The following is a 57,671-nucleotide window of genomic DNA, read 5'->3' as shown; positions in this document are numbered from 1 at the left end:
TATGAGTACATTCTACATACATTGCAATCGTATGTAGAAATAGATTGTGTGAAAGCAAATTATCGAATTGAAGGAGATGCTAAGTAGTATCTCTTCTAATAAAACGAAAAAACCTATTAAGCGGCTTGCTTAATAGGTTTTTTTCTATTTAAAATTTGCGTACCAACTTGAATAAAAGCTTGAATAATCCAACCTGTTGTAAAGGATAAGATAATTGTTCCAAAATAGATTGGCCCATCTAATAAGAAGCTTAATGTTAAAAATAAAAAAGCTAATGAAATTTCTGTTCTTCTAAATGTCCATTTCTTTTTCTCAGCAACAGTTAAAACGAAAGCCTCTTGAGGTGCTGCGCAAAGGTTTGTAGAGACGTAAAGACCAATTCCAGCTCCGATGAATAGATTTCCGCAAATAAGTGTTATATATTTTGGAAGAGAGCGGATAGTATCCATAATAGTCGTAATAGAACCAACCCAATCAACAAAAAGAGAAATAAGAATCATTGTGACAATTGTGCCGATTGTAATTTGTTTTTTGTCCCAAAAGAGTACGATCAGGGTAAAAACAAAGTTAATCATGAAAATCCAAAAACCAATACTTATCCCAAAATTTTGATATAGTGCAATAAAGAAGGAATCATAAGGGCTAAGTCCAAAGGAAGTAATTGTCGTCATCATATTAATACCGATGGCGAGAATGAGTAAACCGCCAATGAAAAATATATATTCTAGTTTGAATCGAAGCATAGTTGTATATCCTTTCAAAATGTATTTGCTAAGAAAGGATATACTGTGGAAAGCTTACCAGGTCAAGCGAGAATTTTTGAGGGGAAGGGGAGAATGAGATGACTAATATAAGAAAGATTGCTGAACTTGCTGGTGTATCTGTTTCAACTGTTTCACGTGTACTCAATAATCATCCGTATGTGAATGAACAGAAACGAAAAGCGATTTTAGCGATTATTGAAGAATTAAATTATACGCAAAATGTGAATGCGATTCATTTAGTGAAAGGAAAAACGAATGTAATTGGCGTGTTATTGCCGCACGTAAATGATCAATATTACAGTGCCATTATTGGGGGGATATCAAAGGAAACCGCAAAGAACAATTATAATATGATGCTTTGCCAGACAAATTATAGCGAGGAAAAAGAGCTTGAAATTTTACATATGTTAAAAATGAAAAAGCTTGATGGAGTAATTATATGTTCACGGACAAATAGTAAGGAAAAACTTGAAGAGTATACGAAGTTTGGTCCAATTGTGATGTGTGAAGAAATAGATTCAAAATTCATTTCGAGTGTACATATTGATTACTACAAAGTATTTTTGCGCGGGATGAAAAGCTTAATAGATGCTGGTCATACACGTATCGGATATTGCATTGGAAGAAGTAATAGTATTAATAGCCAGAGGCGAAAAAAGGCGTATGAAGATTCACTTCAACAGATTGTTGTAACACCGTTAGATGCCTGGAAGTTTAAGGGCTGTTTTACGGTGGAAGATGGGCGTAATGTAGTCAGGGAATGGGCTCGTATGTCTGTAAAACCGACGGCTTTTCTTGTATCTTGCAATCATATTGCTGCAGGAATGGTAACGGAGGCGAAAAAACAAGGAATTCGTATCCCAGAGGATATTACGATTATCGGATGTGATGATCAAGAGGTGGCAAATATATTAGGTATTACGACGATTTCGCATTCTAGTAAAAATGTTGGTGTAAAGGCATTTGAATTATTATATGAAAAGATTAATGATGAGGAAATAGATGTGAAACATGTAGAGTTATTACCAAATTTGGTAGATAGGGAAACGACATAATAGAGAAGGTGTGAAAATCGCTTTTCGAAAATTCGTTTGGTATAATTATGGACAATCTATAGGGGCTAAAAGGGGTTTTGATATGCGATCAAAATTAGTAAAAGTAATTCTACTCATTACAATTGCGTCTTTCTGTTTATTTGCATACGGTTTTGTTTCGGGTGTAAATGATGTATTAAATCCGAAAGCTTCAAAATTAATTACGAAGACTGACGTAGTGGAAAAAGAGAAAAAGAAAACAGGAACGTTACAAGTAGTTAGTTTAGGTGATTCGTTAACGCGCGGCGTTGGTGATAAAGAAGGAATTGGCTATATTGGACGAATGAAAGAGGATTTACAAAAAGATTATAAACAAAAAGTTGCACTAAGTAATTTGGCAGTTAGTGGTGCGAAAATGCCCGATTTATTAAAACAAATCGAAAGCAGCGGAGCTCAATATTCAATTAAGCAAGCAGATGTAATTGTTTTAACAATTGGAGGAAATGATTTGTTCCCAGGATGGGAATCGCTCGGAAAGATAGATTTAGAGACGTATCGTCCTGATACGGAAACGTTTCAAAATGAAGCGAAGAAAATTATAGAAGAAATTCGTAAATTAAACACAGATAGCCCTATTTTTTGGTTAGGATTATACAATCCTTTTGAAGATGTAGAAGATTTGAGAGGTTCATCAAATATTGTTGTTGATTGGAACGCTTCTTTAGAGAAGTTAGCATTAAATGATAAAAACGTATATATTACACCGACATTTGATTTATTCCAAAATCGTGGGAAAGATTTATTATACTCAGATCATTTTCATCCGAATGAAGTAGGTTACACATATATGGCGGAGCGTTTAGTCCAAAATGTTGTAAGTAAATTAAAACTAGAGCAAGGAGGGATAAAATGACGACGATACTTTCTGTACGAGACTTGAAGAAGGTAATTGGAAAGAAGACGCTTGTAGAGGACATTTCATTTGATGTAAAACAAGGAGAAGTGTTTGGTTTCTTAGGACCGAACGGAGCCGGGAAAACGACAACAATTCGAATGTTAGTCGGACTGATTAAAGCGACAGAAGGTACTATTTCTATCGGTGGTTATTCTATTAAGGAAAATTTCAGAGAAGCGATGCGTCAAATTGGAAGTATCGTTGAAAACCCAGAGCTTTATACATATTTAACGGGATGGGAAAATTTAAAGCAATTTGCGCGCATGCTTGGTGATATATCTGATGAACGTATTATTGAAATTGCAAAAATGGTTCATTTAGATGAGCGTATTCACGATAAGGTAAAAACATATTCCCTTGGTATGAAGCAGCGCCTTGGAATTGCACAGGCGCTACTTGGAAACCCGAAATTGCTCATATTAGATGAACCGACGAATGGTTTAGATCCAGCTGGGATTAGAGAACTTAGGGAATTTATACATAAGCTTGTAAAAGAAGAAAATATGAGTGTATTTATTTCGAGTCACTTGCTAAGTGAAGTGCAACTGATATGCGACCGTGTTGCTATTATTCATAAAGGAAAAATGATAACAGTTGCACCTATTGAAGAGTTGATCAAAACAGCGAGTGATCGTGTGGAATGGGTCGTTACACCGATTTCCAAAGCGAAAGACATGTTAGACGCTGCTGAAGAGATAGAGGAAGTTAGTGTAGAAGATGAGCGTTTATTATGTCGTATGGATGTTGCGTCTATTAATGTTTGGAATAAGCATTTTGTAGAAAACGGGATAGATGTACATAGCGTCAAAGAGCTTGTATTTACGCTAGAAGATTTATTTATTGAACTCACAAGGGGTGAGCAACATGCGTGAATTTGCGAATCTAGTTTTAAATGAATCAGAAAAGATTTATCGTAAGAAACGAATTGTTGTTGTCATGCTTATTTTAGCAATCTTGATTCCACTTTTTGTGTATGCTCAGTATCGTGAAATAGAAACGACGCAAAAAAGGCTTGGTACGACCGATTGGAAAGTATCATTACAGCAACAAATTGTTGATTCACAAAACCGCTTGAACAATTCTAGATTGCCAGAAGAATGGCGGGATTGGTTAAAAGTAAGAGTGGAACAACAACAATATTATTTAGATCATAATATTAATCCGACTGCGCCAGGAGCACCGACATTTGTGAGGGCGTTTATTGAACAAGGAATAACGTTATTTATTCCATTGCTCGTTATGATTGTCGCCATTGATATTGTTTCAGGAGAACGAAGCGATGGTACGATGAAAATGCTTCTGACGAGGCCAATTCGGCGCTGGAAAATACTCCTTAGTAAATATGTGACGATGTTATTTTTCATTTCGCTCATATTGCTTCTTGTCGGTTTGTTTGCTTACGCATTATCAGGGCTTGTATTTGGATACTCTGGATGGAATTTACCTGTGTTAACAGGATTCGTCATTGATAAGGAAACGTTAAATACAAACTTTGTACACCTTATTCCGCAGTGGCAATACATTTTAATGGCGTACGGACTAGCTTGGTTTGTTGCTATCGTTGTTGGAACTATATCATTTATGGTCTCTGTTTTAATTCGTAATACACCAGCTGGTATGGGCGTTATGTTAGCTGCGTTAATTGCAGGCGGCATTTTAAGTTCATTCGCAACATCTTGGGAAGGTGCGAAATACATTTTTAGTGTCAACTTATCGCTAACGGATTATTTATCAGGAAAACTTCCTGCATTACAAGGGTTATCAATGGGATTTTCTTTAATAAATTTAACGGTTTGGGCAGTAGTATCTCTTATCATTTCGTTTGTAGTATTTACAAGGCAGGATATGGTGAATTAATTGGATAGGAAGTGAAGGCATGGAAAACATTTTGCAGAATGATTGGGGACCATTACTGGGGCCAGAATTTGAGAAAGAATACTATCAAAATTTAGCTAACTTTTTAAAAGAAGAGTATGAGGAGCATGTGATTTATCCAAAGGTAGAAGATATTTTTAACGCTCTTCAGTATACAAGTTATGAAAATACAAAGGTCGTTATTTTAGGACAAGACCCATATCATGGACCGAATCAAGCGCATGGTTTAAGCTTTTCGGTACAACCTGATATTAAAACGCCGCCATCATTGCTAAATATGTATAAAGAACTTCGAGATGAATACGGTTATGAAATTCCGAATAATGGTTATTTAGTAAAGTGGGCGGAGCAAGGAGTTTTATTATTAAATACTGTGTTAACGGTTCGTCAAGGTGAGGCGAATTCTCATAAAGGAAAAGGATGGGAGCATTTCACAGATCGCGTAATTGAGCTATTAAATGAACGTGAAAAGCCAGTTATTTTCATATTATGGGGACGCCATGCTCAGGCGAAGAAAAAGTTAATTACGAATACGAATCATCGTATTATCGAGTCTGTACATCCAAGTCCATTATCAGCAAGACGAGGTTTCTTTGGAAGTAAGCCGTACTCTAAAGTAAATACGATTTTAGCTAATATGGGCGAAAGAGAAATTGATTGGGAAATTCCAAATTTATAAATAGAAAAGGTAGTTAACAGTTGTTAACTACCTTTTTATTATTGTTGTTCGTTCTTTAGTTTTGCATCTAGTACAAAAGTACCGAATGGGATAACTGATGAAACGAATGCCCCAAGTGCCCATAAAATTGATTTACGGTGTACGATTGTTACTTGAATTACCGCAAAGATGAATAGAATAAATAAAACGCCATGAGCCATGCCTGTAATTTTAACAGCTGTTGCAAACCCTGCAAAATATTTTAATGGCATTGCTACAAATAATAGTAATAGGAAAGAAATCCCCTCAATTAAGCCGATTGCTCTTAATCTTCCGATTGGTGTAGATAACATGAAGTAGCCTCCTTTAATGTATGCTTGTATATAGTAAATTTGTATTCTTTTTCAAAATGAAATAGTCTATTTTGTTTCATTATATACAAAAAGAAAGTTTACACTACGAGAATAGTGCAAAGTTCAAAATATAGTCACAAAAGCGTTGTAATTTAAATAAAAACCTATTTGAAGTGTTTGACTTCAAATAGGTTTTATGAATGAAAATATTAAACAAGTACTTCCGTTTTTAAAACGAATTTCTCTACAACTTTTGCAACGCCATCGTTCATATTTGTATCTGTTACATAGTTTGCAATTTCTTTAATATCATCTGGTGCATTGCCCATCGCAACGCCAAGACCAGCAAATTCAATCATCGCTTGATCGTTATAGCTATCGCCCATTGCGATAACTTCTTCGCGCTTAATACCAAGTTTTTGGATTAATTGGTTTAAGCTCGTTCCTTTCGTAACACCATGTTCAGTAAATTCTAAGAAGAATGGTTTAGAGCGCATAACGCTTAATTGACCTTCTAGTTGTTTTTGTAGTTTCTTTTCTACTTCAACAAGGCGTTCAGCTTCTTTATTCATTAATACTTTTACTACAGGTTCTTTAACAGCAGTTTTAAAATCATCTACTTCAATAATCGGCATGCCAGTAATTTCGCCCTCAATTTTAGTATAAGGATTATTTTCTTCTGTTACGATATCATCGCCAATATAAGTATGAATCCATACATCTTCAGTTTTACTAATTTCAAATAGGTTGTGAACGATTTCAGGAGATAGCGTGCTACTGAAGATTTCTTCATTTGTTTTACAGTTAATAATTTTTGCGCCGTTAAAAGATAGAATGAAGCTACCGTATTCCTCTAAACGAAGTTCTTTTGCAACATTGCGCATACCAAACGTTGGGCGCCCAGAAGCAAGTACAACTTTAACTCCTTGCTCTTGTGCTGTCATTAAAGCCTCTTTCGTACGAGGTGAAATTGTATGGTCGTCGCGTAATAAAGTATCATCTAAATCTAAAACAATCATTTTATAAGTCATATAGAAAATTCCTTTCTTTGTTGAAATAGAAATAAATTTTTATGAAGATAGTGGGGAATATATAGTAAGACATCGAACTTCTTTGCATGAAACTAGGAGAAGTTCTGCATTGTTAGTATAAATTATCATGAGCGTGTTGCCCATGATAATTTATCCCGCTATTTGCCGGGCAGTAAGACTCCCACCTCAAAATTTAGCTGGAGCAAAGAAGTTAGGTGGGAGATTAACTGCCCGTAAACGCCCGATTGGTGCGGGCTAATAATCAGTGGGGATGAACAAAAACCCCACTGATTAAAGTTTCACTTTATCATTATCGTAACAACTCTAAAGATAGAGTGCAATAATGGAAGTTTTCCAATTTACGATGGTTGTTTTTCGTGCGAACGAGAAAATAATATTTCCAGCAAGATAGCCATTACAGATCCAAGAACAAGACCGTTACTTAAAAATGAAGCCAAAAATGGTGGTAGCGTAGAAAACGCTCCTGCTGGAACGAACATAACGCCGACTCCTGTAAAGATTGAAAGGCCTGCTACTTTAAATAATTGTTCTTTATTTTGTACAGTGTCATATTCGCGGAAAGCTAGACCAATCATGCTTGCAAATACAGGATAAATTGCAGAATACCCAACTGCAACGGGGATGGCTGCAAAGAATGAAGTAATCTTTGGGAATATACTAACAAGAATGATAAAGCTTGACCCTAACATAAATGGAAGGCGCTTATAAATATTTGTCGTTGCAATAAATCCTGCGGATCCAGAAATGGCAACAGGACCAATGGCTGAAAATAGACCGCCTAGCAATTGATTTATTCCTGTTATAATGCCAGCTTGTTTGAAGCGATCTGGAGCAGCATCTTCTTCATACTTAGAAACAACCTTTTGTACAACGCGAATACTTGCTAACATATTTGTTAGCAGTAGTAGTGTGACGAAAACTACCGTAATTGCCATGTTCCATTCAATGCGAGGCATTCCGAAAACAAATAGAGATGGAAGACGAATTATATCTGTCACAGGTGTTACTGGATTAGATAATCCGAAGCACGCAAATAATATCCAGCCGCAGACGATACTGAAAAGAACGGAATATCGTCCAATAATAGGTAGCTTCATAATGAAAAAAGATAGTAAAATAACAATGAGTGAAAGAATAAATACCTTTGGCTGTACTTCTGTATGTTGTCCATCAAGGCCAAACATGCCTTTTAAGAAGGAGCCACTAAGTTGTGCGACCAAAAGGAATAAATACGTTCCAATTACTGTAGGTGTAAAGTAGCGAACTAGTTTATCGATAAGTCCAAAAACACTAAGAATAATACAAATAATTCCGCTTAGTAGGAAAGCGTACTGAAGGACCTTAAGTGTTTCATTACTTGATCCAAATAATACGACGCCTAAACTTGCATACAGGGAGAAAATTCCCCACCAAAGGCCTGCGGGACCTTCTTGAATAGGAAGTTTATGCCCAAATATAGCTTGCAGTAGGCCGGCAAAACCGAGAACAAATAATGTTCTTTGTACAAACGCGATAGCTTCAGTGCCGTCAAGGCCGTAACTAGTTGCGACACTAATTGGTACAATAAGACTTCCAGCTAAAATAAATAGTGCCCATTGTAAGGCAGAAAGAAATAGCTTCATTATATCAACCTCTTTCATAGATTCCGTTTCTAGTATATAGGTATTTCATTTCCTTTGGCAAAGATTGTAGATAGAGAAAAGAGTTGAAATATAATATGAATGCACGTAAGCAATTATGGATAGCAGTTATATGTATGACCTTTGTTGTAATTTTAGGGACGATAGGATTTATGACAATTGAAGAGATTAGCTTGTTTCAAGCATTTTGGATGACGATGATTACTGTATTAACGGTTGGATATGGTGATGTAGTGCCTATAACACAGGCGGGGAAATTTTTTGCGCTCCTTATTATACCTGTTGGCGTCGGTATCGTTACGTATGCAATGGGGGTAGTTGCAGCTATGATCATTGAGGGTAACTTATTTCATGCAGTGCGGAGGAAGAAGATGGATAAACAAATAGCACAGTTACAAAAGCATATTATAGTATGTGGTTGTGGAAGAGTAGGGCTTCAAGTTGTACATGAATTAAAGGAAAAGAAAATCCCATTTGTAGTTGTGGATAAAGATGAAAGTATATTCGAACAGGAAAAGCTTTTATATGTACATGGGGATGCAACTGAAGATCAAGTGTTACATAATGCCGGAATTTCGAAGGCAGCCGGTCTAGTTGCTATTGTAGCAAACGATGCTGAAAATGTATTTATTACATTAACGGCAAGAGGGCTTAATGATACAATTAAAATTGTAGCAAGAGCTGAAAAGCCAGAAACAGAAGAAAAATTACGGCGCGCTGGTGCAAATAAGGTTATTAATCCATCTAGTATGGCAGGGATTCATATCGCAAAAGGTATTGCGAATCCGTTAACAGTTCATTATATTGATACAGTATTGTATGGAATAGAGCAATCATTTGTAATTGAAGAAATTCAAGTTGGTAAAGATTCTATCTTAGCTAGTAAATCGTTATTAGAGAGTAATGTGAGAAATCAATTTGATGTAACAATTTTAGCGATTTTAAGAGATGGGTATATTATCCATAATCCAACGGGGCAGGAAAAACTGCAAGAACATGATATGATAATAGTATTTGGTTCAGTGGAGAAACTGGGGCAATTTGAGAAAGAACTACAAAGTAAGAGGTGACAAGGAATGCAAGTATCTAGCGATAAGGTTTTAAATAAAATGGCGAGTGAAATTGCAAAGGCAAAAAGTAGTGAAGGACAAAAATCAAAAGAGCATTTATTAGTTGTGCGTGCATTATGTGATTTATTATTAGATGAACAAGTTGAGCCTTCTACGTATAGAGAACCACAAGTTCAATCACAAATAATCGGATCTCAGCCTATAACAACAGTTCAACCGGTTATGCCAGTTTCTGGAGAACCTGTGTATATAAAAGAAGAAGGTGCAAATGGTAATTCTTTATTTGATTTTTAGGGATTAAATCGTTTGGATTATATGTGAAAATTGCTTATGATAAAAATAAAAAGGGGAATTAAGATGAAAATTTTCTTTTTACTAGGTTGTATTGCAGCGGGGCTATCTGTTGCATTAGGGGCTTTTGGAGCACATGGTTTAGAAAATAAAATTTCTGCAAAAATGTTAGAAGTGTGGAAGACGGGCGTTACATATCAAATGTTTCATGCAGGTGGCTTATTCGTAGTTGCTCTATTAATGGATAAAATGCAATCATCACTTTTAAGCACTGCGGGTTGGCTTATGGTAGCTGGGATTATTATGTTCTCAGGCAGTCTTTATGCATTAAGTACAACAGGTATTAAATTCTTTGGCCCAATTACACCCCTTGGTGGTGTAGCGTTTATTGTGGCGTGGATTTTAGTCGGAACTGCAGTTGTAAAAGGGTTATAAAAAACAAAAGCTGGCATTCGCCAGCTTTTTTTTATGGTCTTGGAGCATAAGTTGCTTGTTGACCAGGTAAATACGTAATTTCTCCTGGGAATTCTACATAATCTAAATAAATCATTAGTAGTAAAAAGCGTTTTCCAGATTTCGGCTCACTAATTACGATATGATCACGGCCAGCTGCCTCGATGATCCCTGTATAAGATTGTGTACCAAGCGAACTACCGCGTTCATAAGTCATTACAACTGTAGCTGGTTTACCTTTGTTTAAACGAAGGATGTTTTCAATATACGATTGCTCTAGTGGTAACATCCCTTGAGAAACTGCAAGTTGAGCTTGAGCAGCTTGTTGTTGCATCGCTTGCTGTTGTTGTTGCTGTTGCTGCTGCTGTGGGGTCATTTGTTGCGGTTGCACATAAGTTCCAGATGGTTGATAAAAACCTGTTCCGTAGTACGGGTTTTGTTGCTGTGTCATTCAAAAATCCCTCCTCATTTTCATTCCTTAATATACGCCTGGACAATCTCCACCAGATGGTTGGAAGAAGCAGTGTTTTTTAAAGCGACCAGAATTTTGTTGGTCATACCAAGTTGGTGGGCAAGGACCTTCAGGTCTAAAGAACCATAAGGCGAAGTTGGCGGGCCAAAAACGTTGTCCCTGAATTGTCCGGCGGGCTAAGGCAATATCTTGTTCTCTCGCTCGTTGATAAAAATACCCTTTTTGAGTTGCTTCAAAACCACCAGGATTTTGATAAACCATTTGACGTAAATTACGTATTTTTTTGAAATCTAAACAATTTCCGCGGACACGATTTACCCCAACGTTTCCGACCATTAACATCCCTTGTTGGCCTTCTCCTTCGGCTTCAGCACGCATCAGTCTAGCTAATAACTTAACATCTTCTTCGTTATACGCGATAACACCCATTATGTGTCACCTCTCTTTTTGGAATGCCTTGTAGAAAGAGGTTCATTTCTAGATGAAGTGTGGAACAATTACTAGTTCATACGTATGAGAAAAAGGACGCAGATATGACAACCAAACGAAGTTTTACATCTAGAGGGGAAAATAAAAAAAGCTAGCGTGAGCTAGCTTTTCATCATTAAAATACTTTAGACCATAAGTTTGAGAAGAAATCGCCAATTGAACGCATTGTTAATACGAACCAATTTGCTTTTTCTACTTCTTCAGTCGCTTTTGCAGTAACTTTTATACTTTTATTTCCGTCTAAGAAACCATATTTATCAGTTGGTTCTAAGACGATTGAACCTACCTTTGCATCTTTCTTAATAGGAGCAACTAAATGCCCATCTTCAGCAAGTGATTTATCTGCTTCAGTAGAAATTTTGTAAGGTGATTTGCTACCTTTTGTAGTAACTACTGTCACTTCTTTTTCTGGTGCAACTGTTACGTAGTCTTCTTTTCCTTTTACTACAGAAATTTTGTTGTTTTTATCTATTTTTAATTTCTGTTTTTCGAAGTTATTAAATCCATATTCAATTAATGCGCGAGATTCTGTGAAACGTTCGTCCATTGATTTCGTTTTAATAATAACAGATATAAGACGTAAATCACCGCGTTTTGCTGTAATGGTAAAACCATACCCAGCTGTATCGGAACTTCCTGTTTTTAAACCATCTGCTCCTTCATAAGAGAAAGCAGCACCTGGTAACATCCAGTTCCAATTTTCCATACGAATTGGTTTTGGATGATTATCTGGGAAGTTTCTAAATCTTTGTTTTGTATCCTCTAGCATTTCTGGATACTTTGTAATAATTGTTTTTGAAAGAATACCCATATCGCGAGCTGACATGGAGTTTTCTCCATTCGGATCAGTTCCTTCAGGATGTTTTCCTTTTAAATCAGCGTTATTTAACCCAGTAGCGTTTACAAATTTATATTTCTTTAACCCTAGTTTTTTCGCATGTTCATTTGCGAGATTTAAGAAGTTCTTTTCACTTCCTGCAAGTAATTCTGCTAAAGCAATACTAGATCCATTTGCAGAGAAGATAACGATAGAATGGTATAATTCTCTTACAGTATATTGACGTCCTTTTTCGAACGGCACGTTAGAGAATTCATTATTACGTGAAACTTCATAAGCGTAATCAGAAATAGTTACTTTCGTATCCCAAGTGATTTTTCCTTCTTTAATTGCTTCTAATACGGCATAAATAACAATTAATTTTGACATACTAGCGATAGCTAGTAATTCATCTGGATTTTGTTCATGCAGTATTTTTCCTGTATCCGCATCAAATAGCAGTGCAGCAGCTGCCTCTATATGTATTTTTTCTTCTGCATGGGATGTTGTTACTCCTAAGGAAGAAATTGACAATAGAGACACTAGTAAAATAGACAAGATTTTCTTCATATACATTATCACCTTCGCATCTTTATTAGCATATAGCCCGTACCATTTTAGCATAAATTTGGATATAGAAAGGTTACAATTTTGTAAGGAAATTGAAAAGAATTTGTCGATTTTTGTTCAAATTTGCAGAGAAAAGAAGCTTTTTGAGGAGAAATATAGAGGGTAATAAAAAAGGAACGAATTTCGTTCCTTTTTTACGATTTATATGTGTAAAAATTTCTCTACCTTTTCGTCTGGTAAAATGTTTCCAACGAAAAATGTTCCGAATTCACCATAACGAGCACTTACTTCATCGAAGCGCATTTCATATATAAGTTTCTTAAATTGAAGAACATCGTCAGCAAATAATGTTACGCCCCACTCAAAATCGTCAAATCCAACTGATCCTGAAATAACTTGGCGCACTTTACCTGCGTACTGGCGACCGATTTTGCTATGGCTGTACATAAGTTTCTTACGTTCATCCATAGGAAGCATATACCAGTTATCATTACCTTGGCGACGCTTATCCATTGGATAGAAGCAAATGTGATTTGCTTTCGGTAACTCAGGATATAAGCGAGCTAAGATTTGTGGGTTTTGGTATGGGTCTTCATCAGCTGGAAGATAGTTGCTTAGTTCAACAACAGATACGTAAGAATATGCAGGAACTAAATATTCAGCTAATGTTGTTTTATTTAATTCTGTTTCGATTTCATTTAACTCTTCCATTGTTGGACGTAAGATCATAAGCATAATATCTGCTTTTTGACCAACAACTGTATACATTGCATGACTGCCTTTTTTTGCAGTAGCTACTTCGTTCCATTTTTCAACGACATTTAAAAATTCAGACACTGCTTGTCCGCGTTCGTCACTAGATAATGTTTTCCATGCTGCCCAATCAATAGAACGTAAATCATGTAAACAATACCAGCCATCTAACGTTGTTGTTGCTTCACTCATTCTATTCACCTCAGTTAATGATATTTTACACGTTAACTATAGCATATATAGGATTAAAAACATCTACATAAAGTTTCGGCGCATAAAACTGTCACATTTATATTTACTGGAAAACGGGAGAAAATAAGGCTTAAGTAGGCATTATTTCTCGGCTGAATTTTATGAAAATATAATCATTTTCATTTTATCTATTTTTTGGGAGCTATAAGTTTAAAATATAGCTGAAAAGAAGTATTCTTAAAGGTAGAGTTTTTAACATTTGTAGGAGGGTTTATTCGTGAGCAATTTATTTACAGCAGTAAAAGAAAAAGTTCAAGGAAAAGGCATTTCTATCGTACTTCCTGAAGGAACTGATGAAAGAATTTTAGGCGCTGCAGAGCGTTTAGCAAAAGAAGAGTTAGTAAAACCAATTTTAGTTGGTAATAAAGAAGAAATTAGCGCAAAAGCTGCTAGCATGAACTTAACATTAGCAGGCGTTGATATTTACGATCCAGCTACATACGAAGAGATGGATGCAATGGTAGCATCTTTCGTTGAACGCCGTAAAGGTAAAGCAACAGAAGAAGATGCTCGTAAAATTCTTAAAGACGAAAACTACTTCGGTACAATGCTTGTATACATGGGCAAAGCACAAGGTTTAGTAAGTGGTGCAGCTCACTCTACAGCTGATACAGTTCGTCCAGCACTTCAAATTATTAAAACAAAACCAGGCGTTACAAAAACTTCAGGCGTATTCATCATGGTACGTGAAGAAGAGAAGTATGTATTCGCTGATTGCGCAATTAACATTGCACCAAACAGCCAAGATTTAGCTGAAATTGGTATCGAAAGTGCGAAAACTGCTGAACTATTCGGTATTGACCCACGCGTTGCTATGTTAAGCTTCTCTACAAAAGGTTCTGCGAAATCTCCAGAAACAGAAAAAGTTGTAGAAGCAACTCGCATTGCAAAAGAAATGGCTCCTGAATTAACTTTAGATGGAGAATTCCAATTCGATGCTGCATTCGTACCATCTGTAGCTGAGAAGAAAGCTCCAGGTTCTACAATTAAAGGTGATGCTAACGTATTCGTATTCCCAAGCTTAGAAGCTGGTAATATCGGCTACAAAATCGCTCAACGCTTAGGTAACTTCGAAGCAGTAGGACCAATCTTACAAGGTTTAAATATGCCTGTAAATGATCTATCTCGTGGATGTAACGAAGAAGAAGTGTACAAGTTAGCTTTAATTACAGCAGCTCAAGCACTTTAATTCTATAACGAATTAATATGAAAAAAGACCATCCTATTTCTTTTGAAATGAGGGTGGTCTTTTTGGTTTCTATTTTTCTAAACCAAGTGCCTTATTATTACGGTCAATAATACGTTGTAAATTCGTCTCATATAAAGGAACTTCATCTACTGTTAGCTGAGATGATGTTAACTTTGGAGTGAATTGTTGCAACGTTTTTAAAAGGCGCATCATTAAATCTTGCACTGTAATTGTTTCACCGAGTAATTCAGATAGTGAAGCCATCGTACTCGGTACAATTTCGGGATACGTAAATCTTGTTTCTTCGCCTTGAATTGCTACGTTGTAAAAATCACGAACGAGTGCGGCACGCTCAGATCCGCTTCCTGTCGCACATAAGTAAATTTGTACAGCAACGCCTCCGCGAATACGACGCTGAGAAATACCAGCAAATTTTTGATTGCGAATGCTCAAATCGTAGCTACCAGGACAATAAGAACCAACAATTTCTTTTGCTTCGATAGTAACATCGTAATCTTTTAACATTTCCTTAATTAAATGCCACATCGTATCGTATCCAAGGTCGATATCGATACCCTTTTCTGTTTCTTGGAATAAAAGTGATACATTTAAAACACCTTCATCAAGTACGACAGCAAGTCCACCAGAATTACGAACGATAACATTGAAGTCGTTTTCTTTTAAAAAGGAAATACCTTCTTCTAAATGTGGTAGGCGTGAATCTTGAATGCCAAGAACAATTGTATTGTGATGAACCCAAGAGCGCATTGTTGCAGCGGATAGACCATTTCCAATACTTGTGCATAACGTGTCATCCATTGCGAATGACTGAAGTGCATGGAAAGTTGGTCCTAAACTAGACTGATCTACAATACGCCACTCTGGCTGAGATAAAATCGAACGGGAATTGCTCATATAACTAACCCCTTATTTTTAAAATGACAATCTTTATTATAGCAAAAAATGTAGAAAGGGGTTTTCTCATATATAAAGGGAAGTTTAGAGGTGAAAGAATAAAAAGGATGCATTGCATGCATCCTTTTTATTCTGCAATTTTTTCTAAGTTACCGTTTCGATCCATGCGGAAAGATGTTTGTGAGCGTTCCTCATCATCCATTACTGCTAATTTACGAGCACGGTTCATAATATTCATAAGTGTTTCGTAATCCTCTTGTACAGTATGAGATTGTTGTTCTAATTTTTCTAGTTTCTTTTCTAGTTCTTCATTTCGCAGGATTTGCGTTTTAATTTCTTGTTTCAATCTCGTATTCTCGTTTTCAAGAGCTGTTACTTTTATATTTGAAGATCCAACTGTTTGTAAAAAGTAAATAACATCTTGCATTGTTATTGAGCTTTTTGGAGCAGGGACAGTCGGCTTTTGATATGGAGTAGCTTCTGTATATTGAACAGCTGTTTCATACGGTACGTGTTCTTCATAATCAGTTATCGCCGCCGCTGAAGCTGGTGGTGTGTAAAGCAAACGTTTTTTTGTCTGTTCACCGCCCGCAGCACGCATTTTATCTTTACGATGTTTTTTTGCTAGTTGAAGAGCTTGTTCATAGCTATAGCGAACAACAGCATTCCAGCGGAAACCACAAGCAGCAGATGTGCGATTTAACTGATCTCCTACTTCTTCAAAAGCATTTAATTGAGTACTTCCTTCTCGAACATGGCGAAGCACCGTTTCAGCAAGTAATAAATCGTCCTCGTCTGTCCAAGCATCTTGTCTTACTTTCATAGATTCAACTCCCTTTCTTTTTATGAACTTCCTATTTTTATAATGGGCAAAAAAATGAGCTTTTATACAAAGCTTTTAAAAATATGGTAGATTTCAATGAAGAGAAGAAATGTGGCTATGAATGATGAAAGCTTTTGAAGGAGAAAATATAAAAAATAGGTAGCTTTATATAGGAATAGAGCTACGCTCGGAGACTTGCAACAAGCTTCAAAGAGCGGTAAAATACCATTTAGTGTTTATTTTTAAATGTACTTGTGAAAAGTTTAAAATAGAGGAAGTGTTATATATAATGGGAAACGAATTTCGTGTGTGTGATGATTGTCAGGCAACGAACGTTAAAACGTTGATTCCGAAGTTAAAAAAAGTAGATTCATGTGCAACGATTGAGGTTGCATGTCAGTCTTACTGTGGCCCTGGTCGTAAAAAATCATTCGCGTTTGTAAATAATCGTCCAGTTGCGGCTCCAACAGAAGACGAATTAATTGTAAAAATTGAAGCAAAATTAAATAAGTAAGAAAAAGAAGAGTGAACAGATTACTCTTCTTTTTTTATGTCCATAAGATAGCGTTTTGTATGAATTCGTATTTCAAAATAATGGTTGACAGTCTTTTGACGTGGTAGGTAGAATAGAAAGTGTCTGATTCTGATAATCATTATCATGAAAAAGGTCAATTCACCTAATTTTTTTATTATTATTTGAGAATAAATTTCATTTTATTAAATATATGTTGTTGGTTAGGATGGTTGAGGGATGGAAGCGAGCGCAAGGAGTATAGAACAGCAAGATGTGAATGTTAAAGAGATTAAGAGCAGACCGCTCGTTGCTTCTATTATTTTAATAGCAGGCACAATTTTGTTAGCTTTAAGTATGGCAGTTTCTATTTCGTTTGGTGCAGCAGATATTAGTTTAAAGACCGTTTGGCAAGCTGTATTTCAGTTTGATGGTTCCATAACGCACCATAACGTAATTCAAGAACTTCGCATGCCTAGAGCAATAGGGGGCGTAGTTGCAGGTGCTTTTTTAGCGGTATCAGGTGCAATTATGCAAGGTATGACACGAAATCCACTTGCATCTCCATCGTTAATGGGGATTACAGATGGTGCTGTATTCGGAATTGCAATTATGTATGCATTCTTCCCTAATTCACCTTATTTAATGTTTGTTATCGCATCTTTTATTGGAGCTGCGTTTGGAGCGAGCATTGTATATGGTATTGGGTCTTCTTCACCAGGTGGATTAACGCCTGTAAAATTAGCTTTAGCAGGTGCAGCAATTAGTGCTTTATTAGGGGCAATTTCATCTGGAATTGCATTGTATTTCAACCTTGCCCAAGAGGTAAGTATGTGGAATGCAGGCGGTGTTGCCGGAGTGAAATGGCAAAGTATTAATATGTTAGTACCGATTGGTCTTGTTTGTCTCATTATAGCAATTATGATGTCGAGATATATCACAATTTTAAGCTTTGGTGAAGAAATTGCGATTGGACTTGGTCAAAATACGACATTAATTAAATTTATCGGAACAGTACTTGTTCTTGTATTAACAGGTTCTGCGGTTTCTATGGCAGGATCAGTTGGATTTGTTGGACTTGTAATTCCGCATATGACTCGTTTCCTTGTAGGCTCAGATTATAGATGGGTTATTCCATGTTCTGCGGTCTTAGGTGGATTGCTAATTGAATGTGCAGATATGTTATCTCGCGTTATTAATCCACCATTTGAAACGCCAATTGGAGCAATTACAGCGCTAATTGGGGTGCCATTCTTCCTCTACTTAGCACGTAATGAAGGGAGAGGAAAGATGTGAGGACGAGCGTCTTAACAAAAAAGAACGTTTCTATTTTAACGATTTTAGTAGGATTAATTGTTGCTGTATTTTTAATAAGTTTAAATACAGGAACATTTAAAATTCCTCCAATAGATGTATTAAAGTCATTGGTTGGATTAGGTGCAGAAGATCAATCTGTTATTTTATTTGAATTTCGTATGCCGCGTATGGTTATTGCTATATTAGTTGGTTCTGCATTAGCTATGTCAGGTGCAATTTTGCAAGGGCTATCACGAAACCCACTTGCTGATCCAGGTATTATAGGTATTAACGCCGGAGCGGGATTAACAGTTGTTGTATTCGTCTACTTTTTCTTTGGAAAAGTTGGAACTGGTACATTTTTATCTGTATTTATCCTTCCATTCTTCGCGCTAGTTGGTGCGATATTAGCAGCGGTTATTATTTATTTACTAGCATGGAAAGACGGTGTTTCATCAACTCGATTAATTCTTGTTGGTATCGCTGTTGCAGCCGGATTTGGTGCGGTTAGTTTAATTTTCTCTATGAAGATGACATCTAACGACTTCCGTTTTGCAACGATTTGGTTGGCAGGAAGTTTATGGGGAACAGATTGGAAGTTCGTACTAAGTGTACTCCCATGGATGATTATTTTCTTACCACTTGCCATTAGTAAAGCGCACATATTAAATGTAATGAATTTAGGCGACTCTACAGCAGTTGGCCTTGGTGTAAACGTAGAAAAGGAAAGACGTAAATTATTATTTATTGCAGTTTGTTTAGCTGGTGCATCTGTTGCGGTGGCGGGAGGCATTGGTTTTATCGGTTTAATGGCTCCGCATTTAGCGAGACGCCTCGTTGGTGGTAAACATCAAATTATGTTACCAACGGCTGCATTAATAGGAACGTTCTTGCTTTTATTTGCAGATGTAATTTCAAGAAGTGTGTTACCAACTTCAGAAATACCGGTCGGTCTTGTTATTTCTGTAATTGGCGCACCATATTTCATATATTTACTTATGAGGACAAAATAAAGGGAGGCTTTTTGTATGGCAACTTTAGCGGTTGATGCGGTATCTGTTGGGTATAATGAAGGGTTAATTATAGATGGATTAACAGTTGAAATTCCGGAAGGACAAATTACAACGATTATTGGACCAAATGGTTGTGGGAAATCCACATTATTAAAAACGGCTTCTCGTATTTTGAAAGCAAAACGAGGTACTGTTTATCTTGATGGAAAAGCAATTGAGAAACAGCCAACGAAAGAAATCGCAAAGAAAATGGCGATTTTACCACAAACTGCAGAAGTGCCAACAGGCCTTACTGTGTTTGAACTTGTTTCATATGGACGTTTTCCTCATCAAAAAGGATTTGGAACATTGAAAGAAGAGGATTATCGCTACATTCATTGGGCACTTGAAGTGACGGGGATGACAGAATTCGCAAATCGTCCAGCAGAAGCTTTATCAGGTGGTCAACGTCAACGTGTATGGATTGCGATGGCTCTTGCACAAGGAACAGATTTACTTGTGTTAGATGAACCAACAACATACTTAGATATGGCTCATCAACTTGAGATATTAAACTTACTGAAGAAGTTAAACAAAGAAGAAGGCAGAACGATTGTTATGGTTATTCACGATTTAAATCATGCTTCTCGTTTCTCTGATCATATGATTGCATTAAAAGCAGGTAAGTTAATGAAGCAAGGAACGCCAGATGAAGTTATGACGAGTGAAACACTTCGTAACGTATTTGAGATTGAAGCGCAAATCGTTCCATGTCCAGTAAACTGTAAACCAATTTGTTTAACATACGATTTAGCGATGATTAATAATCAATTGCGTAAAAAAGCATAATTAATAGAATTTTCCCCTCTTAAAGAGGTGAGAGGGGGAGTTCTAATGGACGTTGAGCTTCTTACCCACGGATGGGAAGTTGAACGCCCGTTAGAACGGGTTATAAACAACAATTAATAAAAATATATTAATTAAATGTTGTTTTGTTTCTTATAGTTACATGCAAATTATAAGAGAAATACAGCTAGAAGGAGTCGGAATATGAAGAATTTTAAAATGGCACTATTAGCAATGGTACTAGTTGTTACTTCTGTACTATTTGCAGCTTGTTCTAACAAAGAAGAAGAAAAGAAAGCAGATGCGAAAACTGAAGAGCGCACTGTACAACACGCAAAAGGGGAAATTAAAATTCCTGCAAATCCAAAGAAAATTGCTGACCTTAGTGGTTCAACAGAAGAATTATTAATTTTCGGTATGAAACCGATTATTACTGCAAATACAACACAAGAAAAAATTGATTCACATATTGAGAAGAAATTGAAAGATGTAAAACCGGTTGGTTCTGCGTGGGGCGATAAAATTAACATCGAAGCAGTGGCTGCTGCAAAACCAGATTTAATTATTGTAAACAATCGTCAAGAAAAGATTTATGATCAATTATCTAAAATTGCACCAACAGTTATGTTAAAAACTCCATTAGACCAATGGCGTCCAAAATTCGAAGAAGTAGGTCAAATCTTCGGTAAAGAGAAAGAAACAAAAGAATGGTTCAAAAAGTATGATGAAAAAGCAAGCAAATTACATGACAAAATCGTTGCTAAAACTGGCGATGCAACATTCATGAAAATGGCTGCATATCCAAATGCATTCCGTGTATACGGTGACTACGGTTACGGTAGCGTAATCTTTGGTGATTTAAAATTACCAGCAGTTAAAGGTACACCAACTGATAAACCGTTAGTACAAATACAAAAAGAAGCTTTAATTGATTACAACCCAGATTACTTATTCGTATTTACAACTGGTGACGGTTCTCAGCGTCTAAAAGAATTCCAAGAAGAATCAATTTGGAAAAATATGAACGCTGTTAAAAACAACCATGTATTTACAATCAGTAATGAAGATGTAAACAAAGGATACTTCCCACTAGGTAAAGAAATGATCCTAGACGAAGTTACTGAGTTCATTTTAGGAAAATAATATATAAAGAAAAATCACCTTTGCTTTGGTAAAGGTGATTTTTCTTTATATAACAGGAATTAATATAGTCTTTCATTTCTTTCTGTTTCCTATATCGTTTATAATATATAGTAAGAATGCAGTAAAGAAAGGGGGATGTCGGAAAGTGGTATATTTAAACGACAAACTCAGCGAAACAAAAGTGTTTAAAGACCCAGTACATAAATATGTACACGTGCGTGATCGCGTTATTTGGGATTTAATCGGAACGAAAGAATTTCAACGCTTGCGCCGTATTAAGCAGCTTGGTACGACATTTTTTACATTTCACGGTGCAGAGCATAGTCGCTTTACTCATTCGTTAGGTGTATATGAAATTATTCGTCGTATGATTGATGATGTGTTTGATGGCAGACCGAACTGGAATGCTGAAGATAGATTGTTATGTTTATGTGCGTCATTACTTCATGATGTCGGTCACGGCCCATTTTCTCACTCGTTTGAAAAAGTATTTTCGTTAGATCATGAGAAATTTACGCAAAAGATTATCGTTGGTGATACGGAAATTAATCGTGTGTTAAGCCGTGTGGATAAGGATTTCCCGCAAAAGGTAGCAGATGTAATTGCGAAAACATCTACTAATAAATTAGCGATTAGTATGATTTCGAGCCAAATTGATGCCGATCGTATGGATTATTTATTAAGAGATGCATATTTTACTGGTGTAAAGTATGGGAACTTTGATATGGAACGTATACTGCGTGTCATGCGCCCGTACGGTAATCAAGTTGTCATTAAAAATAGTGGTATGCATGCTGTAGAGCATTATATTATGAGCCGTTATCAAATGTATTGGCAAGTATATTTTCATCCGGTAACACGTAGTGCAGAAGTAATTTTAACGAAGATTTTACACCGAGCTAAATCACTGCATGAGAAGTATTATGCGTTTAAAAATCATCCTGTTCATTTCTATTCTTTATTTGAAGAAGAAGTGACAGTAGAGGATTATTTAAAGTTAGACGAGAACGTAATGTATTATTACTTCCAAGTATGGCAAGACGAAGAAGATCCGATTTTAAGTGACTTATGCCGCCGTTTTATGAATCGAAATCTATTTAAATATGTAGAGTTTACAGATAAGCACGGTTTAGATAATTGGATGGAGCTAAGTAGCTTATTTAAAAAAATTGGACTAGACCCAGAGTATTATTTAGTTGTTGATTCAACATCGGATTTACCGTATGACTTTTACCGTGCAGGAGAAGAAGAAGAGCGTCTGCCAATCTTACTTCTTATGCCGAACGGGGAACTTAGAGAGCTTTCGCGTGAATCGGATATTGTTGAGGCGATTACAGGTAAGAAGCGAACGGATCAAAAGCTATTCTATCCGCATGATTTAATCTATGAAGATGGAAGAAAAGGAAAATATAAAGAGAGAATTATCGAGTTGTTAGAAGGAAAGAAATAAGAAGCAGCTAAGAGCTGCTTCTTATGAAAAAACTTGAAATTATTTGTCGCTTAAGCGTTTTCCGCCAACTGCATAATGGTTTTTAGACATTTCTTCGATGAAAACAACGATGTTTTCTTCAGGAGCACCAGTTGTTTCGCTTACTGCTGCTGTTACTTTCTCAGCAAGAGCTTTCTTTTGTTCTTCTGTGCGTCCTTCTAGCATTTTCACTGTTACGTATGGCATGTATAATCGCTCCTTTTATGTAAGTTACACTCTTATTATAGCGGATTATGAGGAAGAACAATCGGAAAAACAAATAAATTCTTTTTTTGACATATGGAAGAGGAGATGAGTTATGGATCAGTTATTTAGATACCCATTGCAACAAATTCCATTGGTAGCAATGGCAATTATTATTGCGCTATCTGTGCATGAATTTGCACATGCGTATGTTGCATATAAATTTGGAGACGATACAGCGAAAAAGCAAGGACGTTTAACATTATCACCGATGGCTCATTTAGATCCTATCGGTATGATTGCTGTACTAATTCTTGGATTCGGTTGGGCAAGACCAGTACCTGTTAATCCGTATAACTTTAAAAGACCGCGTCTTGCGGGAATATTAGTTTCTATTGCGGGACCGATAAGTAATCTTATCTTAAGTGCAATTGGTTTAATTATTTGGTATAGCTTAATAACGTTTGGTGTGTTAGATGCGATGCCACTTGCAGTAGCAGATACGCTGGATCAATTTTTCCAAATTTTTATTATGCTTAATATTGTTTTACTTGTATTTAATTTATTACCAATCCCGCCACTTGATGGTTATCGCGTTGTGGAAGATTTAGCACCAGCAAATATTCGTGCGAAAATGACACAGTATGAAAAGTATGGATCAATTGCGTTATTAATTCTTGTTATTACACCGCTTAGCAATTACACAATTCAACCTATTTTCAATGTTGTTATTCCATATGTATTAGTATTTTTACAAAATATCATTGCGCCTATTTTCAGGCTTTTTTAATCATTAAGCGAGGAGGAGTTTACATATGACAGAGAAAAAGAAAAAAATTGGTTTTAATATCGTGAAAAATGATTCAACAGATGGACATGGTGGTTTTGGCGTTGGGGCATTAAGTTTAGAAAATATTTCTCCTGTATTTGTTGATGTATTAGAGAAAACTGCGTTCGTTGATATCGGTGCGATGCATGCGCGTAGTACAGTAGAAAAAGGAATTAAGTTTTTAACAAATAAAGATGAAGTTCCAAACGGAAAACCGTTTTGGCTTGTTTGGGTAACAATTGAAAGAACACCAAACGGTGCTTATTACGCAGGTGCAACAGCCTGTGAAATGACAGTTGATCGTGAAATTCGCCGCGGATATAAATCACTTCCAGAGCATGTAAATAAAATGGATAAATCCCTAAAGCGTCACATCATGATTGATCATATGGATGAATCATCTAAAAAAGTACTTGGTACATTCTTAAAAGAGCATAATGAAGCAATTTGGAACGAATCTAGTGAAGAATTGCGCCACGCATTATTAGGCGAATAAAAATAGCTGACGGATTTCCGTCAGCTATTTTTTTACCACGGGAGATATTTTTTCCACCAACCCGTCTTTTTCTTCTCTTCACTAACCTTTTCGAACTCTTCCTTATCATCAACGTGATCCATACAATACTCTGTTGGCTCTGTACCTTTTGCGAAATACATTTTCACAGAAATGGGACAATTTTTTGTAGCAATCTTACCGTTTTCAGGATTAACATCGACTGCAACAACATCTGCTGGTTGTTTGAACTCTTGTTTAGGCTGTCCATCTAATCCTTTTTCCATTGTATCGGTCCATATTTTTTTTGCGTATCCTTGTTCTGCTACGTTTGAAATGGATTTAGGTTGATCGTATCCAATCCAGACCCCTGTTACAAGTTGTGGGGTAAATCCAATCATCCAACTATCAGTTTCTGTAGAACCAGACTTTCCAGCATATGTTCTTGATAGTTTTGATAACATCGATTGACCGGTCACAGCGGCATAACTGCTTAGTTTTTTATTAAACATACCTGCCATCATTTCTTCCATCACAAAGGCTTTGCTTTTATCTAAAACTTGTTTACTTTCTAAATGAGCATCGTATAGCATATTTCCTTCATGATCAACGATGCGCCTTATAAAGATTGGTTTTACTTCTTTCCCGCCGTTTGCAAACATGCTATAAGCATTGACCATTTCAATTGGTTTTACAGGAGATGTGCCGAGAGCAAGAGACGGAACATCTTTTAATGCGCTAGTAATACCGAATTGCTTCGCTGTTTTTGTAAGAATGTCTTCGCCTAAAAATAGATTTGTCTTCACAGCATATACGTTATCAGAAACAGCGAGTGCTTGTGCCATTGTCACAAAGTCGTCTGCATAATAGTTTTTATAATTTTTTGGTTTATATTTGGAAACACCATCACCTAAAGTGAATACAGTGTATTCGCTTTTTAAGCGCGTAGCAGGGGTGAATCCTCGTTCTAAGGCTGCGTAATATAGGAATGGCTTAAATGTAGAGCCGGGCTGACGAGCGGCTTGTGTAGCTCTGTTAAATTGACTCGTATTATAATCAGTTCCACCAACAAGGGCAGCCACTTCACCCGTTTTTGGATTCATAGAGACGAGGGCAGTTTGGATGTTTGTTGTTTCAGGTATATGATTTTTTACAGCTTGCTCTGCTACAGATTGTAATTTAGGGTCTAGCGTTGTATAAATACGTAAGCCGCCTCGCTGTAAGGCTTGCTCATCTAATCCGATATCCCGAAGAAGAGAAGCTTGTACAGCATCTTGGAAATAAGGTGCGACCTCTGCAACTTTTTTCGTATCCAATGAAGCAAAAGTAAGTGTTTCCTTTTTTGCTGAGGTAGCTTGCTGTTTTGTAATATAACCTTGTTCTACCATTTCATCTAGTATGAGAGATTGACGCCCTTTAGCACGCTCCTCTTTTAAAAAGGGAGAGTAGAAGCTAGGTCCTTTCGGAATGCCTGCGAGCATACTCGCTTCTGCTAATGTTAATTCTTTTGCAGTTTTATCGAAATACAGGCGAGAAGCAGCTTCGATTCCGTAAGCACCATGCCCGTAATAAATTGTATTTAAATATCCTTCTAAAATATGATTTTTATTATAGTTCACTTCAAGGCGAACGGTATACATTGCCTCTAATAGTTTACGCTTCCACGTTTTATCATGATCTAAGTATAGGTTACGAGCATACTGTTGTGTAATAGTACTAGCACCTTGTACTTTTGCCATTGCTTTTAAATCGGCAACAATGGCACCAACAATGCGCTTTATATCAAATCCATGATGTTTGTAGAATCGTTGATCTTCAATAGATAGTGTTGCCTCTTTTACATAAGGAGAAATTTCATCAAGAGATACATTATAGCGCTTTTGTGTTTCATTACTTTGTCCTATAACAGTGTCATCATTAGCGTAAAAGACACTCGTTTGCGGCACTGCAACAGGGGGAGGACCCATAATTTTTGCAGCTATAATGATAATAAAAAAGGAAAAAACGAAAAAAAGAACACAAGAAAACATTACGGTGAAGAAAAGACGTTTATATTTTTTAAGTTTTGGATTCATAGTCTGATCCATCTTTTTCAGCCCCTCATTAATACAAGCATTATTGTATTAGTATTGAGGGTTTTCGTTTATTTTAAACAATGAAATTTTGAAAACAAAAAAGCCCCTTCAATTAAGAAAGGAGCTCAAAGGCACGTGCTGGCCAATCGGTAATGATGACATCTACACCATAGTCAATCATAGTTTGTAAATCTTTATATTCATTAATAGTGTAAGGGCGAAAAACGTATCCTTGCCCCTGTGCTAATTGGACAAACTCTTTCGTTAATAATTGAAAGTTTGGATGTAATCCAGTCGCCTCGCGCCTTTTTGCTTCAGCAATAGGATCTGCAAGTGGTGTATCGTACAAAATCGCTCTTGGAATTTCTGGAGCAATTTCTGCTAATAATGAAACGGAATCGTGGTTAAATGATGAAAATGCAATTTGATTGGATAGATGATATTCACGAACAAGAGCAACAACTTTTTCTTCAATATTTGGATAATGAAGAACATCTGTTTTTAATTCAATGTTAAGTTGTAAATTTGTTGTAGAGAGCCAAATAAATACTTCTCGTAATGTTGGGATTTTCGCCTCATGGAAAGAAGGATCTTTATGGCTACCAGCATCTAAAGCTTGTAATTCCTCTACAGTTTTCTCAGAAACAAGTCCCACGCCATTTGTTGTGCGGTCCACCGTTTCATCATGAATAACAACTAGTTCACCATCTTTTGATAGATGAACATCAAGTTCAATTCCATGAGCCCCAATGCGTTCAGCCTCTTGGAAGGCAATCATCGTATTTTCTGGGTGTGTTCCTTTTACCCCGCGATGAGCGAAAATAAGTGGTTTATTCATGTGGAAATCTCCTTATCATCTCTTTTCTTTTATTATGAAACTGCTTTGAGAAAAATACAATTCATATGACAAACATTTACAAAAGTATAACAGTTGCACAAAAGTTAACGTTAACGTAAAATGTAATAATCGGTGAAGGGAGGAATACACATGTATAAAATTGATGAAGTAACAAAGCAAGTTGGTTTAACAAAGCGTACACTTCGTTATTATGAGGAAATTGGTTTAATTCATCCCCCAGAACGCAGTGAAGGGAACATTCGCCTGTATACAGACGAGGACATTGCGAGAATTAAAAGGATTGTGGAAGCGAAAGAAGTACTAGGAATTACGCTTCAAGAAATGCAACATTTCTTATCGTTAAAAGAAAGAATGGAACAAAGAAGAAATAGTGAGAATCCGCGTGACCGTGAAGTGATTCAAGAAATTAAAGAGATGCTTGAAAAACAAGTGCAAACGTTAGACGAAAAAATGGAGCAAATGCAGCGTGTTAAGGCAGAGCTAGAGGATAGTTTAAGCCGTGCAGTTACATTTTTAGAGAATACAAAAGGAGAGTAATCAAAATGGAGAGCAAACAAAAATTAGGGAGATTGATTACAGTGGTGGCTACCTTCCTTGCCTTTTCAGGTATAGGAGTAGTCGACCCAATTTTACCAAGTATTGCTGAACAAATTGGTGCTTCGCATTGGCAAGTCGAGATGTTATTTACAGCTTATATTTTAACGATGGCAATTATGATGTTACCAGCTGGAATATTCGCATCAAGATTTGGTGATAAACGAATGATGACGATCGGTCTTGCGATTGTAACTGTATTTGCATTTATATGTGGTATATCGCAAACGATTGCTCAATTATCTCTTTTCCGCGCGGGGTGGGGATTAGGAAATGCGATGTTCTTCGCAACGGCGATGACATTATTAATTGCATTAAGTAAAGAAGTTCATGAAGCAGTAGGATTATATGAAGCAGCTATCGGTTTAGGGATGGCAGGTGGACCTTTATTAGGCGGTATATTAGGTGGACATTCTTGGCGTTACCCATTTTTTGCGACGAGTATTTTAATTTCTTTAGCATTTATTTTAGTTTTCTTTTTTGTAAAAGAACCGGAGCGAAAAGTGAAGCGTAAAGCGGCAGGCGTAGGAGAATTACTTAACCTAGTGAAGTATAAACCGTTTATGCAAGGTGCTATTTCCGGGATGTTATACTACTACGGATTTTTCGTCGTGTTAGCATATTCACCACTGATTATGCATTTATCTGCTATTCAATTAGGATTTGTATTTTGCGGATGGGGATTAGCATTAGCTTACGGATCAGCAATTTTAGCACATAAGCTAGAAGGTAAATATGAACCAAAAACATTGTTAAAAGGTAGTTTACTTGTATTTGCGATTTTCTTAATTGCACTATTCTTCGTTAAAATCATGTGGTTACAAATCGTGTTAATCGTTCTATCAGGATTAGCATCAGGCTTAAATAACGCGTTATTTACAAGTTATGTAATGGATATTTCACCTTATGAAAGATCTGTTACATCAGGTGTTTATAACTTCGTTCGTTGGTTAGGAGGCGCGATTGCTCCAATTTTATCAGGAGTCATCGGTCATACAGTTTCACCACAAAGTCCGTTTTTAGTCGGTGGAATTGTTGTGTTAGTTGGTTGCGTAATGATTTTAATTCCGATTCGTAAACCGGTAGAAATAGAGACAAAAACCCTTTCTTAAGAAAGGGTTTTCTTTCCTATTACAGAGCAATCCCTTTTCACATATATGTTAGAACCCTCTGACTAAAATATATTTTCGGTATTTTTGTACTTTTAACTATACTTTTTGGATGTTTTGTTTTATTTTTGTTAGGGGACATTAATGATGTCCCTATTATAAATTTGCATTGAAAGGCGTGATTGTACGATGGAACTATGGTTCACTGAAAAACAAACAAAGCATTTTGGAATTACGGCGCGTATTAACCGCACATTACATACGGAGCAAACAGAATTCCAAAAACTTGATATGGTTGAAACGGAAGAGTTCGGAAACATGCTTATTTTAGATGGCATGGTTATGACAACAGAAAAGGACGAGTTCGTTTATCATGAAATGGTAGCGCACGTACCTTTATTTACACATCCAAACCCTGAAAACGTATTAGTAGTAGGCGGTGGCGATGGTGGTGTTATTCGTGAAGTATTAAAACACCCAAGCGTAAAGAAAGCAACTCTTGTTGAAATTGATGGAAAAGTAATTGAGTACTCTAAACAATACTTACCATCAATTGCAGGCGCATTAGATGATGAGCGTGTAGAAGTAAAAGTAGGAGACGGTTTCCTACACATCGCAGAAAGCGAAAATGAATATGACGTAATTATGGTAGATTCTACTGAGCCAGTAGGCCCAGCAGTAAACCTATTTACAAAAGGCTTCTACGCTGGAATTTCTAAAGCGTTAAAAGAAGATGGTATTTTCGTTGCTCAAACGGACAACCCTTGGTTTACACCAGAACTAATTACAACTGTGTTTAAAGACGTAAAAGAGATTTTCCCAATTACTCGTCTATACACAGCAAACATTCCGACGTATCCAAGTGGACTTTGGACGTTCACAATCGGATCTAAAAAACATGATCCATTAGAAGTAAGTGAAGAGCGTTTCCATGAAATCGAAACGAAATATTACACAAAAGAATTACACAATGCAGCATTCGCATTACCGAAATTTGTTGGCGATTTAATTAAGTAAGAGCGTTAAATTGAAATAAATAAAGTGTAAGTAACTCATTTAAGGTGTTTGTCTAGAAGGCTTGAACATGCTAGTTACTTACACTGCTACAAATGAAGTAGTCTTCTTGTGATAACAAGAAGGCCCAGGTAAATCGAGAAAGAGGAGCAATGCGCTCCAAATTTGAGAAATAGTGAAAGGTTGGGATACCTTAAGTTCCACATAAGGAGGAAAAGAATATGCGTTTTGATGAAGCTTATTCAGGTAAAGTATTTATTAAAAGTCATCCAAGTTTTGAAGAGTCAGAGGTAGTTATTTACGGGATGCCTATGGATTGGACAGTAAGTTTCCGTCCAGGATCTCGCTTTGGCCCTGCACGTATTCGTGAAGTATCAATCGGTCTTGAAGAATATAGTCCGTATTTAGATCGTGAACTAGAAGAGGTAAAATATTTTGATGCGGGTGATATCCCATTACCATTTGGGAATCCACAGCGCAGCATAGACATGATTGAAGAATATGTAACAAAACTATTAGATGCCGGTAAGTTTCCACTAGGTCTCGGCGGAGAGCACTTAGTGTCTTGGCCAATTTTTAAGGCAATGGCAAAAAAATATCCGGATTTAGCAATCATCCATATGGATGCTCATACTGACTTACGTGAGTCATATGAGGGAGAGCCTTTATCCCACTCTACACCAATTCGTAAAGTGTGCGATTTAATTGGTCCGGAAAACGTATATTCTTTCGGTATTCGTTCTGGAATGAAGGAAGAATTCGAATGGGCAAAAGAAGTAGGTATGAACTTATATAAATTTGACGTATTAGAACCGTTAAAGGAAGTATTACCGAAACTTGCAGGACGCCCAGTCTATGTCACAATCGACATCGACGTATTAGACCCAGCTCACGCTCCTGGAACAGGAACATTAGAAGCTGGAGGTATCACATCTAAAGAACTATTAGAGTCCATCGTAGCAATTGCAAATTCAAATATAAAAGTAGTCGGAGCAGACTTAGTAGAAGTAGCTCCAGTCTACGATCATAGTGATCAAACACCAATCGCAGCAAGCAAATTCGTGCGGGAAATGCTGCTCGGTTGGGTTAAATAAAAGCGTAGGCAGCTCGCTCAGAATCGCAGGTCATTGGAACGCTCGACCGAGAAGCGCTTTTGGCTTCGAACGAGAGTGTGAAATGGCCGGAGATTCTAGCCGCTGTAGCTAGATAAAATAAAAGCGCAAGCGGCTCGCTCAGAATGTGAGGGGGATGGAGCTTCAGACGTAGAGGCGTTTTTTGCCTCGAAGGAAGAAGCGAAGCCACCGATCATTCTAGCCGCTGTAGCTGGATAAAGTAAAAGTGAAGCCGACTCAAAAAGTGTTTTGAGCCGGCTTCTTTTATTAATAGGTAGGTTATTATTGTCTTATTTAGTAGTTAAGTCGATATATGCGGAGTTGTGTTCAATATAATTTTACTTACCGTCAAGCGACATAAAAAAGAGCTATTCTCAAACGATGAGAATAGCTCCCTTTCTTTACGCAACTTTCTCTTCCGAAGTAATTCCGCGAATTTCATCAGCAGAACGGATTGGATATTTGCGGAACACAATGGAACCGACGTATCCAACAATGGTGGTAACGATTCCACATAATACGGCAGCAATCGTTACTTTTATTACATCATTAAATCCGAACAGTACGAGAAGTCCTGGAATTGGTGATGCTGTCCCTGGTGCATTATTAACGAGCTGGAATAGCGACGTAATAATACCGGCAAGCGCACCGCCAACAAAGTTTGTCATATAGATAGGAATTGGATTTGCTGAGACAACATCGGCCTGTGTTAACGGCTCGATTGCCACGGCGATTGTATCTTTCTTTGAACAGATTTTTAGTCGTTTAAAGAAAATGAAGTTCATTGGGGCAGAAGCTGCTACGGCAAGACTACCAATTGCCATTGGTAAACCAGTTAATCCAAGCATTGCAGTTAGTGCCATAGAACTTAATGGAGATGTAGAAATAACTGTTATTAATCCACCAAGCATAATACCCATAATGATAGGACTTTCTGTAGTTGCAACTGAAATCATAGAACCGATTTTACCGAGTGTTGCGTTAACGAGTGGATCCATAAGCATGGCCATTCCGCGTGAAATTGGTGCAGCGATAAATAGGATTGCTAAAAACTCTACACCAGCTGGTAATTTCTTTTCGAGAAATTTCACGACGAAAGCACAAACGTATCCAGCGAAAAATCCTGGTAAAATACCGAATCCACTAGTAGCTATACCGATTAAAACAGCGTATACGGGTGAAACGCCGATTGCTAATGCGACTAAAATTGCCGCTGCGACACCGCTCATACTACCAGAAGCTTCTCCTACTGATTGTAAAAAGTCATTATGAAACATTTCTCCACCAATATAACGGTGAAATGCTTCAATAAGAAAACTTGCGATTGCTGCATTAGCTAAAGCGCCCATTGCTTTCATTCCGTAAGGCGCACGGTAACTGAAAAGTGTAAATAGACAAAGTACAACAAGTAATAGTGCTAAACCTTGCAAGATAGCCATTTGAAAACTGTCTCCTTTGATTTTTGTAATAAAAATTTGTATCATTCAATAATAATATAAAAGTTTGTTAAACGGAAAAATTTTTTATTGGGAAATTGCTGTAAGGTGAAAAACTCTTACAATAATGTAAGGAAAGTGTAAGGCATTTCGATAGAGTATAGTATGCCTTTTTTCGTATAATACAGGTATAGACATACGGCTAGTGAGAAAGCAGTGCAAACAGGAGGCGCATTTATGAAATTGGTAATTAAAGTTTTAGCTGTGTTCGCCATTATTTTAGGTGGAACAGCATATTATTTAAACACGAAAACAGAAGGTGTGCATGCTTTTGTAGACAACTTCTTTTCAAATAAAGAAATACAAGATTATTATGCTGTTATAGATAAAAGTGAGAAAAAAGACGATGAATATTTGTATACATTTAAAGGGTATACAGAAGATGGAAAGTTACAAGTTATTAAAAGAATGGTGAACCGTGAATTGCATACGGGTGCTTTTATAAAAATTTATGCAAAAGGTATGCAGGGAAAAGGATGGGCTGAAATCTCGAAAGAATCAATCCCGCAAAAAGCGTTGCAAAAAATAGAAAAACCATAAAAGGAGCGAATCGTTCGCTCCTTTTTTAGTGCGTTAAAATGGTGATAGCTGAACTTTCTTTATTAGAAATGATTTTTGCCCTTCCGCCAATTGGGAAAGTAAAAATAGGAGTTGTATGTCCGAAACTTGTATTTGCAATGATAGGTATATGTGTAAGTTCAGGCTTTGAAGCAATCATTTCTTGAATGTCTTCTATCGTACATTCTGCTCCTTTTTGCATTCGTCCTATAACAATGCCTTTTACATGTTCAAAGTCAGGTTGATGCATAAGAGAATGTAAATATCGATCAAAAGTTTTTAGGGTAGATTTTCCTGTTAAACTATCCTCTTCAAGAAATAAAATTTTGCCCTGTAAGCTTGGCATATATGGTGTACCTTGCAGTAAATTAAATGTGCTCATATTGCCACCAATAATATCTCCCATCGCTTCCCCTTCTTGAATTGAAACATATCCTTCATTTTTAATAAATTCTCGATTTTCTTGATCCATATACCAAGAGTCATCGCTCCAAGTTTCAGCTGGTAGTATTTCAATAGGTTCATGAGAAGTTAAGCACTTTAAAAAGTAATCGGTCGTATAATCGAGCCCTTTCTCCATTCCAAATGAAGAGAAGTGAGGACCTGAATATGTAACTAAGCCTGTTTTAGCATAAATTGCGTTACTTAAAGCGGTAATATCAGAATAACCGCAGAAAATTTTCGGATTTTCTCGAATTAAATCATAATCGAGATGTTTCAATAAACCATTAGAGTTGTATCCGCCAAGTGTCGTCAAAATGGCTTTTACATTAGGATCTCTAAATGCTTCGTGGAGGTCTTGAACTCGTGAAGAAATAGAAGAGGAAGCGAATCGATCTATCTCATCAGCATATTTTGAGAATGTAACTTGAAAGCCTATGTCGGTTAATCTTTTTATAGCAAGGTCTCTGTTTTCATTTGAGACAATACTTAAACTACAAGATGGTGAAATAACCCTTATTTCATCACCTTTTTTTAATTTTGTTGGTAGCACTAAATTCACCCCTTGAAATGAAAGAATATTTAGATTTAAAAAATATTTTAACATATGAAATAAAGTGAAGGTGAATTATTTTTTGAAAAGGAGTTTTCCTGATTTTTCAGCAGACAGACAGAGTCTTTTTTTGATATGATAGGAAAAGTGATTTATTATAAGTAGTATTTAATATCTATAACATTTGAAGGGTGTGCAAGACGTGAAGAAACAACTTGCAGGCTTGCCGGTACACGTTCATTTCGTAACAGAAATCCGTGAAGGGGCGAGGAAGGAAACCGTTGCTTTTGAAGCAAATGGTCAATACTATGTAAAAGGTCAAGGTACATATATAACATTCCAAGAGCCGAACGAACAAGGCGAAGTGAAAACAATTATTAAAATTCAAGATGAACAAGTTCTCATTATGCGTTCAGGTGCTATTTCTATGCGTCAGACGCATGTGAAAGGTGAATGGACAACTGGTACGTATACGAGTGAACTTGGTACGTTTGCATTGCAAACGAAAACTGATAACGTTCTTTTTAAATGGTCGGATGAAAAGAAAAAAGGACAACTCTTCTTAACGTACGCATTGCTTCTAAGTGAACAAGAAGCTGGCAGATATACAATTACACTTAATTTGAAGGAGGCAAAATAATGAATTCTTTAGAACAAGTAAAAGGATTGATTAAAGAAGAAATTCAAGCTGCTGTATTAAAGGCAGAACTAGCGACAGAAGAACAAATTCCAAACGTTGTATTAGAATCTCCAAAAGATAAAACAAATGGTGACTTCTCTACAAATATGGCAATGCAACTTGCACGCGTTGCGAAAAAAGCACCTCGTATGATTGCAGAAGACTTAGTTGCAAACTTCGATAAAGCAAAAGCTTCTATTGAAAAAATTGAAATCGCTGGTCCTGGTTTCATTAACTTCTACATGGATAATAGCTACTTAACAGACTTAATCCCAACAATCGTCAACGCTGGTGAAGCATACGGTGAAACGAATACTGGTAAAGGTGAAAAAGTACAAATTGAGTTCGTATCTGCGAATCCAACAGGTGATCTTCACTTAGGACATGCACGTGGTGCGGCAGTAGGTGACACTTTATGTAACGTATTAGCAAAAGCAGGATATGATGTATCTCGTGAGTACTACATTAATGATGCTGGTAACCAAATTCATAACTTAGCTCTTTCTGTTGAAGCTCGTTACATGCAAGCTTTAGGTTTAGAGAAAGAAATGCCAGAAGACGGTTACCATGGTGCGGACATCATTGGAATCGGTAAACGCTTAGCTGAAGAGTTTGGCGATCGTTATGCAAAAGCTGATGCAGAAGAAAGCTATGAATTCTATCGTTCATACGGTTTAAAGTATGAGTTAGCAAAACTTCAAAAAGATTTAGCAAGCTTCCGTGTTAACTTCGATGTGTGGTTCTCAGAAACATCATTATACAAAAACGGAAAAATTGATCAGGCTCTTGCTGTATTAAAAGAGCGTGACGAAATCTTTGAAGAAGGCGGAGCAACTTGGTTCCGTTCAATGACTTACGGTGACGACAAAAACCGTGTATTAATTAAAAATGACGGTTCTTACACATACTTAACGCCAGATATCGCTTATCACCGTGATAAATTAGAGCGTGGTTTCGATAAGCTAATCAACATTTGGGGTGCTGACCACCACGGTTACATTCCTCGTATGAAGGCTGCTATTCAAGCACTAGGTTACGATAAAGAAACACTTGAAGTAGAAATCATCCAAATGGTACAACTGTACCAAAATGGTGAAAAAATGAAAATGAGTAAGCGTACAGGTAAAGCAGTTACACTTCGTGAGCTTATGGAAGAAGTAGGCGTGGACGCAATGCGATACTTCTTCGCAATGCGTAGCGGTGATTCTCATTTAGACTTCGATATGGACTTAGCTGTATCAAAATCTAATGAAAACCCAGTATACTATGCACAATATGCACATGCCCGTGTATGCAGTATCCTTCGTCAAGGTGAAGAGTTAGGATTAGCTACAGGCGGAGACGTAAATTACAAACTTGTTACTTCTGAGAAAGAAGTAGAGTTACTGAAAAAACTTGGTGAATTCCCAGCTGTAGTTGCGGATGCAGCGCAAAAGCGTCTGCCACACCGCATTACAAGCTATGCATTTGAATTAGCTGCAGCATTACACAGCTTCTACAATGCAGAAAAAGTATTAAACCAAGATAACTTAGAATTAAGTAAAGCTCGTTACGAATTAATGAAAGCAGTACGCACGACACTTCAAAATGCATTAGCAATCGTAGGAGTATCTGCACCAGAAAAAATGTAATAGACAAAAGAAAAGATACTTATTTTTGTTTAGAAGTGATATACAAGTTGATATAAAGACATCTAATCAGTCTATACACTGATTAGATGTCAAAGAAAGAAGATCAACGAAAAGACGTATGGGGGAGAACCTCACGTACGTCTTGATGAGGGTAAACTGAAATAAAAAAGAGATGGCAGAGCTGTCTCTTTTTTTTTATTTCAGTTTACTAATATAAATACATGTGACAAATATATGTTATGGTGATGAAGTGAAAATAGTAAAGTACCAATTAACTATTGATTTTTAGGAACGATTCTAGAATAATAGACTGTTGGGGGTAAAATTATCAAAAATCCATATATGTATTATTAGTTGGTGGGATGTTACTAGGAAATGGTGTGATTGTTGTAAAAAACATTGTTACAGCTATGCCAAATACTAAAATAACAATTCATCTAACCAAGTATCTAACCAATTAGTAATTAATCTTGAAAACTTTCAGCTTAGTCAAGAAACTAGGGGGATATGTTTAAAATAGTACATATAGTACAATTGAAGTTTTCATGATTTGATAAAAAATAATGAAAGGATATAAATCTCTCGGTTTTGATATTATCATCATATATAAGCTCATTTTAATTCTTCGACATAGCCATGGAACCCATTAGGCAAAGTGTTTTTTCTCGACACTCATTTATATACTCCAAAAATGAAAAGGCTGAATTTCGTATTTCTATGCGATTTACATGAAATCAGTTGAAAATCATACTCTTTTTTAGTTACCCCCAAATTCGGTCCACTGTATTCAAATTTGGAGAATATGACTATCATCTTGCATAGGCAAACAATACTTCATCCAGAGCGTTTTTAATTATATAATGCTGGCGATAGAACGCTTTTTGTTCTACTTGTTTCGGTGTGTAGGTTGGCTGTGTAATTAAACACCAAACGTTTTAACATATGGCCAATTTCACCTCAACTCATAATGGCAGAAAATGCATCTTCAATAACATTTTTTAGAATACGAGTATCCTAGCATGTTTCACAATCGTAATCTTCCTCGGCTGATATGCTAATTTCGATTATAGATGGTACTTCTTGTTATTCTTTAGGAGGATAAGTAAGGAAGTTGACCAAATGCATATTTACTGTGAAGTAGCTAGGCCATACTTGCCGGTAACGAATTTTTCGGTATTTATAGAGCAAACGTTTGCATTGGGTTTGGAGAAATTCCGGAAATTTTACAGCATAATAAGACGACAATGGCTGTCATGAGCTTTATCGTGAGTACTTTTCAAATTGTCTCCTTCTAACTTTGAAGTTATTCTGTGGTCCGTTCATGTGTACTTGTAATTTGAATTTCTTTATCGAAATTTGTCCTGTATCTGTTTTTGTTAAACAGTATATACGAGAAATGAAACATCAGAGAAATTAGATGAATCTATATAAGAGTCAAACTGCAAGTTTCTAAGTAATAGAAGGGTTGAAAAAAGAGAAAAAGATGATAATAGCTATCGAAAATATTTAAGTAAAGTGGCTTAATGACATTGAATAATAGAATCTTTGTCATAGTATGCTTGTACCAGGATCTATCTATTTTTAATTTTATAGGAGGATAACATAAAATATGTATTTAAAAAGAATTACTTCGATTTTTTCGATTATAATGATTTTCATGTTTACTATAGGTCAGAGTTTGCTACCTATAGTAGCAAATGCACAAGAGCTAAACACAGCAGGACTTGTGGATAGTTTTCAGATTGGTAAAACAAATCTAAGTACCACAGAACGGACTAAAGTAACTGTAAACTTCAGTGAAAAAGATGGACTTAGGCTGAAGCCTGGAGACACACTAACATTAACACTGCCTCCAGAATTAAAAGGATTAAATAGCGAGTTTCTATTAAATGACTATGGTACTTGTAAAGTTACAGCAGGTACTGTGGTATGTACATTTAATGATAAAGTGGATACACATGAAAATATTCAAGGGTATTTAAACTTTTTCGTGGAAGCTACTAATGTAGGAACGGATCAAAAGAAAGAGATTGAAACCAATTTTGGTACAAATGTAGATAAGCAATCTGTAACAATTACCGGCCCAAGCAGTGGTGGTGGTACAGATCCTGGAAAGCCACCGTTTTTTTATAAAACTGGTGATATGAACTCAGGTAAGGACGATGAAGTACGTTGGTTCTTGAATATAAACTTAGCTAAAGAAGAGTTAAGTCGTGATATTGTTGTGACTGATAATTTACAGGAAGGTCAAACACTTAATAAGGATAGTTTCTATATAATTGTAGATGATGATTTAGGTCGTCGATCTTTAACGCTACAAGAGCTTGAAGGGCAAGGTTACGGAACAATTACCTTTACCGGAGACAAATCATTTAAAGTTGTGCTTAATAAGGATAAAGCACGTCTTGCCTCCTTTTCGATTGGTTATACATCTACTATAACGGAAGCTGGGAAGACGCAAGATTTTTTTAAGAATGATTATACGATTGATTACCAAGTTTTAAACGAAGAACCAGTTACTGAATCGGGTACTCATCCAGTCGAAAATATGACAGCTGGCGGTGGTGCTACCGGTAACAAGGTCCCAAAAGGAAAGCTGAAAATTATTAAACATATTGAAGGAAATAAAGAAAAAATAATCCCGAATGTTTCGTTTAAGTTGTATAAAGAGTCTGGTGAACAAGTTGGGGGCGAATATACAACAAATGAAAAAGGGATAGTTGAAACTCCTCAATTATCACCAGGTAAATATTATGTACAAGAGGTTTCAGCTCCAGACTATATTGATTTCGATCCTCAGAAAAAAGTAGAGTTTGAAATAAAATCAGATGATGAAAATGGAGTCGAACTGGATATTCCAAATAAAGTGAAAACTACATCTGTTTCAGGAACGAAGATGTGGAAAGGCGATAACGAGAAAGATCGTCCAAGTTCAATCAAAGTAGAATTACTACAAAATGAGAAAATAGTAGACACGAAAGAAGTAACAGCGGCGGATGGTTGGAAATACAAATTTGACAACCTAGCAGTTTATGATGCAAATGGAGTAGCGTACAAGTATGAAGTAAAAGAACAACCGATAGATGGATACACAACAGAAGTAAATGGTTATGACATTACAAATACAAAAGTGGTACAAACAACCAAAGTAGAAGGAACGAAAACATGGAAGGACGGAAATGCGGAAGGTCGTCCGACGATGATTAAAGTAGACTTACTACAAAACGGTACAGTGATTATGACGCAAGAAGTAAGCGAAGCAACAGGCTGGAAATATGAATTTAAAGATTTAGCGATAAACGATGCAGACGGAAAAGCATATAAGTATGAAGTGAAAGAACAAGCAGTAGACGGATACGAATCAAAAGTAAATGGTTATGACATCACGAATACAAAAATAGGCAAGACATCAGTTGCAGGAACGAAGACGTGGAAAGGTGGTACAGAGGAAGAGCATAAAGCCATCAAAGTAGACTTACTACAAAACGGTACAGTGATTGCGACACAAGAAGTAAGCAAAGAAACAGGTTGGAAGTATGAATTTAAAGATTTAGTAGCGTTCGATGAAAATGGAAAAGCATACAAGTATGAAGTGAAAGAACAGCCGGTAGATGGATACGAATCAAAAGTAAATGGTTATGACATCACGAATACAAAAGTAGGTAAGACATCAGTTTCAGGAACGAAGACGTGGAACGATAACAATGCGTCAGATCGTCCGAAAACCATCAAAGTAGATTTAGTACAAAAAGATAACTCACAAGCACAAAAAGAAACAGTGATTGCGACGCAAGAAGTAAGTGAAGCAGCAGGTTGGAAGTATGAGTTTAAAGATTTAGCAGCGTATGATGAAAATGGAGTAGCATACAAGTATGAAGTGAAAGAACAGCAGGTAGATGGATACGAATCAAAAGTAAATGGTTATGACATCACAAATACAAAAGTAGGCGAAACAAAAGTAGAAGGAACGAAGACATGGAAAGACGATAATGCGAAAGATCGTCCGACAATGATCAAAGTAGACCTTTTACAAAATGGTAAAGTAGTAGACACAAAAGAAATAACAGCAGCAACAGAATGGAAGTACACATTTGAAAACCTCCAAGCATATGATGCAAACGGAGTAGCATACAAGTATGAAGTGAAAGAACAAGCAGTAGATGGATACAAACCGGAAGTCAACGGTTATGACATCACAAATACAAAAGTAGGCGAAACAAAAGTAGAAGGAATGAAAACATGGAAAGACGATAACGCGAAAGATCGTCCGGAAATGATTAAAGTAGACCTACTACAAAATGGTACAGTGATTGCGACGCAAGAAGTAAGCAAAGCAACAGGTTGGAAATATGAATTCAAAGATTTAGCGGCATACGATGCCGAAGGTAAGGCATATAAGTACGAAGTGAAAGAACAAGCAGTAGACGGATATCAAACAGAAGTAAAAGGTTATGACATCACGAATACAAAGGTTGGTCAAACAAAAGTAGAAGGAACGAAGGTATGGAAGGACGGAAATGGTGAAGGGCGTCCAGAAACAATCAAAGTAGACCTACTACAAAATGGCAAGGTAATCGATACAAAAGAAGTAAGCGCAGCAAGCGAATGGAAATATGCGTTTACAGATTTAGTGGCATACGATACCGAAGGTAAGGCATATAAGTATGAAGTAAAAGAACAACCAGTAGACGGATATCAATCCGAAGTAAAAGGTTATGACATTACGAATACAAAAGTAAGCAAGACGAAAGTAGAAGGAACGAAAACATGGAAAGACGATAATGCGAAAGATCGTCCGGAAATGATTAAAGTAGATTTACTACAAAATGGTAAAGTAGTAGACACAAAAGAAGTAAGCAAAGCAACAAATTGGAAGTACACATTTGAAAACCTCCAAGCATACGATGCAAACGGAGTAGCATACAAGTATGAAGTAAAAGAACAAGCAGTAGACGGATATCAAGCAGAAGTACATGGTTATGACATCACGAATACTAAAGTTGGTCAAACAAAAGTAGAAGGAACGAAAACGTGGAAAGACGATAATGCGAAAGATCGTCCGACGATGATTAAAGTAGACTTACTACAAAATGGCCAAGTAATCGCAACACAAGAAGTAACAGAAGTGACAGGCTGGAAATATGAATTCAAAGATTTAGCGTCATACGATGCTGAAGGTAAGGCATATAAGTATGAAGTGAAAGAACAAGCAGTAGATGGATATCAATCCGAAGTAAAAGGATATGACATCACAAATACAAAAGTAGGCGAAACGAAGGTAGAAGGAACAAAGACTTGGAACGATAACAACGCAACAGATCGTCCGACGATGATTAAAGTAGACTTACTACAAAATGGTAAAGTAGTAGACACAAAAGAAGTAAGCAAAGCAACAAATTGGAAGTACACATTTGAAAACCTACAAGCATACGATGTAAACGGAGTAGCTTACGAGTATAAAGTGAAAGAACAAGCAGTAGATGGATATCAATCCGAAGTCAAAGGATATGACATCATAAATACAAAAGTAGCGAAATTGACAGTAGAAGGAACGAAGATGTGGAAAGACGGAAATGCAACAGACCGTCCGGTAATGATCAAAGTCAACTTACTACAAAATGGAAATGTGATAAAAACACAAGATGTACTAGCAGTAATGGGTTGGAAATATATATTCGCAGATTTAGAAGCATATGATGCAAGCGGAGTAGCTTACGAGTATACAGTGAAGGAACAACCAGTAAAAGGATATCAATCCGAAGTCAAAGGATATGACATCACAAATACAAAAGTAGGCGAAACGAAAGTAGAAGGAACAAAGACTTGGAACGATAACAATGCAACAGATCGTCCGACGATGATTAAAGTAGATTTACTACAAAACGGTAAAGTAGTAGACACAAAAGAAGTAAGCAAAGTAACAAATTGGAAGTACACATTTGAAAACCTCCAAGCATACGATGCAAGCGGAGTAGCTTACGTGTATAAAGTGAAAGAACAAGCGGTAGATGGATATCAATCCGAAGTCAAAGGATATGACATCACGAATACAAAGGTTGGTCAAACAAAAGTAGAAGGAACGAAAACGTGGAAAGACGATAATGCGAAAGGTCGTCCTTCAATGATTAAAGTCGACTTACTACAAAATGGTAAAGTAGTAGACACAAAAGAAGTAACAGCAGCAACAAATTGGAAGTACACATTTGAAAACCTCCAAGCATACGATACAAACGGAGTAGCTTACGAGTATAAAGTGAAAGAACAACCGGTAGACGGATATCAATCGGAAGTAAAAGGTAATGACATCACGAATACAAAAATAGGCAAGACGAAAGTAGAAGGAACGAAAACGTGGAAGGATGATAATGCGAAAGATCGTCCGACGATGATTAAAGTAGACTTACTACAAAATGGCCAAGTAATCGCAACACAAGAAGTAACAGAAGTAACAGGTTGGAAATATGAATTCAAAGATTTAGTGGCATACGATGCCGAAGGCAAGGCATATAAGTATGAAGTAAAAGAACAAGCAGTAGACGGATATCAAACAGAAGTAAAAGGTAATGACATCACGAATACAAAGATTGGTCAAACAAAAGTAGAAGGAACGAAGGTATGGAAGGACGGAAACGGTGAAGGACGTCCAGAAATAATCAAAGTCGACCTACTACAAAATGGCAAGGTAATCGATACAAAAGAAGTAAGCGCAGCAAGCGAATGGAAATATGTGTTTACAGATTTAGCGGCATACGATGCTGAAGGAAAAGCATATAAGTATGAAGTGAAAGAGCAACCAGTAGACGGATATCAATCCGAAGTAAAAGGATATGACATCACGAATACAAAAGTAAGCCAAACAAAAGTAGAAGGAACAAAAATGTGGAAAGACGATAATGCGAAAGATCGTCCGAAAGCAATTAAAGTAGACTTACTACAAAACGGCAAAGTGATTGCGACGCAAGAAGTAAGCAAAGCAACAGGCTGGAAATATGAATTTAAAGATTTAGCAGCATATGATGCAGACGGAAAAGCATACAAGTATGAAGTGAAAGAACAAGCAGTAGACGGATATCAAACAGAAGTACATGGTTATGACATCACGAATACAAAAGTTGGTCAAACAAAAGTAGAAGGAACGAAAACGTGGAAAGACGATAATGCGAAAGATCGTCCAAATATGATTAAAGTAGACTTACTACAAAATGGCCAAGTAATCGCAACACAAGAAGTAACAGAAGCAAGCGGTTGGAAGTATGAATTTAAAGATTTAGCGGCATACGATGCCGAAGGTAAGGCATACAAGTATGAAGTGAAAGAACAAGCAGTAGACGGATATCAAACAGAAGTAAAAGGTAATGACATCACGAATACAAAGATTGGTCAAACAAAAGTAGAAGGAACGAAGGTATGGAAGGACGGAAATGGTGAAGGACGTCCAGAAATAATCAAAGTCGACCTACTACAAAATGGCAAGGTAATCGATAAAAAAGAAGTAAGCGCAGCAAGCGAATGGAAATATGTGTTTACAGATTTAGCGGCATACGATGCTGAAGGAAAAGCATATAAGTATGAAGTGAAAGAGCAACCAGTAGACGGATATCAATCCGAAGTAAAAGGATATGACATCACGAATACAAAAGTAAGCCAAACAAAAGTAGAAGGAACAAAAATGTGGAAAGACGATAATGCGAAAGATCGTCCTTCAATGATTAAAGTAGACTTACTACAAAATGGCAAGTTAATCGATACAAAAGAAGTGAGCGTAGCAAGCGAATGGAAATATGCGTTTACAGATTTAGCGGCATACGATGCCGAAGGTAAGGCATATAAGTATGAAGTGAAAGAACAAGCAGTAGACGGATATCAAACAGAAGTAAAAGGTAATGACATCACGAATACTAAAGTTGGTCAAACAAAAGTAGAAGGAACGAAAACGTGGAAAGACGATAATGCGAAAGATCGTCCAAATATGATTAAAGTAGACTTACTACAAAATGGCCAAGTAATCGCAACACAAGAAGTAACAGAAGCAAGCGGTTGGAAGTATGAATTCAAAGATTTAGCGGCATACGATGCCGAAGGCAAGGCATATAAGTATGAAGTAAAAGAACAAGCAGTAGACGGATATCAAACAGAAGTAAAAGGTAATGACATCACGAATACAAAGATTGGTCAAACAAAAGTAGAAGGAACGAAGGTATGGAAAGACGGAAATGGTGAAGGACGTCCAGAAATAATCAAAGTCGACCTACTACAAAATGGCAAGGTAATCGATACAAAAGAAGTAAGCGCAGCAAGCGAATGGAAATATGCGTTTAAAGATTTAGCGGCATATGATGCTGAAGGAAAAGCATATAAGTATGAAGTGAAAGAGCAACCAGTAGATGGATATCAATCCGAAGTCAAAGGGTATGACATCACGAATACAAAAGTAAGCCAAACAAAAGTAGAAGGAACAAAAATGTGGAAAGACGATAACAACGCAACAGATCGTCCGAAAGCAATTAAAGTAGACTTACTACAAAACGGTAAAGTGATTGCGACGCAAGAAGTAAGCAAAGCAACAGGCTGGAAATATGAATTTAAAGATTTAGCAGCATATGATGCAGACGGAAAAGCATACAAGTATGAAGTGAAAGAACAAGCAGTAGACGGATATCAAACAGAAGTACATGGTTATGACATCACGAATACAAAGGTTGGTCAAACAAAAGTAGAAGGAACGAAAACGTGGAAAGACGATAATGCGAAAGAACGTCCTTCAATGATTAAAGTAGACTTACTACAAAATGGCCAAGTAATCGCAACACAAGAAGTGAGTACAGCAAGTGATTGGAAATATGCGTTTAAAGATTTAGCAGCATATGATGCTGAAGGTAAGGCGTACAAGTATGAAGTGAAAGAACAACCAGTAGCGGGATACAAATCCGAAGTAAATGGTTATGACATCACGAATACAAAAATCAAGGACGAACCAGGTGTAGATCCAAAAGATCCAAGTACAGATCCGAAAGATCCAAGCACAGATCCAAAAGATCCAAGCACAGATCCGAAAGATCCAAGCACAAATCCAAAAGATCCAGGTACAGATCCAAACACAAATGCAGACAAAAATAGCGATTCAAAAGTTCCACCTACTACAGAAAATGATAAGCCAACATTACTTCCTAACACAGGAGGAACATCAGCAGAAATGAGTTCAATTCTTGGAGGTATGGTATTATTCCTTTTAGGTGGAATCCTACTCGCTCGTCAGCGAATAAAATAATAAAAAAGATTTAGATTATTGATTACACTGTAATCTGAGTAGCAGACAAATTAAAAAATTACTATTGATATTACGCCCTTTAGGTAAGTATTCAAAAACACTTCACGATAAAGTGAAGGGAAGAATGCAACCTGAAGGGCTTTTTTTAGAAAAAAGAGAACAATTTCAGGTTGGACTCAATCAGCGGCCGAATAATATGGTCAGCTTTCATAGAGATAAGCGGCTCTAAAGTAACAATGAAATCGTTTTTGATAAGTCGATTATGTATTGGACCATAAGCTTAGAATGTGGTGTGGTATCTCATGTAATTTAAGATCAATGACCATGTTCCGTTAAGTTTTGGATGAATGCATAGCCATTTTTATGGCTAATTTAGAAATAGTATTTTGTAAAGCTTTGCTCGTGAGTAGCTGCATCAGCGTTTGTTTCAGGAATAAAGGCATTTGTTCCTAAAAATAACTGTTAAAGCTAACACAAATGCAAGAATAATCTTTTCATAGTAGAAAGCCTTCTTTATTAGATGTAATTACTAGTATTATTCTACATGGTAATACCATTCAATAATACAATTACATTAATATATTACGTTTTATATTATACACAATAAATCGTATAATTGATATACTTAAATTAATGTATTAAGATTTTTTTAGGGTAATAACGCCATGTAACAAATATGCTATTATACATATTTATTTTTCCTTAATAAAAAGCCACCGATTAATCGGTAGCTTGAAATAGTATTAAGCAGCTTTTTGACCTGTTTGAGTAACAGGTTTTTGAAGGGTGTTATAAACACCAGTTCCGATAACTTCTAATGCCATTTTCATACGTTCTGGTGAAATGTTCTCAAATACATTATCTTGAGGCGTGTGATATACCTTTTCGATATGATAGATTAATGGATTCCAACTATCGACACCCATCCAAATAAATAGTGCAGAAGGAATACCCACTTCAGCAAATGGTACGTGATCACTAGAGCCGAATTTTCCTTGAAGAACGAGATCATTATTTAATTGTTTACCTGCTTGTAAGGCAGCATCTGTTACAAGGTTCGTTGATCCATCAGGAGTCATTGCATATAAATTCTTTGCTTTATCATAATTTGTTGCAACCATGTCTGCGTTAAAGACACCTAAAATTCGATCGCGTTCTTTTTGGGACAGACTATTAACATAATAATCAGAGCCGAGTAAGCCAGTTTCTTCAGAACCAAAAGCAATAAAACGAATTTCTTTATCAGTTTCTACATTTTGAAAAGCACGAGCTAATTCTAATACTAATCCTGTACCAGAAGCATTATCATTTGCCCCAGGTGCTCCAACGACACTATCATAGTGTGAACTTACAACAACAGCTTTTTCATTACCTGTACTATTTTTTGGTTTCTTTTTAGCGATGACATTTAGGGATGTTAAATTAGATTCATGTCTCGCTTTTAGGGAAAGCATTGTTGTCTCTTTTTTAGCAATTGCTTCTTTAAACGCATTTCCTTGAGCATAAGCAAGACCAAAGACAGGGATAGACTGCTTTTTAGTTAAGCGAGGATTGAAGGTTTGTCCGTAGTTTCCACGACCTCCAATTAAGCTGTATAAAAGTACACCTTTTGCCCCTTTACTAACAGCATTTTCAACTTGTTTATTATAATCTGCTACTGTTGCACCTCTTTCGAATAAAACAATTTTTCCGTTTACCTCATTTGGAATATCATCCAACTTTGTACCACCTTGAACAAAGATAAGCGGAGCTGTAACAGCTTCTGTAGAAATTAGTGCATTTGGAGCAGCGCCAGCTTGCCAATTACGCTTTGTGGATAATGTTGATTCAATAAATCCAACGTATTGATCCGGCACTTGAAAGGGCTGATATTCTACTTCATATCCCATTGATTTAAGCTTCATACCAACATAGCGAGAAGCCCATTCTTCTGATTTTGTACCACCTGGTCGGGGACCGATTGTTTCGGATAAGAAACGGATATGCTCGATGGCGCGGCTTGCATCAACTTGTTTTGTAATAGATGGAGTTTGTGTAATTTCTGACGTGGAATCAGCTTTTGCTTGTCCGATTGGAGCTAAACTAACGGCGAGTGATACAGCAAGCAAGGAGCTTACTATTTTTTGTTTCAGTGATTTTCTCATTTTTTCCTCTCCCATTCTTCTATTCTCTCTGACTGACAAAAGAAGACGGATAACGACTTAATTTTAACTTTATATATCTGAATTTTCAATAATTTGATGTTGAGAAATAAAAAACGCTATATGCACATTTACATATTTTTAGCAGATATATGTATGCTATCATTTTAAATGAAGGATTGCTTTCTGTTTTGAAGGCTCCTACATTGCATGAATCTAGTGTACCCAAACTTTAGATTATGTAGGGAAAAGAGATCCGTTATAGGATTTCTTTTCTTTTGTTTGAATCATGTGATGATAACTATGTTTCCGCATTTCATAATTATCATCAGTGATATATGTAAGGCATCCATATGAAAATACGAGGCTGTTCAAGAGTTTTCCGTACTTTTGGACAGCCTCACCCCGTTAAAAAGGTGATACTTTGATGTATCACCTTTTTATTTTTATAAGCTTTCTGTTTATAGGGATGTTACATAATCAAAAACAGCCGCTTTAGTAGAAGGAATCTACAAAACGGCTATTTTTGATTATAGTTGAGTTAAAATAATTGGCTCGCCACGAGTGACGACAACTGTATGTTCACATTGTGCAACAAGGCTTTTATCTGGTGTAACGAATGTCCAACCATCATCACCGCGCTCAATGATATGATCAGCTTTCATAGAGATGAATGGTTCTACAGCGATAACAAGACCGTCTTTTAGAAGCGCATTATCCATTGGATCATAGTAGCTTAAGATGTGGTTTGGAGCTTCGTGTAAGCTAAGACCAATACCGTGACCAGTTAAGTTTTGAATAACGTTATATCCACTTTTATGTGCAAAGTTAGAAACAGCACGACCAATTTGATTTTGTTTTGAGCCAGCTTTTACTTTTTTCATTGCTTCCCAAAATGAGTCTACTGCTGCTTGGCAAAGTTTTTCTTTTTCTTCATCGTCGCCAAGAACAAATGAGATACCTGTATCTGCATAATATCCGTCAAGTGCTGCCGATACGTCTACGTTTACTAAATCGCCTTCTTTTAATACGCGATCGCTTGGAATGCCGTGAGCAACTTCTTCGTTTACACTAATGCAAGTTACACCTGGGAATTTATATTCTTTTTCAGGCGCTGAAATAGCACCGTTCTCGTCTAATACTTTTTTACCAATTAAATCAAGCTCTTTCGTTGTCATACCTGGCTTCGCTTGTTTTTTCATTTCTTCGCGTGCAAGTGCAACGATGCGGCCGATTTTTCGTAAACCTTCTAAATCTTGTTCATTACGAATAATCATGAAAACCACTGTCCTTCCTCGAATATATGTCTTATCCGATTGTATCATGTTTGTTTTTGTACTGCTACTCGCATGCGGTATGCAGGCTGATTCCTCTCATAAAGAATACATGACAATTGTCATATGGATGTCATGACGCATCATACTGTTTCCTAACTTTTCCAGCACATACAATGTAAATATAAGAAACGGCGGGGGTGGAGAGATGGAAAAGATTATTGAAGTAAATGGTGTTTCTAAAACATTTAAACATAAAAAAGCAGTAAATAACGTTTCATTTCATGTAAATAAAGGGCAAATAGTAGCATTACTCGGCCCAAATGGTGCGGGGAAAACAACGACAATTTCAATGATGCTCGGATTAAAAGATCCGACAGAAGGGAATGTTTCGATATTTGGAAAGAGCCCGAAGCATAGAGATGTTCGTAATAGCCTCGGTGCGATGTTGCAAGAAGTAAGCGTTATTGACAGCATCACAGTAGAAGAGGCAATTGAGTTATTCCGTAGTTATTATACGAATCCAGTAGCGAAAGAAACATTACTTCAGCTATCGAATTTAGAATCAGAGCGAAAGCAAAGATGTGAAAAGTTATCAGGTGGTCAAAAGAGAAGGTTGAATTTTGCACTCGCACTTGCGGGAAATCCAGATTTATTATTTTTAGATGAACCAACTGTAGGGATGGACATTACGTCTCGAAAAGTGTTTTGGGAAACGATTCGAAAGTTAGCAAGTGAAGGGAAAACGATTATTTTAACGACGCACTATTTAGAAGAAGCAGATGCGTTAGCGGACCGCATTTTATTATTCGCAAACGGAAAAATTATCGCAGATGGTACGCCGGATGAAATGAAAGCGACGATTTCTCGAAAAACGATCTCGTTTTATTCAAAAGAAAGTATCCCTACGGGCCTGCTAAAGGAATTGCCGAATGTAACAGGAGTACAGTCAAATGAGGGGCGGATTATTTTAACAACGGAGGATACCGATGCCACGTTACAAGCAATTTATCAAAAGAACTTACCTGTAACAGATATTTCAGTTGAACGTGGAAGTCTCGATGAAGCATTTGAACAGTTTGTCGCAAATCAGAAGGGGGAAATCGCATGAGAGCACTATGGATGCAATGTAAAATAGAGGTTTTACGTACGTTCCGTAATAAATTATTTATCTTTTTCTCATTATTAATGCCAGTTATGTTTTACTACATCTTTACAAATGTTATTCAAGTACCACAAAACGGAGATGCTTGGAAAGCTCATTATTTAATTTCAATGGCGACTTTCAGTATTGTAGGGACTGCACTTTTTAGTTTCGGTGTGAGACTTTCTCAGGAAAAAGGGCAAGGATGGACACATCTTTTAAAAATTACACCACTTCCAGAGGGGGCATATTTAGCAGCAAAGATTATTGCCCAAACAGTAGTGAATGCTTTTTCAATCTTAGTTATTTTTATGGCAGGAATATTAATTAATAATGTTGAGTTAACAGTAGGTCAATGGATTGGTGCCGGATTATGGTTATTATTAGGCGTGACACCATTTTTAGCACTCGGAACAGTAATAGGTTCAATTAAGAAGGCGGATGCGGCTGCTGGCCTGGCTAATATTTTAAATATGAGCTTAGCGGTAGTTGGCGGATTATGGATGCCGATAGAAGTATTCCCAAAAGTATTAAGGTCTATTGGAGAATGGACACCGACATATCATTTTGGTAGTGGGGCATGGGATATTGTAGCTGGGAAGTCAGTTGGGTGGGGAAATATAGCGGTACTAGGAGGTTATTTCCTTATATTTGTTGTAGTATCAATATATATAAGGAAAAGACAGGAAGCGGTATAAATGATAGAGAAGAAGTTTGAGATTTTTCCGAAACAGATGGGTTTCTTCCCATATATGTGGTTAGTGTATCTGTTATTTCCGATTTACCATCTAACGCAGGTATCAGGGTGGAAACTTGGGATAGGGAGCGGTATGTTGATAGTTTTCATTATCACATACCGTCAACTTTATTTTGTTAATAAGACGTTCATTTTATGGGCATGTATTCAAATGGTACTCATCTTTTTATTTGCCTTATTTTATAATGCTTTTATGATATTTTTTGGTTTTTTCACGGCAAGTGCGATGGGCTTTGCGCCAAGTAAGAAAGTATTTCGAGTGTTGTTAGGACTGTTGATTACAATGCTTGGGGCCTTTATATTCGTATATTTTAAGCATTTAACAACTACAAATTTAGTGAATATAGTTCCAATGTTTATTTTAATGCTTCTTACGCCATTTGGAATGCGTAATTTTAATCAAAAAAAGATGTTGAAAAATCAATTAAACGAAGCAAATGAACAAATTAAAGACTTAGTAAAACGTGAAGAGCGCCAGCGAATTGCAAGAGATCTTCATGACACGTTAGGACACACATTATCTCTTATTACTTTGAAAAGTCAGCTCGTGGAGAAGTTAATTGTGAAAAATCCAGATCGTGCAAGTATGGAAGCGAAGGAAATTACACAAACATCTCGCACCGCTTTAAAACAGCTGAGAGAATTAATTTCTGATATGCGTATGATTACAGTGGAAGAAGAACTTGAGCAAATAAAAGCGATTTTGCAAGCTGCCAATATTGAATTAGAAGTAAAGCAGGAGGCTAATTCTAGCTCGTTATCACCAATTGAACAAAATATTTTAGGTATGTGTTTACGTGAAGCTGTTACGAATGTCGTGAAGCATAGTAAGGCAAAGGCATGTACAGTTTCTATATTAGAATCACAAGGTGAGTTGATTTTGAAAGTAGAAGATAATGGCGTCGGTTTGGAAAATCAAAGTCATGATGGAAACGGTATTCGAGGTATGAAGGAGCGGATTTCCCTTATTGATGGAGTAGTTGAACTGGATACGATCAATCCAGGGACACTGTTAACGGTGAAAGTTCCAATTGTAATTAGAACAGGAAAAGATGAGGTGAGGGCATGATTCGAATTATTATTGCAGAAGATCAACGAATGCTTCGTGGTGCATTAGGAGCCCTGCTTGATCTAGAAGATGATATTGAAGTAGTTGGGCAAGCGGCGAACGGTGAAGAGGCCTTAAAGTTAATTGAATCGTTAGAGCCAGATATAAGTATTATGGATATTGAAATGCCAATTCAAAGTGGATTAGATGTTGCAGAAACTTTAAAGAAAAAAAAATCATCTTGTAAAGTAATGATTTTAACAACATTTGCGCGTCCTGGGTATTTTGAAAGGGCAATGAAAGCTGGTGTGCACGGATATTTGTTAAAAGATAGCCCAAGTGAGGATTTAGCTTCGGCGATTCGTAACGTAATGAAAGGGAAACGAGAGATTTCTCAAGAGTTAATGTTTGGCTTATGGCAAGAGCAGAATCCGTTATCGGATCGTGAAAAAGAAGTGCTGTTACTTGCGAAAGAGGGAAAGACAGCAAATGAAATTGCGAAGGCACTTTATCTTTCACCTGGTACAGTGCGTAATTATATTTCTGAAGTATTAGCGAAACTGGAAGCAAAAAATAGAATTGAGGCAATTACAATTGCGGAAGAAAAGGGATGGATATAAAAAGAAGTTTACCTATGAGTGGTAAACTTCTTTTTTGCTTATTTTCCTTGTTGTACTTCTACTACTTTACTAATTTTTGCTAGTGCTTTATATCCATGTGCTTGGAAAGCCTTTTCGAATTCTGTCGATGTTGTATTGCCATATAAATCTTTTGCAGCCTGTACGATGTGGGATTGAAGTGATTCAAAATCTTCTGCTGAAGTTGCGTAATTTTGCAATGCACGCATAACAACTTTACTTACTTTTTCATTTCCTTGTCTTTGAACAGATATACCGTTATACGTTTTACCTTCAGCTAATTGATATAATACATGGCTGATAATTCCAGAATTCACGTGAGATTCTTGATCATTTCCATCATTATAGAAATCTTTTAAGTTTGTGTATAGTTTGTTGCCGCCGTCACCAATTTCCCCTGGGATGTCACGAATTGTTAGACCACCTAACGTATCACCCATAATCCAATTTCCTTTATCTTTCTTTACGTAATATTCTATTTGTGTACCCCAAAAATCTGCTAGACCTTCATTTAGCGCAGATGTTTCAGCACTTGGATATCGCACAATTTTATTTTTCGTCGTACCACTAAATACAGCATGTCCAAATTCATGAGCTGTTACGTCAAGAGCAGAGGTTAATTTTCCATTTAGCCCGTCACCAAAGACCATTTGATTCCAACCTGGATGCCAAAATGCATTTACATAGTTTTCTTTTACACCATCACTAACTTCAGTAGAATCAAATCCGTGGACGCTAGCAACAACTTTTGAGTCTTTATTATCGTAACTTTTCAGATTATGTTCTTTCTTAAAATAGTCGTAAATATCACTCATATTTTTCATAACACCAGCTGCTTCTTTATCTAAGAAGTTAGAGTTATCGCTTGAAATAAGTGTCCCTGGATAACCAGCTTGGCTATCGCCACCAAGGGAATCAGCGTAGTTTGCGTTGTAAATATAAATACCATTTCCGCGGGATAAATCAGCTAAATAAAATTTTCCATCAGAGCCTTTCGCAATATTAAATAATACATTTTCTTGTAGCGCATTTTTCCCAGTTCCTTGTTCTTTCGCTGGTGATAGTTTAGGTGCTGTTACTTGATTAATAGTTTTATTCTCTTTATTTTTAATAAACTTTTCTTGGAAAAGTACTTCACCAGTTTGTAAGTCCATGATTGCATTTCCGTTTATAACTTGTTCATTGTTTTCATAAGTAAATGTAAGGACCGTTGCGTATGTATAGTAGCCATCTTTTTTCTTATAAACTACCGTTTCGCTAGAAAATTCTGTTTCTGTCGCATCACTTGGAATTTGAAGTATATTGCGTAATTTAGATTTTACTTCATTTTTCGACAAAAAATTTGTTATAGTAAGATTAAGTTGTTGGTCTAAATTTTGGGCAACTTTACCACTAACAGTTGTAATTACTCCATTTTTATCTACTTTTACAATGAGATCTTGACCATATACTTTATAATTTTTGTATGTTTGTGCAAGGCGTAATTCGGTTTGATTTTCTTTTGTTTCTTTATTTGTAGGTTGAAAATCGACATTCTTTTCAGTAGTAACTTGCTCTTGTTGAGCTTTAGCCCCATTTACCTCACCTTTTAAATACTTTTTAGCAATATTCTCTTTTGTATCGTTTTGAGGTTGTGTTAATTTTCCGATTGTTAAACCAGGCTGAGCAATTTCAACTTTCACTTCATTTTTATCTAATTCTTGAGCGTGAATAGCTTCTGTTGATAAAGGACAAAGAAGACCGAATGTAACGACAGCACTAGCAAGTTTTCTATAATTCATCTATAACACTCCTAATCTTGTATTGTGTATGTGAGATGAATTGTATGAGGAATTAGCCGAATTTTATATATATTATGCATTATTTCATATCAAAAATTGTCGAATTCACATTATTGTAGTGGTATGACAACTTAAAAAAATTAGATTGTTATAATGGGATGGTGAGTAAGTATGCACGCAGAAAAATTAGGAAGTGAAATAAAGAAAATTAGGGTAATGAGAGGATTAACACAGAAACAACTCTCCGATAATGTATGTCATCAATCGGAAGTGAGCCGAATTGAATCGGGCGCGGTATACCCAAGTATGGATATACTGCAAGGTATAGCAGCAAAATTACAAGTTCCCATTATTCATTTTTATGAGGTACTCATTTATTCCGATATTGAGAGGAAAAAGTTATTTAAAGATAGAATTCAAATGTTGAGTAAGAAGAAACAATATGCTGAAATTTATAGCATTGTTTCAAATGAATTAAAAAAAGAAAAGTTTCATCCAGAATTTAATCAGTTTCTTCTTTGGTACTATTACTTATCTGCATATGTTTTACAGAAAATTAATTTTGAATATTGCATTTTAGAGTTAAAAAAAATTGTACATCAATCATACGGAGGGATAGATGTATTTCAAAATTTATATATTGAAAATTCTATTGCAAGTATTTGTGCAGAAAATAATCAATTAGATAGGGCAATAACTTCATTTCGAGCTATTTTAGAACGGTTAGAATCGCTACATAATAATGAGGCATTCACAGTTAAAGTTCGATACAATTATGCAAAAGCTTTATATTTGAGTGATCAGTTTGAAGAGGCATTGTATCAAGTAAATGAAGCGATTGAAGCTTCTCGGTATATGGGAAGTATGGAATTAATCGGTCAATTGTATTATCAAAAGGGCGAGTGTCTTGAGAAATTAGAGTATTCATCAGATGATATTAAAGAAGTGTATAAAAAAGCGTCTTTCTTCTTTGATTTATTAGATTTACATTCTTACAAAGAGACGTTATTAAAAAAAAAGAAGTATTTAAATTAAAATGATTTGGAATATGTATAGTGGTATATTTCGTAAGTTACATCCACAAAAAGTAATTAAATCTCCAAAAAATGGGTATGCATAATTGCATAAGTTGTGGATAAATTTTCATGATATATTAAAAGAAAACGATGTGGGTGATGGAATATGAAAAAACTACTTATTGGTAGTCTATTAACGTTAGCAATGGCATGGGGTATTTCATTAACAGATACAGCTTTAGAGAAAAGCCAAGTAATTTCTCATAATGATCAAGAGGTACAATTAGCTTCAGATTTACCATTTGAACATTAAAAAAACAACCGTCTTACTTAGACGGTTGTTTTTTTGTGGAGTAACCTCCAAACGTCTTTACTAGAAACAGGTTTGCTAAAGAGGAATCCTTGAATGTGGTCACAGTTTTGCTCGTGTAAAAACTTCCATTGTTCTTCTGTTTCTACACCTTCCGCAATAACCTCTAAATTTAATTCTTTTGATAGCGTAATAATGGAAGCGATAATGGCTTCTTCTAAAGGGCTATTTGTAATTCCACAAATAAATTCTCGAGCAATTTTTAATGTATTGATTGGATATTTCGTTAAATAAGCTAAAGAACTATAACCAGTTCCAAAGTCATCAATTGAAATTTGGATACCGAGATTTTGAAGTTCTTCTAGTTTAGCAATTACAGAATGATTTTGATTAATCGCGATACTTTCTGTAATCTCAATATCTAGCGCTTCCGGCTTTAGTTCGGTTTCTTCCAAGACTTTTGAAATAGTTGATATTAAATCTGCGTGATTGAATTGAACAACAGATAAATTTACACCAACCTTTAATTGAGAAAATCCTTGGTTATGCCACTTTTTTGCTTCTAAGCAGGCGGTACGTAAAATCCAATTACCAAGTTCAATAATAAATCCTGTTTCCTCTGCTAGAGGAATGAATTGGGCAGGCGATACAATTCCGAGTTTTGGATGTTTCCAGCGAATTAATGCCTCAAAACCGATAATTTGTTTTGTTTTTGTATTTACTTGTGGTTGATATTCAAGGAAAAATTCATTTTGTTGTAGAGCTTTTGAAAGTTCACCTTCTAGGAAGTGTATTTCATTTTGCGCAATACTCATTTCTTTTGAGAAGAAAATAAATCTATTTTTTCCATTAGCCTTTGCTCGATACATAGCCATATCTGCATTTTTCATTAATTCGGTTACATCGGTTCCGTAGTCAGGGTACATCGCAATTCCGATACTCGGTGTAACAGAAAGTTCTTCATCTTTAATAAAGTAAGGCTTATTTAAAATAGTTAAAATTTGTTCAGCCATAAAAGAAGCACTTTTTTCAGAGTACATATCTGGTAATAGAATCGTAAATTCATCTCCGCCTTGGCGGGCAACGATATCTTTTGAACGTAAACATCCACGTAATCTTTTTGCTACTTCAATTAATAATAAATCCCCGACATCATGGCCGAGTCGATCGTTAATTTTTTTAAATCGATCTAGGTCGAGGAACATGACCGCAACGTCATTAGTGTTGTTTTGAGCTAGATTTAAAATCGTTTTTAAATCTTTTTCGAATTTCCGTCGATTCGGTAGTCCTGTAAGTGCATCATGGAAAGCCATATGCTCTACTTGCTTTTGTTTTTCATATAAAGTTGTAATATCACGTGCGATACCAAACATCCCAACAACTTCTTTATTTATAAAAATAGGGATGAATGTAATGTGAAGGTGATAATAATATCCTTCTTTTTCTTTTGTACGAATTTCTAGAGTTTGTGGTCTACCTTCTTTTGTAATTTGTAAAGATTTCTTCAATAATTCATGATCTTGTGGATCAATGAAGTGTTGAAGAGAATAGCTTGTTACTTCACAATAATAGGCTGTAAATAAACTTTCACAAGCCTTATTAGATTGTTGAAAAATCCCATTCATATTTAAAGAAAAAACAGCATCAGGATGATCTTCGAATAAAGATTTATAACGTTGTTCACTTTTTGATAGGGCAGATACGCCTTCTTCAACTGCACCTTCTAGTTGTGTAGTCAACTGTTCATACGTATCGATTAATACTTGATTATCTTTCCACATGAAAAGTTGTCGTAGGAATAATAAGACTAGTGATAATACTAGACCGATTAGCATGAACTTATCATCCCAAGGCTGAATAACAGCAAAGGAAAAAGTAATGATTATACTAAAATAAGGTAATATAAAGCGTACATAATCGAATCGATAATATTTCGTTTTCGTTTCATGTTGTATTGGTTTATCCC

Annotated in this window: 51 protein-coding genes and 1 pseudogene (2 of these 52 running past the window's edge); 32 read left to right on the top strand and 20 right to left on the bottom strand. The window is 36.3% G+C overall.

Going from position 1 to position 57,671, the window contains the following annotated elements; genetic code table 11:
• Window positions 1-87: the 3' end of a homoserine dehydrogenase gene (locus MKY70_RS27960; protein ID WP_341026281.1), read on the top strand. The gene continues 1,209 nt to the left of window position 1, outside the view; only the last 87 of its 1,296 coding nucleotides appear in the window; its start codon lies beyond the left edge, outside the window; its stop codon occupies window positions 85-87.
• Between the two features lie 29 nt (window positions 88-116).
• Here MKY70_RS27960 and MKY70_RS27955 read toward each other — a convergent pair whose 3' ends face one another.
• The gene (locus MKY70_RS27955) at window positions 117-743 is read right to left on the bottom strand and encodes a YczE/YyaS/YitT family protein (protein WP_060750537.1); all 627 of its coding nucleotides are present in this window, start codon (window positions 741-743) and stop codon (window positions 117-119) included.
• 98 nt (window positions 744-841) lie between these two features.
• On the opposite strand from MKY70_RS27955, the gene MKY70_RS27950 reads away from it, so the two are divergent.
• From MKY70_RS27950 to MKY70_RS27930, 5 genes are read left to right on the top strand one after another with little or no spacing between them, the layout of a single operon-like run.
• Window positions 842-1,819: a LacI family DNA-binding transcriptional regulator gene (locus MKY70_RS27950; protein ID WP_341026279.1), complete on the top strand. Its 978-nt coding sequence runs from the start codon at window positions 842-844 to the stop codon at window positions 1,817-1,819.
• Between the two features lie 10 nt (window positions 1,820-1,829).
• Complete coding sequence (locus MKY70_RS27945) at window positions 1,830-2,711, top strand: SGNH/GDSL hydrolase family protein (protein WP_158664749.1); 882 nt, start codon at window positions 1,830-1,832, stop codon at window positions 2,709-2,711.
• Window positions 2,708-3,625: an ABC transporter ATP-binding protein gene (locus MKY70_RS27940; protein ID WP_002089840.1), complete on the top strand. Its 918-nt coding sequence runs from the start codon at window positions 2,708-2,710 to the stop codon at window positions 3,623-3,625. The genes MKY70_RS27945 and MKY70_RS27940 overlap by 4 nt, the downstream gene beginning before the upstream one ends.
• Window positions 3,618-4,610: an ABC transporter permease gene (locus tag MKY70_RS27935; RefSeq protein WP_002089839.1), complete on the top strand. Its 993-nt coding sequence runs from the start codon at window positions 3,618-3,620 to the stop codon at window positions 4,608-4,610. The genes MKY70_RS27940 and MKY70_RS27935 overlap by 8 nt, the downstream gene beginning before the upstream one ends.
• A 19-nt stretch (window positions 4,611-4,629) precedes the next feature.
• Window positions 4,630-5,307 carry a uracil-DNA glycosylase gene (locus MKY70_RS27930; RefSeq protein ID WP_341026274.1) on the top strand — a complete coding sequence of 226 codons (678 nt, stop codon included), beginning with the start codon at window positions 4,630-4,632 and terminating at the stop codon, window positions 5,305-5,307.
• A 38-nt stretch (window positions 5,308-5,345) separates the two neighbouring features.
• Here the strand turns inward: MKY70_RS27930 and MKY70_RS27925 are convergent, their stop codons facing one another.
• From MKY70_RS27925 to MKY70_RS27915, 3 genes are all read right to left on the bottom strand, one after another.
• A complete protein-coding gene (locus MKY70_RS27925; protein ID WP_000953390.1) occupies window positions 5,346-5,639 on the bottom strand; it encodes a DUF3817 domain-containing protein in 294 nt (97 codons plus the stop codon).
• A gap of 209 nt (window positions 5,640-5,848) precedes the next feature.
• Complete coding sequence (locus MKY70_RS27920) at window positions 5,849-6,670, bottom strand: Cof-type HAD-IIB family hydrolase (RefSeq protein WP_002143917.1); 822 nt, start codon at window positions 6,668-6,670, stop codon at window positions 5,849-5,851.
• A 359-nt stretch (window positions 6,671-7,029) separates the two neighbouring features.
• Complete coding sequence (locus MKY70_RS27915) at window positions 7,030-8,313, bottom strand: purine/pyrimidine permease (protein WP_341026272.1); 1,284 nt, start codon at window positions 8,311-8,313, stop codon at window positions 7,030-7,032.
• A 95-nt stretch (window positions 8,314-8,408) separates the two neighbouring features.
• On the opposite strand from MKY70_RS27915, the gene MKY70_RS27910 reads away from it, so the two are divergent.
• From MKY70_RS27910 to MKY70_RS27900, 3 genes are all read left to right on the top strand, one after another.
• Window positions 8,409-9,401 (top strand): potassium channel family protein, encoded by a 993-nt coding sequence (locus tag MKY70_RS27910; RefSeq protein ID WP_002143915.1) that lies wholly within the window; start codon window positions 8,409-8,411, stop codon window positions 9,399-9,401.
• 6 nt (window positions 9,402-9,407) lie between these two features.
• Entirely contained in the window at window positions 9,408-9,695 is a 288-nt protein-coding gene (locus MKY70_RS27905) for a YwdI family protein (protein WP_001198367.1), read from the top strand.
• A gap of 63 nt (window positions 9,696-9,758) precedes the next feature.
• On the top strand, window positions 9,759-10,127 hold the full coding sequence (locus tag MKY70_RS27900) for a DUF423 domain-containing protein (RefSeq protein ID WP_002016371.1): 369 nt from the start codon (window positions 9,759-9,761) through the stop codon (window positions 10,125-10,127).
• Between the two features lie 31 nt (window positions 10,128-10,158).
• Here the strand turns inward: MKY70_RS27900 and gerQ are convergent, their stop codons facing one another.
• The 4 genes from gerQ to hemQ all read right to left on the bottom strand — a co-directional run bounded on the left by gerQ (window position 10,159) and on the right by hemQ (window position 13,438).
• Window positions 10,159-10,596 (bottom strand): spore coat protein GerQ, encoded by a 438-nt coding sequence (gerQ, locus tag MKY70_RS27895; RefSeq protein ID WP_002143914.1) that lies wholly within the window; start codon window positions 10,594-10,596, stop codon window positions 10,159-10,161.
• Between the two features lie 27 nt (window positions 10,597-10,623).
• Complete coding sequence (gene cwlJ / locus MKY70_RS27890) at window positions 10,624-11,046, bottom strand: cell wall hydrolase CwlJ (RefSeq protein ID WP_000538158.1); 423 nt, start codon at window positions 11,044-11,046, stop codon at window positions 10,624-10,626.
• Window positions 11,047-11,221: 175 nt separating this feature from the next.
• Entirely contained in the window at window positions 11,222-12,499 is a 1,278-nt protein-coding gene (locus tag MKY70_RS27885) for a serine hydrolase (protein ID WP_002143912.1), read from the bottom strand.
• Between the two features lie 195 nt (window positions 12,500-12,694).
• Window positions 12,695-13,438, bottom strand: a complete 744-nt coding sequence (gene hemQ / locus MKY70_RS27880; RefSeq protein WP_002089820.1) for a hydrogen peroxide-dependent heme synthase — start codon at window positions 13,436-13,438, stop codon at window positions 12,695-12,697.
• Between the two features lie 277 nt (window positions 13,439-13,715).
• Here hemQ and pta point away from each other — a divergent pair, with 277 nt between their 5' ends.
• Window positions 13,716-14,687: a phosphate acetyltransferase gene (gene pta / locus MKY70_RS27875; protein WP_002016367.1), complete on the top strand. Its 972-nt coding sequence runs from the start codon at window positions 13,716-13,718 to the stop codon at window positions 14,685-14,687.
• Window positions 14,688-14,756: 69 nt separating this feature from the next.
• Here pta and MKY70_RS27870 read toward each other — a convergent pair whose 3' ends face one another.
• Together MKY70_RS27870 and MKY70_RS27865 are read right to left on the bottom strand one after the other, a co-directional pair.
• On the bottom strand, window positions 14,757-15,602 hold the full coding sequence (locus tag MKY70_RS27870; RefSeq protein WP_002034931.1) for a lipoate--protein ligase family protein: 846 nt from the start codon (window positions 15,600-15,602) through the stop codon (window positions 14,757-14,759).
• A 127-nt stretch (window positions 15,603-15,729) separates the two neighbouring features.
• Entirely contained in the window at window positions 15,730-16,425 is a 696-nt protein-coding gene (locus tag MKY70_RS27865; protein WP_002016365.1) for an RsfA family transcriptional regulator, read from the bottom strand.
• A 289-nt stretch (window positions 16,426-16,714) separates the two neighbouring features.
• Here MKY70_RS27865 and MKY70_RS27860 point away from each other — a divergent pair, with 289 nt between their 5' ends.
• The 6 genes from MKY70_RS27860 to MKY70_RS27835 all read left to right on the top strand — a co-directional run bounded on the left by MKY70_RS27860 (window position 16,715) and on the right by MKY70_RS27835 (window position 22,663).
• Window positions 16,715-16,939: a DUF1450 domain-containing protein gene (locus MKY70_RS27860; RefSeq protein WP_000526075.1), complete on the top strand. Its 225-nt coding sequence runs from the start codon at window positions 16,715-16,717 to the stop codon at window positions 16,937-16,939.
• 237 nt (window positions 16,940-17,176) lie between these two features.
• Window positions 17,177-18,232, top strand: a complete 1,056-nt coding sequence (locus MKY70_RS27855) for a FecCD family ABC transporter permease (protein ID WP_000388282.1) — start codon at window positions 17,177-17,179, stop codon at window positions 18,230-18,232.
• A complete protein-coding gene (locus MKY70_RS27850) occupies window positions 18,229-19,245 on the top strand; it encodes a FecCD family ABC transporter permease (RefSeq protein ID WP_002130107.1) in 1,017 nt (338 codons plus the stop codon). The genes MKY70_RS27855 and MKY70_RS27850 overlap by 4 nt, the downstream gene beginning before the upstream one ends.
• A 15-nt stretch (window positions 19,246-19,260) precedes the next feature.
• Complete coding sequence (locus MKY70_RS27845; protein ID WP_002034935.1) at window positions 19,261-20,073, top strand: ABC transporter ATP-binding protein; 813 nt, start codon at window positions 19,261-19,263, stop codon at window positions 20,071-20,073.
• A 201-nt stretch (window positions 20,074-20,274) separates the two neighbouring features.
• Window positions 20,275-21,213 (top strand): ABC transporter substrate-binding protein, encoded by a 939-nt coding sequence (locus MKY70_RS27840; RefSeq protein ID WP_002138981.1) that lies wholly within the window; start codon window positions 20,275-20,277, stop codon window positions 21,211-21,213.
• A gap of 145 nt (window positions 21,214-21,358) precedes the next feature.
• On the top strand, window positions 21,359-22,663 hold the full coding sequence (locus MKY70_RS27835) for an HD domain-containing protein (protein ID WP_002143908.1): 1,305 nt from the start codon (window positions 21,359-21,361) through the stop codon (window positions 22,661-22,663).
• A 39-nt stretch (window positions 22,664-22,702) separates the two neighbouring features.
• Here MKY70_RS27835 and MKY70_RS27830 read toward each other — a convergent pair whose 3' ends face one another.
• Complete coding sequence (locus MKY70_RS27830; protein ID WP_001147171.1) at window positions 22,703-22,888, bottom strand: 2-hydroxymuconate tautomerase; 186 nt, start codon at window positions 22,886-22,888, stop codon at window positions 22,703-22,705.
• 112 nt (window positions 22,889-23,000) lie between these two features.
• Here MKY70_RS27830 and MKY70_RS27825 point away from each other — a divergent pair, with 112 nt between their 5' ends.
• A complete protein-coding gene (locus tag MKY70_RS27825) occupies window positions 23,001-23,675 on the top strand; it encodes a site-2 protease family protein (RefSeq protein WP_002016358.1) in 675 nt (224 codons plus the stop codon).
• A 25-nt stretch (window positions 23,676-23,700) separates the two neighbouring features.
• Window positions 23,701-24,210 carry a YwhD family protein gene (locus MKY70_RS27820; RefSeq protein ID WP_002016357.1) on the top strand — a complete coding sequence of 170 codons (510 nt, stop codon included), beginning with the start codon at window positions 23,701-23,703 and terminating at the stop codon, window positions 24,208-24,210.
• Window positions 24,211-24,242: 32 nt separating this feature from the next.
• Here MKY70_RS27820 and MKY70_RS27815 read toward each other — a convergent pair whose 3' ends face one another.
• Entirely contained in the window at window positions 24,243-26,294 is a 2,052-nt protein-coding gene (locus MKY70_RS27815; protein ID WP_002167313.1) for a transglycosylase domain-containing protein, read from the bottom strand.
• A gap of 100 nt (window positions 26,295-26,394) precedes the next feature.
• Window positions 26,395-27,120: a glycerophosphodiester phosphodiesterase gene (locus MKY70_RS27810; RefSeq protein WP_002089801.1), complete on the bottom strand. Its 726-nt coding sequence runs from the start codon at window positions 27,118-27,120 to the stop codon at window positions 26,395-26,397.
• Between the two features lie 150 nt (window positions 27,121-27,270).
• Between MKY70_RS27810 and MKY70_RS27805 the strand changes: the two genes are divergently transcribed.
• The 4 genes from MKY70_RS27805 to speB all read left to right on the top strand — a co-directional run bounded on the left by MKY70_RS27805 (window position 27,271) and on the right by speB (window position 30,952).
• Window positions 27,271-27,678 carry a MerR family transcriptional regulator gene (locus MKY70_RS27805; RefSeq protein ID WP_002016353.1) on the top strand — a complete coding sequence of 136 codons (408 nt, stop codon included), beginning with the start codon at window positions 27,271-27,273 and terminating at the stop codon, window positions 27,676-27,678.
• A gap of 5 nt (window positions 27,679-27,683) precedes the next feature.
• On the top strand, window positions 27,684-28,847 hold the full coding sequence (locus MKY70_RS27800; RefSeq protein WP_002016352.1) for an MFS transporter: 1,164 nt from the start codon (window positions 27,684-27,686) through the stop codon (window positions 28,845-28,847).
• A 186-nt stretch (window positions 28,848-29,033) separates the two neighbouring features.
• Window positions 29,034-29,861 (top strand): polyamine aminopropyltransferase, encoded by an 828-nt coding sequence (gene speE / locus MKY70_RS27795; protein WP_000424693.1) that lies wholly within the window; start codon window positions 29,034-29,036, stop codon window positions 29,859-29,861.
• A gap of 218 nt (window positions 29,862-30,079) precedes the next feature.
• Entirely contained in the window at window positions 30,080-30,952 is an 873-nt protein-coding gene (speB, locus tag MKY70_RS27790; RefSeq protein WP_341026263.1) for an agmatinase, read from the top strand.
• A gap of 419 nt (window positions 30,953-31,371) precedes the next feature.
• Here speB and MKY70_RS27785 read toward each other — a convergent pair whose 3' ends face one another.
• Window positions 31,372-32,409 carry a PTS sugar transporter subunit IIC gene (locus MKY70_RS27785; protein ID WP_002034865.1) on the bottom strand — a complete coding sequence of 346 codons (1,038 nt, stop codon included), beginning with the start codon at window positions 32,407-32,409 and terminating at the stop codon, window positions 31,372-31,374.
• A gap of 234 nt (window positions 32,410-32,643) precedes the next feature.
• Between MKY70_RS27785 and MKY70_RS27780 the strand changes: the two genes are divergently transcribed.
• On the top strand, window positions 32,644-33,006 hold the full coding sequence (locus MKY70_RS27780) for a YxeA family protein (protein ID WP_002130097.1): 363 nt from the start codon (window positions 32,644-32,646) through the stop codon (window positions 33,004-33,006).
• Between the two features lie 25 nt (window positions 33,007-33,031).
• On the opposite strand, the gene MKY70_RS27775 is transcribed toward MKY70_RS27780, so the two are convergent.
• On the bottom strand, window positions 33,032-34,072 hold the full coding sequence (locus MKY70_RS27775; protein ID WP_341026261.1) for a S66 family peptidase: 1,041 nt from the start codon (window positions 34,070-34,072) through the stop codon (window positions 33,032-33,034).
• 148 nt (window positions 34,073-34,220) lie between these two features.
• On the opposite strand from MKY70_RS27775, the gene MKY70_RS27770 reads away from it, so the two are divergent.
• From MKY70_RS27770 to MKY70_RS27760, 3 genes are all read left to right on the top strand, one after another.
• Complete coding sequence (locus MKY70_RS27770; protein WP_002089794.1) at window positions 34,221-34,658, top strand: DUF1934 domain-containing protein; 438 nt, start codon at window positions 34,221-34,223, stop codon at window positions 34,656-34,658.
• Window positions 34,658-36,328 carry an arginine--tRNA ligase gene (argS, locus tag MKY70_RS27765; protein ID WP_002143903.1) on the top strand — a complete coding sequence of 557 codons (1,671 nt, stop codon included), beginning with the start codon at window positions 34,658-34,660 and terminating at the stop codon, window positions 36,326-36,328. The genes MKY70_RS27770 and argS overlap by 1 nt, the downstream gene beginning before the upstream one ends.
• 1,657 nt (window positions 36,329-37,985) lie before the next feature.
• Window positions 37,986-45,596 carry a Cna B-type domain-containing protein gene (locus tag MKY70_RS27760; protein WP_445662176.1) on the top strand — a complete coding sequence of 2,537 codons (7,611 nt, stop codon included), beginning with the start codon at window positions 37,986-37,988 and terminating at the stop codon, window positions 45,594-45,596.
• 190 nt (window positions 45,597-45,786) lie between these two features.
• Here MKY70_RS27760 and MKY70_RS27755 read toward each other — a convergent pair.
• The 3 genes and pseudogenes from MKY70_RS27755 to map form a co-directional block, all read right to left on the bottom strand.
• Window positions 45,787-45,965, bottom strand: a pseudogene (locus MKY70_RS27755) (type I methionyl aminopeptidase); the annotation flags it as partial.
• Window positions 45,966-46,339: 374 nt separating this feature from the next.
• The gene (locus MKY70_RS27750; protein ID WP_060749295.1) at window positions 46,340-47,740 is read right to left on the bottom strand and encodes a M28 family metallopeptidase; all 1,401 of its coding nucleotides are present in this window, start codon (window positions 47,738-47,740) and stop codon (window positions 46,340-46,342) included.
• A 527-nt stretch (window positions 47,741-48,267) separates the two neighbouring features.
• Window positions 48,268-49,062, bottom strand: coding sequence for a type I methionyl aminopeptidase (map, locus tag MKY70_RS27745; RefSeq protein ID WP_016121123.1), 795 nt, complete (start codon window positions 49,060-49,062; stop codon window positions 48,268-48,270).
• A 157-nt stretch (window positions 49,063-49,219) separates the two neighbouring features.
• On the opposite strand from map, the gene MKY70_RS27740 reads away from it, so the two are divergent.
• Genes MKY70_RS27740 through MKY70_RS27725 form a run of 4 tightly spaced genes read left to right on the top strand, consistent with a single transcriptional unit; the run spans window position 49,220 to window position 52,580 of the window.
• A complete protein-coding gene (locus MKY70_RS27740) occupies window positions 49,220-50,122 on the top strand; it encodes an ABC transporter ATP-binding protein (RefSeq protein ID WP_002034877.1) in 903 nt (300 codons plus the stop codon).
• Complete coding sequence (locus MKY70_RS27735) at window positions 50,119-50,853, top strand: ABC transporter permease (protein WP_341026257.1); 735 nt, start codon at window positions 50,119-50,121, stop codon at window positions 50,851-50,853. Before MKY70_RS27740 ends, MKY70_RS27735 begins: the two co-directional genes overlap by 4 nt.
• Window positions 50,854-51,981, top strand: a complete 1,128-nt coding sequence (locus MKY70_RS27730; protein WP_341026255.1) for a sensor histidine kinase — start codon at window positions 50,854-50,856, stop codon at window positions 51,979-51,981.
• Window positions 51,978-52,580, top strand: coding sequence for a response regulator transcription factor (locus MKY70_RS27725; protein WP_341026253.1), 603 nt, complete (start codon window positions 51,978-51,980; stop codon window positions 52,578-52,580). Before MKY70_RS27730 ends, MKY70_RS27725 begins: the two co-directional genes overlap by 4 nt.
• A 38-nt stretch (window positions 52,581-52,618) precedes the next feature.
• Here MKY70_RS27725 and MKY70_RS27720 read toward each other — a convergent pair whose 3' ends face one another.
• Window positions 52,619-54,379, bottom strand: a complete 1,761-nt coding sequence (locus MKY70_RS27720; protein ID WP_113770384.1) for a M4 family metallopeptidase — start codon at window positions 54,377-54,379, stop codon at window positions 52,619-52,621.
• A gap of 171 nt (window positions 54,380-54,550) precedes the next feature.
• Here MKY70_RS27720 and MKY70_RS27715 point away from each other — a divergent pair, with 171 nt between their 5' ends.
• Together MKY70_RS27715 and papR are read left to right on the top strand one after the other, a co-directional pair.
• Window positions 54,551-55,414 (top strand): helix-turn-helix domain-containing protein, encoded by an 864-nt coding sequence (locus tag MKY70_RS27715; RefSeq protein ID WP_002130082.1) that lies wholly within the window; start codon window positions 54,551-54,553, stop codon window positions 55,412-55,414.
• Between the two features lie 147 nt (window positions 55,415-55,561).
• Window positions 55,562-55,708: a quorum-sensing peptide PapR gene (gene papR, locus MKY70_RS27710; RefSeq protein WP_000734740.1), complete on the top strand. Its 147-nt coding sequence runs from the start codon at window positions 55,562-55,564 to the stop codon at window positions 55,706-55,708.
• 17 nt (window positions 55,709-55,725) lie between these two features.
• On the opposite strand, the gene MKY70_RS27705 is transcribed toward papR, so the two are convergent.
• Window positions 55,726-57,671, bottom strand: partial view of a DUF4084 domain-containing protein gene (locus MKY70_RS27705; RefSeq protein ID WP_341026250.1) — the 3' portion only. It continues 733 nt past the right edge of the window; the window shows 1,946 of its 2,679 coding nt (coding positions 734-2,679); its start codon lies off the right edge, out of view; the stop codon is at window positions 55,726-55,728.

Origin of the sequence: Bacillus sp. FSL R9-9492 (assembly GCF_038007365.1) — a bacterium.
Taxonomy (GTDB): Bacteria; Bacillota; Bacilli; order Bacillales; family Bacillaceae_G; genus Bacillus_A; species Bacillus_A mycoides.
The sequence above is the reverse complement of the archived record's forward strand: the minus strand, read 5'-3'. Positions and strand labels throughout refer to the sequence as shown.

Bases quoted from the DNA above. Each gene is read 5' to 3' on its own strand.
- MKY70_RS27845 (WP_002034935.1), top strand. From the start codon at position 19,261: ATGGCAACTTTAGCGGTTGATGCGGTATCTGTTGGGTATAATGAAGGG.
- papR (WP_000734740.1), top strand. From the start codon at position 55,562: ATGAAAAAACTACTTATTGGTAGTCTATTAACGTTAGCAATGGCATGG.
- MKY70_RS27775 (WP_341026261.1), bottom strand. From the start codon at position 34,072: ATGTTAAAATATTTTTTAAATCTAAATATTCTTTCATTTCAAGGGGTG.
- MKY70_RS27715 (WP_002130082.1), top strand. From the start codon at position 54,551: ATGCACGCAGAAAAATTAGGAAGTGAAATAAAGAAAATTAGGGTAATG.
- map (WP_016121123.1), bottom strand. From the start codon at position 49,062: ATGATACAATCGGATAAGACATATATTCGAGGAAGGACAGTGGTTTTC.
- MKY70_RS27910 (WP_002143915.1), top strand. From the start codon at position 8,409: ATGAATGCACGTAAGCAATTATGGATAGCAGTTATATGTATGACCTTT.
- MKY70_RS27870 (WP_002034931.1), bottom strand. From the start codon at position 15,602: ATGAGCAATTCCCGTTCGATTTTATCTCAGCCAGAGTGGCGTATTGTA.
- argS (WP_002143903.1), top strand. From the start codon at position 34,658: ATGAATTCTTTAGAACAAGTAAAAGGATTGATTAAAGAAGAAATTCAA.
- MKY70_RS27750 (WP_060749295.1), bottom strand. From the start codon at position 47,740: ATGAGAAAATCACTGAAACAAAAAATAGTAAGCTCCTTGCTTGCTGTA.
- MKY70_RS27950 (WP_341026279.1), top strand. From the start codon at position 842: ATGACTAATATAAGAAAGATTGCTGAACTTGCTGGTGTATCTGTTTCA.
- MKY70_RS27855 (WP_000388282.1), top strand. From the start codon at position 17,177: ATGGAAGCGAGCGCAAGGAGTATAGAACAGCAAGATGTGAATGTTAAA.
- MKY70_RS27805 (WP_002016353.1), top strand. From the start codon at position 27,271: ATGTATAAAATTGATGAAGTAACAAAGCAAGTTGGTTTAACAAAGCGT.
- MKY70_RS27820 (WP_002016357.1), top strand. From the start codon at position 23,701: ATGACAGAGAAAAAGAAAAAAATTGGTTTTAATATCGTGAAAAATGAT.
- speE (WP_000424693.1), top strand. From the start codon at position 29,034: ATGGAACTATGGTTCACTGAAAAACAAACAAAGCATTTTGGAATTACG.
- MKY70_RS27905 (WP_001198367.1), top strand. From the start codon at position 9,408: ATGCAAGTATCTAGCGATAAGGTTTTAAATAAAATGGCGAGTGAAATT.
- MKY70_RS27815 (WP_002167313.1), bottom strand. From the start codon at position 26,294: ATGGATCAGACTATGAATCCAAAACTTAAAAAATATAAACGTCTTTTC.
- speB (WP_341026263.1), top strand. From the start codon at position 30,080: ATGCGTTTTGATGAAGCTTATTCAGGTAAAGTATTTATTAAAAGTCAT.
- MKY70_RS27735 (WP_341026257.1), top strand. From the start codon at position 50,119: ATGAGAGCACTATGGATGCAATGTAAAATAGAGGTTTTACGTACGTTC.
- MKY70_RS27955 (WP_060750537.1), bottom strand. From the start codon at position 743: ATGCTTCGATTCAAACTAGAATATATATTTTTCATTGGCGGTTTACTC.
- MKY70_RS27925 (WP_000953390.1), bottom strand. From the start codon at position 5,639: ATGTTATCTACACCAATCGGAAGATTAAGAGCAATCGGCTTAATTGAG.
- MKY70_RS27830 (WP_001147171.1), bottom strand. From the start codon at position 22,888: ATGCCATACGTAACAGTGAAAATGCTAGAAGGACGCACAGAAGAACAA.
- MKY70_RS27860 (WP_000526075.1), top strand. From the start codon at position 16,715: ATGGGAAACGAATTTCGTGTGTGTGATGATTGTCAGGCAACGAACGTT.
- MKY70_RS27940 (WP_002089840.1), top strand. From the start codon at position 2,708: ATGACGACGATACTTTCTGTACGAGACTTGAAGAAGGTAATTGGAAAG.
- cwlJ (WP_000538158.1), bottom strand. From the start codon at position 11,046: ATGGGTGTTATCGCGTATAACGAAGAAGATGTTAAGTTATTAGCTAGA.
- MKY70_RS27740 (WP_002034877.1), top strand. From the start codon at position 49,220: ATGGAAAAGATTATTGAAGTAAATGGTGTTTCTAAAACATTTAAACAT.
- MKY70_RS27725 (WP_341026253.1), top strand. From the start codon at position 51,978: ATGATTCGAATTATTATTGCAGAAGATCAACGAATGCTTCGTGGTGCA.
- gerQ (WP_002143914.1), bottom strand. From the start codon at position 10,596: ATGACACAGCAACAAAACCCGTACTACGGAACAGGTTTTTATCAACCA.
- MKY70_RS27840 (WP_002138981.1), top strand. From the start codon at position 20,275: ATGAAGAATTTTAAAATGGCACTATTAGCAATGGTACTAGTTGTTACT.
- MKY70_RS27730 (WP_341026255.1), top strand. From the start codon at position 50,854: ATGATAGAGAAGAAGTTTGAGATTTTTCCGAAACAGATGGGTTTCTTC.
- MKY70_RS27920 (WP_002143917.1), bottom strand. From the start codon at position 6,670: ATGACTTATAAAATGATTGTTTTAGATTTAGATGATACTTTATTACGC.
- MKY70_RS27780 (WP_002130097.1), top strand. From the start codon at position 32,644: ATGAAATTGGTAATTAAAGTTTTAGCTGTGTTCGCCATTATTTTAGGT.
- MKY70_RS27930 (WP_341026274.1), top strand. From the start codon at position 4,630: ATGGAAAACATTTTGCAGAATGATTGGGGACCATTACTGGGGCCAGAA.
- MKY70_RS27885 (WP_002143912.1), bottom strand. From the start codon at position 12,499: ATGTATATGAAGAAAATCTTGTCTATTTTACTAGTGTCTCTATTGTCA.
- MKY70_RS27900 (WP_002016371.1), top strand. From the start codon at position 9,759: ATGAAAATTTTCTTTTTACTAGGTTGTATTGCAGCGGGGCTATCTGTT.
- MKY70_RS27810 (WP_002089801.1), bottom strand. From the start codon at position 27,120: ATGAATAAACCACTTATTTTCGCTCATCGCGGGGTAAAAGGAACACAC.
- MKY70_RS27825 (WP_002016358.1), top strand. From the start codon at position 23,001: ATGGATCAGTTATTTAGATACCCATTGCAACAAATTCCATTGGTAGCA.
- MKY70_RS27800 (WP_002016352.1), top strand. From the start codon at position 27,684: ATGGAGAGCAAACAAAAATTAGGGAGATTGATTACAGTGGTGGCTACC.
- MKY70_RS27935 (WP_002089839.1), top strand. From the start codon at position 3,618: ATGCGTGAATTTGCGAATCTAGTTTTAAATGAATCAGAAAAGATTTAT.
- MKY70_RS27785 (WP_002034865.1), bottom strand. From the start codon at position 32,409: ATGGCTATCTTGCAAGGTTTAGCACTATTACTTGTTGTACTTTGTCTA.
- MKY70_RS27915 (WP_341026272.1), bottom strand. From the start codon at position 8,313: ATGAAGCTATTTCTTTCTGCCTTACAATGGGCACTATTTATTTTAGCT.
- hemQ (WP_002089820.1), bottom strand. From the start codon at position 13,438: ATGAGTGAAGCAACAACAACGTTAGATGGCTGGTATTGTTTACATGAT.
- MKY70_RS27865 (WP_002016365.1), bottom strand. From the start codon at position 16,425: ATGAAAGTAAGACAAGATGCTTGGACAGACGAGGACGATTTATTACTT.
- MKY70_RS27720 (WP_113770384.1), bottom strand. From the start codon at position 54,379: ATGAATTATAGAAAACTTGCTAGTGCTGTCGTTACATTCGGTCTTCTT.
- MKY70_RS27760 (WP_445662176.1), top strand. From the start codon at position 37,986: ATGTTTACTATAGGTCAGAGTTTGCTACCTATAGTAGCAAATGCACAA.